55 protein-coding genes and 1 pseudogene (2 of these 56 cut by a window edge) are annotated in these 57,671 nt (G+C 67.7%); 34 read left to right on the top strand and 22 right to left on the bottom strand.

The genetic code is table 11. The features are described from left to right. The 5 genes from treY to MTY59_RS23665 form a co-directional block, all read right to left on the bottom strand. Positions 1–2,024, bottom strand: the 5' portion of a protein-coding gene (treY, locus tag MTY59_RS23685) for a malto-oligosyltrehalose synthase (protein ID WP_221043311.1). It extends 277 nt beyond the left edge of the window; the window shows 2,024 of its 2,301 coding nt (coding positions 1–2,024); the start codon lies at positions 2,022–2,024; its stop codon lies off the left edge, out of view. 3 nt (positions 2,025–2,027) lie between these two features. After that, positions 2,028–4,229 carry a glycogen debranching protein GlgX gene (gene glgX / locus MTY59_RS23680; protein WP_221043310.1) on the bottom strand — a complete coding sequence of 734 codons (2,202 nt, stop codon included), beginning with the start codon at positions 4,227–4,229 and terminating at the stop codon, positions 2,028–2,030. Positions 4,230–4,290: 61 nt separating this feature from the next. After that, complete coding sequence (locus tag MTY59_RS23675) at positions 4,291–6,441, bottom strand: acetyltransferase SucT (protein ID WP_415822915.1); 2,151 nt, start codon at positions 6,439–6,441, stop codon at positions 4,291–4,293. 147 nt (positions 6,442–6,588) lie between these two features. Next, positions 6,589–7,398: an NlpC/P60 family peptidoglycan-binding protein RipD gene (gene ripD, locus MTY59_RS23670; protein WP_221043309.1), complete on the bottom strand. Its 810-nt coding sequence runs from the start codon at positions 7,396–7,398 to the stop codon at positions 6,589–6,591. A gap of 328 nt (positions 7,399–7,726) precedes the next feature. Continuing rightward, on the bottom strand, positions 7,727–8,203 hold the full coding sequence (locus MTY59_RS23665) for a hypothetical protein (RefSeq protein WP_221043308.1): 477 nt from the start codon (positions 8,201–8,203) through the stop codon (positions 7,727–7,729). A gap of 62 nt (positions 8,204–8,265) precedes the next feature. Here MTY59_RS23665 and MTY59_RS23660 point away from each other — a divergent pair, with 62 nt between their 5' ends. From MTY59_RS23660 to MTY59_RS23640, 5 genes are all read left to right on the top strand, one after another. Continuing rightward, the gene (locus MTY59_RS23660; protein ID WP_221043307.1) at positions 8,266–9,576 is read left to right on the top strand and encodes an adenosylmethionine--8-amino-7-oxononanoate transaminase; all 1,311 of its coding nucleotides are present in this window, start codon (positions 8,266–8,268) and stop codon (positions 9,574–9,576) included. 110 nt (positions 9,577–9,686) lie between these two features. After that, complete coding sequence (locus tag MTY59_RS23655; protein ID WP_221043306.1) at positions 9,687–10,832, top strand: 8-amino-7-oxononanoate synthase; 1,146 nt, start codon at positions 9,687–9,689, stop codon at positions 10,830–10,832. Between the two features lie 9 nt (positions 10,833–10,841). Continuing rightward, positions 10,842–11,522, top strand: coding sequence for a dethiobiotin synthase (gene bioD, locus MTY59_RS23650; protein ID WP_221043305.1), 681 nt, complete (start codon positions 10,842–10,844; stop codon positions 11,520–11,522). Then, a complete protein-coding gene (locus MTY59_RS23645) occupies positions 11,522–12,034 on the top strand; it encodes a 2'-5' RNA ligase family protein (protein WP_221043304.1) in 513 nt (170 codons plus the stop codon). Before bioD ends, MTY59_RS23645 begins: the two co-directional genes overlap by 1 nt. A 194-nt stretch (positions 12,035–12,228) precedes the next feature. Further along, positions 12,229–13,731, top strand: coding sequence for a hypothetical protein (locus MTY59_RS23640; RefSeq protein ID WP_221043303.1), 1,503 nt, complete (start codon positions 12,229–12,231; stop codon positions 13,729–13,731). 59 nt (positions 13,732–13,790) lie between these two features. Here MTY59_RS23640 and MTY59_RS23635 read toward each other — a convergent pair whose 3' ends face one another. From MTY59_RS23635 to MTY59_RS23620, 4 genes are all read right to left on the bottom strand, one after another. Beyond that, positions 13,791–15,155 (bottom strand): hypothetical protein, encoded by a 1,365-nt coding sequence (locus MTY59_RS23635; protein ID WP_221043302.1) that lies wholly within the window; start codon positions 15,153–15,155, stop codon positions 13,791–13,793. Further along, positions 15,152–15,514, bottom strand: a complete 363-nt coding sequence (locus tag MTY59_RS23630; RefSeq protein ID WP_221043301.1) for a hypothetical protein — start codon at positions 15,512–15,514, stop codon at positions 15,152–15,154. Before MTY59_RS23630 ends, MTY59_RS23635 begins: the two co-directional genes overlap by 4 nt. Before the next feature lie 3 nt (positions 15,515–15,517). Further along, on the bottom strand, positions 15,518–17,350 hold the full coding sequence (locus MTY59_RS23625) for a hypothetical protein (protein WP_221043300.1): 1,833 nt from the start codon (positions 17,348–17,350) through the stop codon (positions 15,518–15,520). 114 nt (positions 17,351–17,464) lie between these two features. Beyond that, the gene (locus MTY59_RS23620; protein WP_221046619.1) at positions 17,465–17,656 is read right to left on the bottom strand and encodes a hypothetical protein; all 192 of its coding nucleotides are present in this window, start codon (positions 17,654–17,656) and stop codon (positions 17,465–17,467) included. 135 nt (positions 17,657–17,791) lie between these two features. Here MTY59_RS23620 and bioB point away from each other — a divergent pair, with 135 nt between their 5' ends. The 3 genes from bioB to MTY59_RS23605 are packed head-to-tail and all read left to right on the top strand — an operon-like array spanning position 17,792 to position 19,741. Then, a complete protein-coding gene (gene bioB / locus MTY59_RS23615; protein ID WP_221043299.1) occupies positions 17,792–18,829 on the top strand; it encodes a biotin synthase BioB in 1,038 nt (345 codons plus the stop codon). Positions 18,830–18,857: 28 nt separating this feature from the next. Next, positions 18,858–19,085, top strand: coding sequence for a biotin synthase auxiliary protein BsaP (gene bsaP, locus MTY59_RS23610; RefSeq protein WP_064883538.1), 228 nt, complete (start codon positions 18,858–18,860; stop codon positions 19,083–19,085). Beyond that, a complete protein-coding gene (locus tag MTY59_RS23605; RefSeq protein ID WP_221043298.1) occupies positions 19,082–19,741 on the top strand; it encodes a DUF2567 domain-containing protein in 660 nt (219 codons plus the stop codon). Before bsaP ends, MTY59_RS23605 begins: the two co-directional genes overlap by 4 nt. On the opposite strand, the gene MTY59_RS23600 is transcribed toward MTY59_RS23605, so the two are convergent. Then, complete coding sequence (locus MTY59_RS23600; protein ID WP_221043297.1) at positions 19,736–21,076, bottom strand: lipase family protein; 1,341 nt, start codon at positions 21,074–21,076, stop codon at positions 19,736–19,738. The two genes, MTY59_RS23605 and MTY59_RS23600, sit on opposite strands and share 6 nt — an antisense overlap. A gap of 160 nt (positions 21,077–21,236) precedes the next feature. Next, the gene (locus MTY59_RS23595; protein ID WP_221043296.1) at positions 21,237–21,962 is read right to left on the bottom strand and encodes an NUDIX hydrolase; all 726 of its coding nucleotides are present in this window, start codon (positions 21,960–21,962) and stop codon (positions 21,237–21,239) included. Positions 21,963–22,008: 46 nt separating this feature from the next. Here MTY59_RS23595 and nadA point away from each other — a divergent pair, with 46 nt between their 5' ends. Genes nadA through nadC form a run of 3 tightly spaced genes read left to right on the top strand, consistent with a single transcriptional unit; the run spans position 22,009 to position 25,492 of the window. Next, a complete protein-coding gene (gene nadA / locus MTY59_RS23590; RefSeq protein ID WP_221043295.1) occupies positions 22,009–23,058 on the top strand; it encodes a quinolinate synthase NadA in 1,050 nt (349 codons plus the stop codon). Continuing rightward, the gene (locus tag MTY59_RS23585; protein WP_221043294.1) at positions 23,055–24,635 is read left to right on the top strand and encodes an L-aspartate oxidase; all 1,581 of its coding nucleotides are present in this window, start codon (positions 23,055–23,057) and stop codon (positions 24,633–24,635) included. The genes nadA and MTY59_RS23585 overlap by 4 nt, the downstream gene beginning before the upstream one ends. Continuing rightward, on the top strand, positions 24,632–25,492 hold the full coding sequence (gene nadC, locus MTY59_RS23580; RefSeq protein WP_221043293.1) for a carboxylating nicotinate-nucleotide diphosphorylase: 861 nt from the start codon (positions 24,632–24,634) through the stop codon (positions 25,490–25,492). Before MTY59_RS23585 ends, nadC begins: the two co-directional genes overlap by 4 nt. A 129-nt stretch (positions 25,493–25,621) precedes the next feature. On the opposite strand, the gene MTY59_RS23575 is transcribed toward nadC, so the two are convergent. Next, on the bottom strand, positions 25,622–26,035 hold the full coding sequence (locus MTY59_RS23575) for a nitroreductase family deazaflavin-dependent oxidoreductase (protein WP_221043292.1): 414 nt from the start codon (positions 26,033–26,035) through the stop codon (positions 25,622–25,624). Between the two features lie 86 nt (positions 26,036–26,121). On the opposite strand from MTY59_RS23575, the gene hisD reads away from it, so the two are divergent. The 8 genes from hisD (at position 26,122) to hisI (ending at position 32,599) form a co-directional block, all read left to right on the top strand. Continuing rightward, positions 26,122–27,468, top strand: coding sequence for a histidinol dehydrogenase (gene hisD, locus MTY59_RS23570; RefSeq protein WP_221043291.1), 1,347 nt, complete (start codon positions 26,122–26,124; stop codon positions 27,466–27,468). Beyond that, positions 27,465–28,607: a histidinol-phosphate transaminase gene (locus MTY59_RS23565; RefSeq protein WP_221043290.1), complete on the top strand. Its 1,143-nt coding sequence runs from the start codon at positions 27,465–27,467 to the stop codon at positions 28,605–28,607. The genes hisD and MTY59_RS23565 overlap by 4 nt, the downstream gene beginning before the upstream one ends. After that, entirely contained in the window at positions 28,604–29,224 is a 621-nt protein-coding gene (gene hisB / locus MTY59_RS23560) for an imidazoleglycerol-phosphate dehydratase HisB (protein ID WP_221043289.1), read from the top strand. Before MTY59_RS23565 ends, hisB begins: the two co-directional genes overlap by 4 nt. Positions 29,225–29,229: 5 nt before the next feature. Then, positions 29,230–29,844, top strand: coding sequence for an imidazole glycerol phosphate synthase subunit HisH (gene hisH / locus MTY59_RS23555; protein ID WP_415822931.1), 615 nt, complete (start codon positions 29,230–29,232; stop codon positions 29,842–29,844). Positions 29,845–29,926: 82 nt separating this feature from the next. Then, entirely contained in the window at positions 29,927–30,658 is a 732-nt protein-coding gene (priA, locus tag MTY59_RS23550; RefSeq protein ID WP_221043288.1) for a bifunctional 1-(5-phosphoribosyl)-5-((5-phosphoribosylamino)methylideneamino)imidazole-4-carboxamide isomerase/phosphoribosylanthranilate isomerase PriA, read from the top strand. A gap of 6 nt (positions 30,659–30,664) precedes the next feature. Next, complete coding sequence (locus MTY59_RS23545) at positions 30,665–31,465, top strand: inositol monophosphatase family protein (RefSeq protein ID WP_221043287.1); 801 nt, start codon at positions 30,665–30,667, stop codon at positions 31,463–31,465. 1 nt (position 31,466) lies between these two features. Continuing rightward, positions 31,467–32,255: an imidazole glycerol phosphate synthase subunit HisF gene (hisF, locus tag MTY59_RS23540; RefSeq protein WP_221043286.1), complete on the top strand. Its 789-nt coding sequence runs from the start codon at positions 31,467–31,469 to the stop codon at positions 32,253–32,255. Next, a complete protein-coding gene (gene hisI, locus MTY59_RS23535; RefSeq protein ID WP_221043285.1) occupies positions 32,252–32,599 on the top strand; it encodes a phosphoribosyl-AMP cyclohydrolase in 348 nt (115 codons plus the stop codon). The genes hisF and hisI overlap by 4 nt, the downstream gene beginning before the upstream one ends. A gap of 5 nt (positions 32,600–32,604) precedes the next feature. Here hisI and MTY59_RS23530 read toward each other — a convergent pair. Continuing rightward, positions 32,605–32,757: pseudogene (locus MTY59_RS23530) on the bottom strand (serine/threonine-protein kinase); the annotation flags it as partial. Between the two features lie 117 nt (positions 32,758–32,874). Between MTY59_RS23530 and MTY59_RS23525 the strand changes: the two are divergent. Beyond that, the gene (locus MTY59_RS23525) at positions 32,875–33,966 is read left to right on the top strand and encodes a calcium:cation antiporter (RefSeq protein WP_221043284.1); all 1,092 of its coding nucleotides are present in this window, start codon (positions 32,875–32,877) and stop codon (positions 33,964–33,966) included. 3 nt (positions 33,967–33,969) lie between these two features. Here the strand turns inward: MTY59_RS23525 and MTY59_RS23520 are convergent, their stop codons facing one another. After that, positions 33,970–34,428: a peroxiredoxin gene (locus MTY59_RS23520; RefSeq protein WP_221043283.1), complete on the bottom strand. Its 459-nt coding sequence runs from the start codon at positions 34,426–34,428 to the stop codon at positions 33,970–33,972. Between the two features lie 75 nt (positions 34,429–34,503). Here MTY59_RS23520 and MTY59_RS23515 point away from each other — a divergent pair, with 75 nt between their 5' ends. The 10 genes from MTY59_RS23515 to MTY59_RS27540 all read left to right on the top strand — a co-directional run bounded on the left by MTY59_RS23515 (position 34,504) and on the right by MTY59_RS27540 (position 45,806). Continuing rightward, entirely contained in the window at positions 34,504–36,042 is a 1,539-nt protein-coding gene (locus MTY59_RS23515; protein WP_221043282.1) for an anthranilate synthase component I, read from the top strand. Continuing rightward, complete coding sequence (locus MTY59_RS23510; protein WP_221043281.1) at positions 36,035–36,721, top strand: TIGR02234 family membrane protein; 687 nt, start codon at positions 36,035–36,037, stop codon at positions 36,719–36,721. Before MTY59_RS23515 ends, MTY59_RS23510 begins: the two co-directional genes overlap by 8 nt. 112 nt (positions 36,722–36,833) lie before the next feature. Then, positions 36,834–37,652 carry an indole-3-glycerol phosphate synthase TrpC gene (trpC, locus tag MTY59_RS23505; protein ID WP_007776189.1) on the top strand — a complete coding sequence of 273 codons (819 nt, stop codon included), beginning with the start codon at positions 36,834–36,836 and terminating at the stop codon, positions 37,650–37,652. 73 nt (positions 37,653–37,725) lie between these two features. Then, positions 37,726–38,985, top strand: coding sequence for a tryptophan synthase subunit beta (trpB, locus tag MTY59_RS23500; RefSeq protein WP_221043280.1), 1,260 nt, complete (start codon positions 37,726–37,728; stop codon positions 38,983–38,985). Next, positions 38,982–39,797, top strand: a complete 816-nt coding sequence (gene trpA, locus MTY59_RS23495; protein ID WP_221043279.1) for a tryptophan synthase subunit alpha — start codon at positions 38,982–38,984, stop codon at positions 39,795–39,797. The genes trpB and trpA overlap by 4 nt, the downstream gene beginning before the upstream one ends. After that, positions 39,794–41,317, top strand: a complete 1,524-nt coding sequence (locus MTY59_RS23490; RefSeq protein ID WP_221043278.1) for a prolipoprotein diacylglyceryl transferase — start codon at positions 39,794–39,796, stop codon at positions 41,315–41,317. Before trpA ends, MTY59_RS23490 begins: the two co-directional genes overlap by 4 nt. Before the next feature lie 164 nt (positions 41,318–41,481). Then, positions 41,482–41,835, top strand: a complete 354-nt coding sequence (locus MTY59_RS23485) for a DUF2752 domain-containing protein (RefSeq protein ID WP_415822932.1) — start codon at positions 41,482–41,484, stop codon at positions 41,833–41,835. Between the two features lie 66 nt (positions 41,836–41,901). Continuing rightward, complete coding sequence (gene pyk, locus MTY59_RS23480) at positions 41,902–43,320, top strand: pyruvate kinase (protein ID WP_221043277.1); 1,419 nt, start codon at positions 41,902–41,904, stop codon at positions 43,318–43,320. Between the two features lie 92 nt (positions 43,321–43,412). Then, complete coding sequence (locus MTY59_RS23475; RefSeq protein ID WP_221046617.1) at positions 43,413–44,261, top strand: acyl-CoA thioesterase II; 849 nt, start codon at positions 43,413–43,415, stop codon at positions 44,259–44,261. Positions 44,262–44,405: 144 nt separating this feature from the next. Then, entirely contained in the window at positions 44,406–45,806 is a 1,401-nt protein-coding gene (locus MTY59_RS27540) for a bifunctional lysylphosphatidylglycerol flippase/synthetase MprF (RefSeq protein WP_415822922.1), read from the top strand. Here MTY59_RS27540 and cydC read toward each other — a convergent pair. From cydC to MTY59_RS23440, 6 genes are all read right to left on the bottom strand, one after another. Further along, entirely contained in the window at positions 45,753–47,462 is a 1,710-nt protein-coding gene (cydC, locus tag MTY59_RS23465; protein WP_415822923.1) for a thiol reductant ABC exporter subunit CydC, read from the bottom strand. The genes MTY59_RS27540 and cydC overlap by 54 nt on opposite strands. Next, a complete protein-coding gene (cydD, locus tag MTY59_RS23460) occupies positions 47,449–49,062 on the bottom strand; it encodes a thiol reductant ABC exporter subunit CydD (RefSeq protein WP_221043275.1) in 1,614 nt (537 codons plus the stop codon). The genes cydC and cydD overlap by 14 nt, the downstream gene beginning before the upstream one ends. Before the next feature lie 62 nt (positions 49,063–49,124). Further along, positions 49,125–50,165, bottom strand: coding sequence for a cytochrome d ubiquinol oxidase subunit II (gene cydB / locus MTY59_RS23455; RefSeq protein ID WP_221043274.1), 1,041 nt, complete (start codon positions 50,163–50,165; stop codon positions 49,125–49,127). 35 nt (positions 50,166–50,200) lie between these two features. Next, positions 50,201–51,673 carry a cytochrome ubiquinol oxidase subunit I gene (locus MTY59_RS23450; protein ID WP_221043273.1) on the bottom strand — a complete coding sequence of 491 codons (1,473 nt, stop codon included), beginning with the start codon at positions 51,671–51,673 and terminating at the stop codon, positions 50,201–50,203. Between the two features lie 73 nt (positions 51,674–51,746). Then, the gene (locus MTY59_RS23445; RefSeq protein WP_221043272.1) at positions 51,747–52,352 is read right to left on the bottom strand and encodes an HdeD family acid-resistance protein; all 606 of its coding nucleotides are present in this window, start codon (positions 52,350–52,352) and stop codon (positions 51,747–51,749) included. A gap of 45 nt (positions 52,353–52,397) precedes the next feature. Further along, positions 52,398–53,729 (bottom strand): adenylate/guanylate cyclase domain-containing protein, encoded by a 1,332-nt coding sequence (locus MTY59_RS23440; protein ID WP_221043271.1) that lies wholly within the window; start codon positions 53,727–53,729, stop codon positions 52,398–52,400. 935 nt (positions 53,730–54,664) lie between these two features. Between MTY59_RS23440 and MTY59_RS23435 the strand changes: the two genes are divergently transcribed. The 4 genes from MTY59_RS23435 to MTY59_RS23420 all read left to right on the top strand — a co-directional run bounded on the left by MTY59_RS23435 (position 54,665) and on the right by MTY59_RS23420 (position 56,487). After that, positions 54,665–54,955: a hypothetical protein gene (locus MTY59_RS23435; protein ID WP_221043270.1), complete on the top strand. Its 291-nt coding sequence runs from the start codon at positions 54,665–54,667 to the stop codon at positions 54,953–54,955. Between the two features lie 356 nt (positions 54,956–55,311). After that, positions 55,312–55,599 (top strand): hypothetical protein, encoded by a 288-nt coding sequence (locus MTY59_RS23430; RefSeq protein ID WP_221043269.1) that lies wholly within the window; start codon positions 55,312–55,314, stop codon positions 55,597–55,599. A gap of 106 nt (positions 55,600–55,705) precedes the next feature. Beyond that, positions 55,706–55,915, top strand: coding sequence for a hypothetical protein (locus MTY59_RS23425; RefSeq protein ID WP_221043268.1), 210 nt, complete (start codon positions 55,706–55,708; stop codon positions 55,913–55,915). A gap of 11 nt (positions 55,916–55,926) precedes the next feature. Further along, positions 55,927–56,487 (top strand): hypothetical protein, encoded by a 561-nt coding sequence (locus MTY59_RS23420; RefSeq protein ID WP_221043267.1) that lies wholly within the window; start codon positions 55,927–55,929, stop codon positions 56,485–56,487. 467 nt (positions 56,488–56,954) lie between these two features. Here MTY59_RS23420 and MTY59_RS23415 read toward each other — a convergent pair whose 3' ends face one another. Together MTY59_RS23415 and MTY59_RS23410 are read right to left on the bottom strand one after the other, a co-directional pair. Further along, positions 56,955–57,647, bottom strand: a complete 693-nt coding sequence (locus MTY59_RS23415; RefSeq protein ID WP_221043266.1) for a hypothetical protein — start codon at positions 57,645–57,647, stop codon at positions 56,955–56,957. Then, on the bottom strand, positions 57,648–57,671 hold the final stretch of the coding sequence (locus MTY59_RS23410) for a hypothetical protein (RefSeq protein WP_221043265.1). It continues 696 nt past the right edge of the window; only the last 24 of its 720 coding nucleotides appear in the window; the start codon falls outside the window, past its right edge — the gene reads right to left on this strand; its stop codon occupies positions 57,648–57,650.

Here is a 57,671-nt window from a genome sequence, read left to right as displayed (position 1 = left end):
TGGTTGCGGCGCACGCGAAGTGCGGTGGTGACGACCCGGATTTTCGGGTGCTCCAACGCCTGCAGGGCGGCGCGCCGGGCGGCGTAGTCGACGGCCCGGCGGTTGTCCGGGTCGACCAGGCTGTCGTCCCAGAGCTCGGTGCCCTGATACACGTCCGGGATCCCGGGCACGGTCAGCGCCAGCAGCTTCTGGGCCAGCGCGTCACTGGCGGCATGCGGATTGAGTTGGGCGACAAGCTCGGTCAGCTGGCCGGCCACCGGGCCGTCGAGCACGGTGTCCAGCCACCGGTGCACCGCGTCCTCGAAGTCGGCGTCCGGGTCGTTCCACGAGGTGTGCCAGGACGCTTCCCGGATGGCCTTCTCGGTGTAGGCGTGCAGCCGGTCCCGCAGCGCGTCGGTGACCTCGCCGTTGACCGGCCACACGCCGAAGATGTTCTGCCACAGGAACTGTCCGGTCGCCGGATCGGGGGAGGGCGCGGCGATCTCCCAGCGCGCGAGGAACTCGGTCCACAGCGACGGCACCTGGGACAGCACCGAAATCCGGGCCCGCACGTCCTCGCCGCGCTTGGTGTCATGGGTGGTCAGCGTGGTCATGGTCTGCGGCCACAACCGGGCCCGGGTGGCGGCGCTGTGATGGAATTCGGCCGCACCGACACCGAAGCGGTGCGGTTCACCGCCCACCTCGTTCAGCGAAACCAGCCGGGCGTCACGGTAGAACAAGCAGTCCTCGACGGCCTTGGCGGTGACGGCGCCGCACAGCTGCTGCAGCCGGGTGGCCGGCTCGCCGCCGCGGGCCAGCGCCGTGGCCAGCACCTGCAGTGCGGGCCCCAACTCCGGTGCGGCCGCCTGGGTTTCGGCCAGCGCGGTGGGCAGCAGCGCGACCAGGCCGGGATAGTCGCAGCGGTACACCCCGATATGGGTGAGCAGCGCGGCCACCGCGTCGGGCAGCTGCGGGTCGTCGGCGCCGGCGGCGGCCACGATGCTACGGCGCAGCCGGCGCAGCTCACTGGCCAATGTGTCAGTGGCCGCACGGAGCTTGAGATCCACCAGCATGTCCGGCATCGCCTGGTAGTCCACCCCGGCCGACTCCACCAGCGCGGTCAGCGTCGGGGCGCCCATCGGATCCACCAGGACGCCACCGGTTTCGCGCAACACGTCGTAGCCGGTGGTGCCGCCGATGGGCAGGGTCGGCTCAAGCGCCTCGTCGACGGCCAGGATCTTCTCGATCACGATCCAGGCCTCCGGGCCGGTCAGCTCGCGCAACCATGCCAGGTACCCGCACGGGTCGGACAGGCCGTCGGGGTGGTCGATGCGAATGCCGTCGACGAGCCCCTCGGTGAACCACCGCCCGACTTCGGCGTGTGTGGCATCGAAGACGACGCGGTCCTCCTGGCGCAGCCCCGCAAGCGAGGTGATCGAGAAGAACCGGCGGTAGCCGCAGACGCCGTTGCGCCAGCCCACCAGCCGGTAGTGCTGGCGGTCGTGCACCTCGGGGCCGGTGCCCCCCGCGGTGCCGGGCGCGATCGGGAACGCCAGATCGCCCAGGCGCAACAGGTCCCCGTCCACGGTGAGGCCTGCGGCGTCGTCGTCGGAGCCCAGCACCGGCAGCACGATGCGGCCGTCGTCGTCGAGGTCCCAGTCGATGTCGAAATACGTTGCGTAGGGCGAAGAGCGGCCGTTCTGAAGGACGTCCCACCACCAGGGGTTCTGGCTGGGCTGGCCGATGCCCACATGGTTGGGCACGATGTCCACGATCAGGCCCATGCCACGCGCTCGCGCCGCCGCCGACAGTCGCGCCAGCCCTTCTTTGCCGCCGATCTCGGGCGACACCGTCGTAGGGTCGGTGACGTCGTAGCCGTGGCTCGACCCCGCGGTCGCGGTCATAATCGGGGACAAATACAGGTGCGACACCCCGAGGTCGTTCAGGTAGTCGAGCAGGTTTTCCGCGTCGGCGAAGGTGAACGCGAACCCGCTGGATTCACCACGCAGCTGCAGTCGGTAGGTGGAGATGACGGGTAAAGGCATGCGTCACTGCGTCTTACGCAATACCAACAGTGAACGCGAGGGCAGCGACACCTTCTCCTCGGCGGTCACCACCTGGTCGGCTCCCTCTTTGCGGCCGGTCGGTTCGTTGGTGTCCAGTTCCACGGTCCACTCTTTCGCATAGTCGGTGTTCGGCGTCACGAATTCCACTGGATCTTCACCGGCGTTGAAACACAACAGGAATGAGTCGTCGACCACCTGTTCACCGCGTGCGTTGGGTGCGCTGATGGCCTCGCCGTTGAGGAACACCGCCACACACTTGTGAATGCTTTCGCCCCAGTCCTCGTGCGTCATCTCGCGGCTACTCGGATTCAGCCAGGCGATGTCGCGCACCTCGTCGCCGGTCCGGATCGGCTCGCCCTCGAAGAACCGGCGCCGCCGGAACACCGGATGCCGCCTGCGCAGCGTGCTCACCCTGCGGGCGAACGCCAGCAGGTCGGCATTCTTGTCGACCAAAGACCAGTCCATCCAAGACAATTCGGAGTCCTGGCAGTACACATTGTTGTTGCCGTTCTGCGTACGTCCGAACTCGTCACCGTGGGCGATCATCGGCGTGCCCTGGCTGAGCATCAGCGTCGCCCAGAAATTGCGCATCTGGCGGCAGCGCAGCTCGGTGATGTCGGGGTCGTCGGTGGGGCCCTCGACGCCACAGTTCCACGATCGGTTGTGGCTTTCCCCGTCCCGGTTGTCCTCCCCGTTGGCCATGTTGTGTTTTTCGTTGTAGGACACCAGGTCGTTGAGCGTGAATCCGTCGTGCGCGGTGACGAAGTTGATGCTGGCGCTGGGACGACGACCGGTCGCCTCGTACAGGTCCGACGACCCGGTCAGCCGGGAAGCGAACTCGCCCAGGGTTGCGGGCTCGCCCCGCCAGTAATCGCGCACAGTATCGCGATACTTCCCGTTCCACTCGGTCCACAAACCCGGGAAATTTCCGACTTGGTAGCCACCCTCGCCGACGTCCCACGGCTCCGCGATCAGTTTGACCTGGCTGACGATCGGATCCTGCTGCACCAGATCGAAGAACGCGCTCAATCGGTCGACGTCGTGCAGTTCGCGCGCGAGCGTGGCGGCCAGGTCGAAGCGGAAGCCGTCGACATGCATCTCGGTCACCCAGTAGCGCAGCGAGTCCATGATGAGCTGCAGCACGTGCGGGTGGCGCGGGTTCAGGCTGTTGCCGGTGCCGGTGTAGTCCTTGTACAACCGCAGGTCGGTGTCGACGAGCCGGTAGTACGCGGCGTTGTCGATGCCGCGGAAATTGATGGTCGGCCCGAGGTGGTTGCCCTCGGCGGTGTGGTTGTAGACCACGTCGAGGATCACCTCGATGCCGGCCTCGTGGAAGCTGCGCACCATGGATTTGAACTCGGCGACGCTGGACGTGCGGTTGGCCGCGTACTGATTGTGCGGGGCGAAGAATCCGAAAGTGTTGTATCCCCAGTAGTTTCGCAGGCCGAGGTCGAGCAGTCGCGAGTCGTGCATGAACTGGTGCACGGGCATCAGCTCGATGGCGGTGACGTTGAGCGACTTGAGATGGTCGATGACCACCGGATGAGCCAACCCGGCGTACGTGCCGCGAAGCTCCTCGGGGACGCCCGGATGGGTCTGGGTCATGCCCTTGACGTGGGCTTCGTAAATGACGGTCTCGTGATACGGGGTCAGCGGTGCGCGGTCGGATCCCCAGTCGAAGAAGGGGTTGCTCACCACGCTGGTCATGGTGTGGCCGAGCGAGTCGACCATCGGGGGAGTCCCGGCGTCGGCGCCATCGGCGTTGGGGCCGTCCGGGGTGACCGCCTTCATGTCGTAGGAGAACAGCGCCTGGCCGAATTTGAAGTCGCCTTGAAAGGCCTTGCCGTACGGGTCGAGGAGGAGCTTGCTGGGGTCACAGCGGTGGCCGGCGCTCGGATCAAAGGGGCCGTACACCCGGTAGCCGTAGCGCTGGCCGGGGGTGATGTTCGGCAGGTAGGCGTGCCAGACGAATCCGTCGACCTCTTCCAAGGGAATTCGTGACTCGCCGCCGTGATGGTCGATCAGGCACAACTCGACCTTCTCGGCGATTTCGGAGAACAACGAGAAGTTGGTCCCCGCCCCGTCGTAGGAGGCGCCGAGCGGATACGGGTTGCCCGGCCAGACGGTGGCGAGTTTGGGTTCGTGGTAGCCGCCTGCTTCTGAAGCGGGACTGTTGGTTGACACCTATCGACCTTATCCGCGTGCCGTTGCGCTCACTCGGGTAAGCGGCCAGGAGTAAGGCGGGTCACCACCAGCCGGTGGCCTCGGCGACCTGACGGCCCAATTCGGGTGTCATCGTCCGCACGTAGGTGGGGGTCAGGTGGTGGGCGCCGTGGTAGATCAGGATGTTTCCCTCGACCGGACGGCACACGTCGGTGCGGCAGATCGCGTCCGACATGTCGAGCACCTTGAGCTGCGGGAACTGTCCGACGAAGTCGAGCGTCTGGTTGCGGTCTGAGAGCAGGTCGGAACGCTTGATCGCGCATGACTGCGGGGTGCCGCCCCGTTTGGCCAGGCAGTCCGCCGGGTCGAACGGTTGTCCGTTCTTCACCAGCCACGGCGTGTCTCGCATGCCGAGAATGCGAATGTTGTTGTCGGACAACGTCTGCCAGATCCCGATGTAGGTGGCCGGCATTACATCACCGCTCTTGATGTTCCACGGCCGAGTGGTGGTGGTGAAGACGTAGTCGGGCCGGTCGGTGACCAGTTTGGTCATCGTGCGTTGCACCCACTCACGGCACTGCGGGTAGGGGGCGTTGTTGCCCATGATCAGCGGGACCTGCTCGGTCGACAGCGGGCAGCCCATCTTCAGATACGTCACGACCTTGAAGTGGCGCGTCTTTCCCAGGATGTCCAGCGCGGGCAGCCAGTGCTCGGCGTGTGACCCACCCGCCAGCGCGATGGTCCGGTCCGCGGCCACATCGCCATAGGTGCAGGTGACGACCGCGGGATTGACGAAGTCGCTGATGCAACCGTCCCGGGTCGTGGCGGGCAGGTCCTGTTTGACCTCCAAGACGGAGGGCCGCATCGGCAGCGCGGGCACCCGCACGCGTTCGGTCAGCGCACGCGCGCCGGGATAGTCCTGCGGGTTGAGGACGCTGAGCTCCTTGCCGGCTGACCGCAACACCGTGACGTGCTGACGCCAGGTGAATGAGGTCGCGGTCAGCGTCACGCCCAGCAGCACGATGGCCGATCCGAGCGCCATCGTCGGCCGGGCCAGGCGCGTCGGCCACGGCCGGGTGGGCGCTGCCGGCTTCGAGGATGCGCGGTAACGCAACGGGTCCTCGACGAGCCGGTTGGTCAGATAGGCCAGCACGCCGGATACCAGCAGCAGCACCGCGCCTTCGATGAAGCCGGCGTGCTTGTGGCCGCTGTAGGACAGCCAGAAGATCAGCAGCGGCCAGTGCCAGAGGTACAGCGCATACGCCATGGCGCCCAGCTCCACCAGCGGACGCGTCGCCAGGATCCGGTTGGGCAGCGGCAACCGGCCGCCCTGCAGGTTGGCTCCGACAAGTATCAGCAGCATGGCGGCGCCCACCGGTACCAGCGCCCACGGGCCGGGGAACTCCCGCACGCCGTCGATCAGCGCCCCGCAGGACAGCACCGCGCCGAGCGCGACGGTGGCCACCGCCGTCCGCACCCACATGGGCCAGCGGACCCGGGTCACCACCGCGCCGACCAGCGCGCCCAGCAACAACTCCCAGCCCCGCGCGAAGGTGTTGTAGTAGGCGGCCGCCTGGTCCTGCTGGTGCGCGACGATCGCGTAGACGAACGAGGCCACCGTCAACGCGGTCAGCACGACCAGGAACGACGTCCGGACCCGGGCGGCCGGCGAGCGCCGGAACAGGTAGGCCAACCCGGCGATCAACACGAGGAAGCTGATGTAGAACTGGCCCTGCACCGACATCGACCAGATGTGTTGCAGCGGGCTGACGGCTTCGCCCGCCCGCAGGTAGTCCGACGCGGTGTTGGCCAGCTCCCAGTTCTGGTAGTAGCCGAGGCTGGCCAGGCTTTGGTCGGCGAACGTCTCCCAGCGGGTTTCCGGCTGAACCAGGATGGTCAGCACCGCGCAGCCGGCCAGCACCACAACGAGGGCGGGAACCAGCCGCCGGATGAGCCGGACCACCTCGGATGCCGGCGACAGCGTCACGGCCGGGCTCAGCGCGGCACGAATCACCTTGCCGCCGAAGAAGAATCCGGACAGCGCCAGGAACACGTCCACGCCGCCGGAGACGCGACCGAACCAGATGTGGAAGACCGCGACCAACGCGATCGCGATGCCGCGCAGGCCGTCGAGGTCGTAGCGATAGAACCCCTGCGACCCCGCTTTGCACACCCCCGTGACCCCGGGATCGGCGGTGGCGTCCGGTGCGGGAGAGGGTGGCGGGGTCTGCATGATCGAGAGCTAATTTACCGAAAACCCACCACCCACTCCCGACAGCACGCGGCGGGGAGGCTGCTCAGGTGGGTCGCTGAGAGCATCCGCGCCGGCGGCGGGGGAGCAAGTGGCGGGCGTCGGACGGCCGAGGATCGACCGGGGCAATTACCTGCCGATGCCGGCGCCGGTGGGCTGCAACGGCGACTGCTGGGTCGGCAGTTGCTGCACGGGCGCTTGCTGGAACGGCGACTGCTGCAGCGGTGCCTGTTGCGTCGGAACCTGCTGCAACGGCGCCTGCTGAGCGGGCAGCTGCTGCGGCGCCTGCTGGTACGGCGACTGTTGCAGCGGCGCCTGCTGGGTGGGCAGCTGCTGCGGTGTCTGCTGCAGCGGGGTCTGCTGGGTGGGCAGTTGCTGCGGCGCCTGCTGGGTCGGCAGTTGCTGCGGGGCCTGCTGCAACGGTGCCTGCTGCGCCGGCGCGGAGGCCCCGAGAACCCGGACCATGTAGGGGGTCATGCCGTTGGTGCGCACCGGCGAGACCTGCACGACGTCGCCGACCTCGAGCATCTGGTTGTTGCCCAGGTACATCGCGACGCTCTGCGTGCCCTCGGGGCCGTAGAAGATCAGGTCACCCTTGCGAGCCTGCTGCGGGACGATCTTCTGGCCGACGCGGTAGATCGCGCCCGACGAGCGCGGCAGCTTGATGCCGGCGCCGGCGTACGCGTACTGCATCAGCCCGGAGGCGTCGAAACCGACGGTGTTGATACCGCTACCGGTGCCGCGGGTGGGGCCATTGATGCCGCCACCGGCCCAGGAGAACGGCACACCGCGCTGCGACAGACCGCGGGCGATCACCACGTCGGTGGCCTGCTGATAGTCCATCGACCTGGCGCCCGGGTCGGCGGTCGCGATGGTGGGAACCACCATCGGCGCCCCGAGCAGGGCCAAACCGATCGCGAAGGCGTAGATGCGTTTCATTGTTCTTGGCCTCTCAGGCGCTCAATGGGCCTCCACGCGGTGACCTCGCGCGTCCGCCCCCGGTTCATGGACCAAGCCGGGCCCCCACGCTGGGGCCGGACGCCGTCCATGGCACTTGCGAAGTGAATCAGCGGTCAGCCCGCTGTATTCACATCAGTCACACAAGCCACTTTGACAACAGATCTTGTTAGCCGCCAGGCCCAGGCGGGATTTTTTGTCGTACCGTGACCGGACGGTGACTGGCGCGGCGAATCTCGTATGCGCAGTTGTGATTTCGGTCTCAGTGGCTACGAAATCGCACGTCCGCCGGGCGCGGGCGGCGGGGCGATCAGAGCCAGTAGCGTTCGCTGAACATGGTCAGCAGCGACCCGGCCACCGAGCTGACCATGACCAGCGCCAGCGCCAGCACCGGCCAGAAGGACATGTACCAGCCCTTCAGGATCGACACGACCGGTCCGATGATGGCCGCGGCGATGGCCGCACCGATGCCGCCCCACACCACCGGGTGGATGTACAGATCCAGCCCGTAGGGCACCGGTCCGCAGGTTTCGTCCTCGCAGACGTTCGCCAGGAAACCGAAAAGGCGCGTCGGCCAGGTCGTCGCGGTGGCCAGCACCGCCAGCAGGATCAGCAGCACGACGGTGCAGACGACGTCCCACGGCGCCAGCCGCAAGCGGATCACCCGGGGAGCTTCCTCGTCGTAGTCCACCAGCGGGTAGTGCGTGTCCCTGGACCAGCCGGCCCCTGGCGCGGGCCCGGCCTCGGGTCCCGGCGCTGCGCTGTCGGACTGCCGCGGCGTGGCCATGATGTCCCATGCTTCCCGACGTCGGAGTTTTCCGCGAATCGGCTGCTTTACCCTCGATCACTATGCCCGCGGCGAAGGCCGGGCTGACGCCCGAGCAGATCAGCACGATCGACGCCGCGCACCTGTGGCATCCCTACAGCACCATCGGCGCCGAATCGGTCGCTCCCGTCGTGGCGGTCGGCGCCCGGGGCTCCTGGCTCACCCTGATCCGCGACGGCACGCCGGTCGAGGCGCTCGACGCCATGAGCTCCTGGTGGACCGCGATCCACGGGCACGCCCACCCGGCGCTGGATGCGGCGCTGACGGCCCAGCTCGGCGCGATGAACCACGTCATGTTCGGCGGGCTGACCCACGAACCGGCGGCGCGGCTGGCCCAGCTGCTGGTGGACATCACCCCGGCCGGGCTGGACACGGTGTTCTTCAGCGACTCCGGATCGGTGTCGGTGGAGGTGGCGGTGAAGATGGCGCTGCAGTACTGGCGCAGCCGCGACCGGCCCGGCAAGCACCGGCTGATGACCTGGCGCGGCGGCTACCACGGCGATACCTTCACGCCGATGAGTGTCTGCGACCCCGACGGCGGCATGCACTCGCTGTGGACCGACATCCTGGCCCGGCAGGTGTTCGCCCCCCAGGTGCCCCGCGACTACGACCCCGCCTACAGCGCGGCGTTCAAGGAACAGCTGGCCCGGCACGCCGCCGAGCTGGCCGCCGTCATCGTCGAGCCCGTCGTGCAGGGCGCCGGCGGCATGCGCTTTCACGACCCGCAATACCTGCGCGACCTGCGCGACATCTGCCGGCGGAACGACGTGCTGCTGATCTTCGACGAGATCGCCACCGGCTTCGGGCGCACCGGCGAGCTATTCGCCGCCGACCACGCGGGCGTCAGCCCGGACATCATGTGCGTCGGCAAGGCCCTGACCGGGGGGTATCTGACCCTGGCCGCGACCCTGTGCACGACCGACATCGCCCACACCATCAGCGCGGGCGAGGCTGGAGCGCTGATGCACGGCCCCACGTTCATGGCCAACGCGTTGGCCTGCGCGGTGTCGGTGGCCAGTGTCGAACTGCTGCTCGAGCAGGACTGGCGGGCGCGGGTCGGCGAGATCGGCGCCGGTCTGGCGACCGGACTGGAGCCGGCCCGGGCGCTGCCCGGAGTCAGCGACGTGCGGGTGTGCGGCGCCATCGGCGTCATCGAGTGCGAGCGGCCAGTCGACCTGGCCGTCGCCACCCCGGCGGCGCTGGACAGCGGTGTCTGGCTGCGCCCGTTTCGCAACCTCGTCTACGCGATGCCGCCCTACATCTGCACGCCCGGCGAGATCGACCAGATCGCCTCGGCGATGGTGCAGGTCGCTCGCCTCGTTGGCCGGCAGTGACGACTCGTTGCGCCCGGCTTCGCCGCGCTCGCGGTCGCCACGGGGCCGGCAGTGACGACCCGCTGCGCCCGGCTTCGCCGCGCTGGCGGTCGCCACTAGGCTGAACGCCGATGAAGGCACCGATCGAGGTTTCCCCGCTGGCCTGGCTGGAAGCGGTGGAACGGCAGCGCCGCGAGGCCGGACTGCGCCGCTCACTGCGGCCGCGTCCCGCCGTCGCCACTGAGCTGGACCTGGCCTCCAACGACTACCTCGGGCTATCCCAACACCCCGACGTCATCGACGGCGGGGTGGCCGCGCTGCGCATGTGGGGCGCCGGGGCGACCGGGTCCCGGCTGGTCACCGGCGACACCGAGCTGCACCAGGAGTTCGAGTCCGAGCTGGCCGACTACGTCGGCGCCGCCTCCGGACTGCTGTTCTCCTCCGGCTACGCGGCCAACCTGGGCGCGGTGGTCGGCCTGTCGGGCCGGGGTTCGCTGCTGGTCTCCGACGAGTACTCGCACGCGTCGCTGGTGGACGCCTGCCGGCTGTCGCGGGCGCGGGTGGCGGTGACGCCGCACCGCGACGTCGGCGCCGTGGAGGCGGCGCTGCAGGCCCGCGACGAGGAGCGCGCCGTCGTCATCACCGAGTCGGTGTTTTCCACCGACGGCGCGCTGGCGCCGCTGCGGGAATTGCACGAGGTGTGCCGCCGGCATCGGGCCCTGCTCGTCGTCGACGAGGCGCACGGCCTGGGCGTGCGCGGCGGCGGCCGCGGGTTGCTGCACGAGGCCGGGCTGGCCGGTGCGCCCGACGTGGTCATGACCACCACGCTGTCCAAGGCGCTGGGCAGCCAGGGCGGCGCGGTGCTCGGGCCGGCGCCGGTGCGCGCTCATCTGATCGACGCGGCCCGCACGTTCATCTTTGACACCGGCCTGGCCCCGGCGGCGGTGGGCGCCGCGCGGGCCGCGCTGACCGTGCTGCGGTCCGAGCCGTGGCGGGCGGACGCGGTGTTGCGCCATGCCGCCTTGCTGGCCGAGGCCTGCGGCGTTCTCGAGACGCCGCAATCGGCGGTGGTGTCGGTGATCCTGGGCGACCCGGACCTGGCGGTGGCCGCCGCGACGGCCTGCCTGGACGCCGGCGTGCGGGTGGGATGCTTCCGGCCCCCGACCGTGCCCGCCGGGACGTCGCGGCTGCGGTTGACCGCGCGCGCGTCGCTGGACGACGCCGAGCTGGAGGTCGCGCGCCGGGTGCTCACCGATGTGCTCGCCAAGCTGGGTTGAGGCGCGCCGGTGACGGTTCTGGTCGTCACGGGCACCGACACCGGGGTCGGCAAGACGGTCGCCACGGCGGCGCTGGCCTGCCACGCCCGTCAGGCCGGTCTCGACGTCGCGGTCTGCAAACCGGTCCAGACCGGAATCGACGCCGGCGACGACGACCTCGCCGAGGTGGCCCGGCTGTCCGGGGTGACCGAGCTGGCCGGGTTCGGCCGTTATCCGCAGCCGCTGGCACCGGTGGCCGCCGCGGCGGCGGCCGGGATGCCGTTGCCCACCCGCGAGCAGCTGTTGGCGCTCATCGGGGAGCTGGACCGCCCGGGGCGACTGACGCTGGTCGAGGGCGCGGGGGGACTGCTGGTCGAACTCGGCGAAAACGGTGTCACCGCACGCGATCTCGCCGTCGCGCTGGGCGCGGCGGTGCTGGTGGTGGTCGGCCCGTCGCTGGGCACCCTCAATCACACCGCGCTGACCCTGGAATCCATCGCCGCGCAGCATCTTTCGTGTGCCGGTCTGGTCATCGGCAGCTGGCCCCGGCGGCCTGGGGTGGTGGAGACGACGAACCGGCCCGCGCTGGCCCGGCTGGCCGCGGTGCGCGCCGTGCTGCCCGAAAACGCGTCGTCGCTGGACGCCGCCGAGTTCGCGGCCCTGTGCGCCGAGGCGTTCGACCGCGACTGGGTCACCTCGCTGGTGGGCTGATGGTCCATTCCATTGAGCTGGTGTTCGACCGCGACACCGAGTCGGCGATCCGAAACATCTGGGAAGCGTTGGCCGCGGCCGGAATTCCCAGTCAGGCACCGGCCAGCCGGCCGCACGTGACGCTGGCCGTGGCCGAAGGCGTCGCCGCCGACGTCGACGAGCTGCTGAGGCCGCTGAGCGAGCGGCTGCCACTGCGCTGCCTCGTCGGTGCGCCGGTGTTATTCGGCCGTGCCAGTGCGGTTTTCGCGCGGCTGGTGGTGCCGACGGGCCAGCTGTTGGCCCTGCATGCCCAGGTGCACGAGGTGTGCGGTCCGCATTTGACGCCGGGTCCGATGCCGAACAGCCTGCCCGGACAGTGGACGGCGCACGTCACGATGGCCCGGCGCGTCGGTGGCGCTCAACTCGGGCGGGCGCTGCGGATCGCGGGCCGCCCCGCCCAGATCGACGGCAGCTTCGTGGGTTTGCGCCGCTGGGACGGCAACACGAAGGTCGAGCATCCGATCGGTGGCTAGCTCCCGAAGAGCAGGTGAGCACGCAGTGTCTTCATATGGTTCGGCGGCAGGCTGCTTAGAATTTCATTTCGAGATCATCACAGGTAAACAAGCAAGCTCCGGTCGGGACCTGCTTTGCGACACTCGTGGATTCGCCTCGAAAATTATTTTCGTGTTCGATCCCCAGACCGCCTTCGCGGTTTAGAGTCTGGGTGGTGAACGATGTGCCATCGTCGCAGGCCGGCGGTCGCCAGCTTGTTAAGACGCCAGGCAAGCGTCGACTCGCAGAGCGGGTCGCGTCGAAACTCCTTCGCTTCCACCGCGTTCCGGTCATCTCGAGGATCGTGGAAGGCTGTCTGTTCGGCACGCTGTTACTCGATGGCGCCCTGATCTTGTGGCTGGCAATCGGCGACCTTGGTTATGCTGATGCGGTCTATGACTGGCTGGGGGCAGCCCTTCTGTTCTTGATAGCGGGCGCGAATTTTGCCGCTATCGTGCTCGGTCTCTATGGGATATACGGAACATCGTGGGCTGCTGTCGCAGCTTTTATCGCGCAAGCGCTGGTTTTTGCCTTGGCGGGATATATTTTGTTTATCGATGCGTTCAAAAGTCCGAAGACAAATATTGACGTGATGTTGATTGTCGGCGCAATCGGCTTTGTCGCCAGTGTATGGTGTCTTGTCTTGCTCCGCCGGGCGCTGACCCAGTTGAGACCATTCATAAAGACCGCTGCGGTTATAGGCCTGGTCGTTCCGCTGGCCGGTTCGCTGCAGTTCTACCTCCAGAACTACTACGCCCCGCATAGATCGGAACCCCTCGTCGATGTTTCGACAGAACTCAAGCCGCAAAGCGAGTCGAACTCAAGAATTCACCTGTCCGCCACGGTAACCGTGCATAATCGGGGCTCGGCGAGGGCCTCCGTCGGCGGGTCACTGCTACGAATTACGGCGTATCCGTCGGTAGCGCCGCCGCAGAAGCCAGAAGTTACAGGCCATGAGCAGCAGAAAACCGACACCGTATGCGAACTGGGCAGCAACGCCTCCGAGAAATGGTGTCAGATTGCGACTGGATTAGCTTTATCTGGCAGGAATCCGCAAAGTGAGTTTCGTGCTGAGTCGACAACTGGCCTGGAAGCGCAGGTCCTCTACGCCGGGATATTCATGCCTTATGGCAGCTTCTTGGCAGCCGGCGAGACAGATACTTTCCAAAGAGTGGTGGATATCGATCCGGCGACTGTTCGTCTAGTGCGCTCGTCGGTCAGCGCAGTATTTTTCACACAGCGAAATGTCAAAGACGCGCGGTCATGTTGGAAGTCCAGGGCGTCTGACCAGGCTGATTACGCGGCCTTTGCGGATGAAGTGGACACGCCACTGCATTTTCCGGATGTGGATGCGCCGCCGGACATTAGTCCCAGGGATGCGCCCAATATTTTGTGTGTTGACTATGAATTTGCGCCGCAGAACATCATCGATAAATGGATAGGAAACCAGGGAGTATATCGCATTGAGGTGATATTAAATGATCCGCTGATTTCTAATTACGAATATCCCGAACTTTCGAACAGTTATGCCATCATCGACAAGAACGGTAAAGCGATTGCGGATCCCGAAGGTCGCATATCGAAGATTATGCAACAGCGGTATCCGATTAGTGGGTATGGCGAGCTGCCGGCAGAGTACGCTCCGGGAGGTCCCATTAAAACCGATGGCAAAGGCTGAGTAGGCAATCTCAAAAGGCGATGGCGAAGCCGCACATCAGAGGTAAGAACAGTTGACGCCTACCCCCCGAAGAGCAGATACAAACCGGTGAAGGTGTAGCCGACCATCACCAGCATCATCGTCAGCTGGCCGGTGAGCTGATGCCCGGCGGGCAGCAGCCGCAGGGCTTTGTCGTGCGCCGCGATCACCGCGAGGATGTGCCCGGTGACCACGCAGGTCACCTTGATCGCGGCCAGCACCGGCGGGTGCATGGACAAGACGTAGGCCACGTGCAGATGCGCCAGTCCGAACAGATTCCACCCGTGGCCGAACGGGTCGGCCAGCGCGAACACCGCCTGCTGTCCGCGCTCCACCAGATAGGACAGGTAGTGCGCGAAGATGTAGCCGACGACGATCGGGATCAGCGAATGCGCCATCTCGCCCGGCAATTCGCGGCGCTGCTCCGCGGTGACCCCCCCGGTGGCGCGTGCCCCAAGTGAAAATGTCACTGCCACAACGCAAATGAAGACGATCAGCCCGACGGTGCGCAGCATCGACGACGCCAATGTCGGGGGAGCGCCGAATTCACGGGTGAGCTGATCGGAAAAGCCGCGCCACGTCGGCGACGACGAGAAACTGTCGAACGCCGTCGAGCCGAGCAGTACCGCCAGCAGCACCACGACGCCCGGCCGCACCGGCAGCGACGGCAGATGGTCGAGCGGGTTTCCGACCACGATCTTTCCGGTCTCCCGGTTGCGCCGGAACGGCGAGAGCCGGGAGACGGCCATGCTGTACACGCCGAACGGGTCGGCGCGGGCCAGCCAGCGCTGCCCGCACAGCCAGGCGCCGACCAGCATCAGCACGGCGTAGGCGGCTATCCACGTCCTGACCCACGGCAGTGACGCTGAGTTCGGGCTGGCCAGCTCCATCCAGACGAAGGCGAACAGGCCGAACGCGGCGGGCCGGTAGCCCCAGCCTTCGGGATAGGACAGCCGGGGCCGGCCGAGCCGCTCCGGGATGACGCGACGCAGCAGCAGATACACCGTGCGCATCGGCGAAATCACCCGCCACACCGGCCCGATGGCCAGCGACAGCGCCACGAGCCCGACCCATAGCAGCACATAGAACGCACCGAGCAGCGCATTGGACTCCGATTCGGGACCCCACACCCCGGCGGCCACCGCCCACAACGCGAACACCAGCGCCAGCGCGGCCGCCGAGGCCCTGGCCACCCGGGAGTCGACGAACGTCGTGAGCGCCGTCGGCAAGGGCCGGCCCGGCTTGAGCGGATCGAACCGCGGCCGCCGCCACGCGAACGCCACCAGGGCGAACGTGAAGGTCAGCGCCCATGCCGCCCCGACCATTGCGTAGGCGTAGGGCACCGGAAGGTCACCCGACCCACCGAGACCGTGCGCGAGCACCACCGCCGCGGCGGCGGAGCTCACGACTGCACTTGGATCGTTGCGATGGTGCGGTCCAGATGATGCAGCTCCACCGCGACGTTGCCCGGAACGTCGACGGCGAATCCGAACGTCTGGTTGGGAGCGGCAGCGACCTGGAACTTGTGATCCGGCGTCGAATGCACGTGCAGCTCGTCGGTGGCGTCGCTGGTCACGTGCAGGGTGATCTGCTGATGCACCTTGGCCTGCAGCGTGGCGTTGGTCGGGGTGACCTGCCCGTTGGCGATGGTCACGTCGATCGTCAGCGGAGCGGCCGGGGATTTACTGGTCGAACCGGCGCAGCCGGCCAGGCCGCAGACCAGCGCGGCCGCCCACCCTGCGATGAGTGTGCCTCGAAGTGCCATCGATCACGCCGCCCGTGGAAGCGGCTGCTTGTCTTCCACCGGTTCCGGCTCGGCGAGGGAATTGTTGAGCCGGCCGGCGCCCCAGGTCAACCCGGCGATCACCATCAGCGTCAGGAACAGCACCACGATGCCGCCCGCGGTGAACAACCAGGCCGGCGCGCTTTGGTCGCGTTCGCGCTGCAAGATGGTGACTTCCAGGACGAACGGCCGCGTGCTCGACGCCAGCGCGGGGACCTCAGGGGCCGGAATGGCGGCGTCCGCCGGTTCCCAGATCGGCACGGCCGTCATCGTGCGGCCGTCCTGGACCCGCAGCAGAGTCTTCCAATCCCCCCACACCGGAACCGGCTGGGTGGAGCGGTAGTGGCCCGGCCCGACTTTGGCGAGCCGATCGATGACCAGGCCGCGCTCGTTGTTCATGCGCCCCTGCCAGGACAGGATCGTCAGCCAGTCCGGATTGTCGCTGACCATGTCGGCGGGTAGGAGTTGGACGTCTGCCGACACCATGCGCTGCCCCGGTGCGCTGGGCAGGTCGGTCAGCGTGATGGCGGCGTTGTTCTTGCCTGGCACCACGATGTGCAGTCCGTTGGCCACCGCCCCGCCGATCACCAAAACCGTCACCACGATCACCGAGATGCCGATGGCGCGACCCGGCAGGCGCTGTCCGGTGAGCACCATGCCGAACATGGCCCCGCACATGCCCATCAGGACCGCCACCGGCACGGCCATCGCCAGGGCCTCGCCCCACATGCTGATCGGCCAGGGGTAGTGGTACACCGCGGCGATCCACAGCGACTCCAGCCAGAGTCCCACGGTGCCGACGGCCAGCCCGGCGACGGCGCCAAACACGATGGGGCGCTTGAAAAGCGGGGTCAGCGCGACCAGCTCCACGGCCAACGCGGGGCCGAGGTACAGGGGGAACCAGTTGATCGGGGCCCCGAGTATCGGGCCGACCAGCAGGGCGACCCCGCCACGCAGGGCGATGGCGAAGATGGCCGAGATCAGGGCCGCCCCTCGCCCCATGGTGGTGCGGGCGGCGACGGCCGCCAGGGCCGCCGCGCCGGCGATCAGCATGGGTTGGAACACCAGGCGGAATTGGGGAACGCCGAAGTCAAACTCGATCTGATAAACCGACAAGCCGATGAATAATCCGCCGAAGGACAGGTAGCGCAGGAAGGTGATGAAGACGCCGTGGTAGACGTCCTCGCCCTCTTCGGCCTCACCTTCGCGCTCCAGCATCAGCACCGCGAACAGGGAGAAGCAGGCGCCGCCGATCATCATCAAATGTGTTGGGCCCCAAAGGGTTACGTCCTGGCCGAAGATGCGGTGCCAGATGTCGTCGAGCGGGAACCCGATCATCGCGTACAGCCCGCAGCCGGCCATCAGCACGCCACCGACGGGTGCGTGCCAGTTCCGCGTGATCTGCACCGCCGCCGGGCCGGGCTTGTCGAACGGCAGCACGACCGCCGTCATGCCGCCCAAAAAGATGCCGAACAATCCGATGATGATGAAGTAGTGCGCCGGGTTGGCCAGCGGGCCGGGGTCGCGGCCGTTGCCGATGTGCCAGCTGACGTCCCAGATGAACCCGAACAGCGCGCAGATGATGGACGTGGTGAACACCAGAACCGGCAGGGCGACCCAACCGGGCCGGTGGAATTTGTCGCCCACCTTGTCGGCGGCCCGGGTCAGCCACTCGATGCGATGGGTGCGATGAGCGTGGCCCACCCACAGCAACAGCAGGGTGATCACCAGCGCGGCGATCGAGAGCCCGATCACCTGGTTCAGCCCCGCACCGCGTGCCGGTGCCTCAGCAAGAATTGTCAGTTCATTCGACCGCATCGTCGTGCCTCCCAACCGCGCCGGGCTGCCCCGGAGGATCCGATTCCGTCAAACCGCTTATTACTGTCAAGTAGGGTCCGTGATTGTTTGTTTAATGCCCCGATCCAGGGCTCGTCAATCACGCTCTTTGTCGGGCGTGTCGCGATGGGCAGCGTCCTTGCCGGCGCCCGTGGTGCTCCGGCCTTCCCGGCGGTCGCGCAGCGCGATGTACAAGACCACCCCGACGACGATCACCGCAGGCAGGAACGCCGGCGCCGCCAACAGCAGGTAGTGGTGGGCCAGGAATTCGACGTGCGGAGTCACAATGGTCGTATACCCATAGGTAGGTCGTGTACTTCGGCCGTTACCCTACTTTGAACACCTTTCATTCACGGCTGCCATCACCACGTGGCAGATGTGTCCCCACGCGCGGACACGATAAAGAGGCAAGGGGAGTACCTGGTGACTCAAGCGGCAACTCGACCGGCGGCCGAAACCGGCAACGACGAGGACATCCTGGCGGTGGCCCGGCAGCAGGTGCTTCAGGACGGCCAGGGATTGAGCCGGGAGCAGGTGCTGCGGGTGCTGCAGTTGCCCGATGACCGGCTCGACGAGCTGCTGGCGCTCGCCCACGACGTGCGGATGCGCTGGTGCGGCCCCGAGGTCGAGGTCGAGGGCATCATCAGCCTGAAGACCGGCGGCTGCCCGGAGGACTGTCACTTCTGCTCGCAGTCGGGGCTGTTCGCGTCGCCGGTGCGCAGCGCGCGACTCGACATTCCCAGCCTGGTCGAGGCGGCCAAGCAGACCGCCAAGTCCGGGGCCACCGAATTCTGCATCGTGGCCGCCGTGCGCGGGCCAGACGAGCGGCTGCTGGCCCAGGTCGCGGCCGGCATCGAGGCGATCCGCAACGAGGTCGAGATCAACATCGCCTGCTCGCTGGGGATGCTGACGGCCGAGCAGGTCGAGCAGCTCTCCGAGATGGGTGTGCACCGCTACAACCACAACCTGGAGACCGCCCGCTCGTTCTTCACCAACGTCGTGACCACCCACAGCTGGGAAGAGCGCTGGGAGACGCTGTCGATGGTCCGCGATGCCGGCATGGAGGTCTGCTGCGGCGGCATCCTCGGCATGGGCGAGACCCTGGAACAGCGCGCGGAATTCGCCGCCGAGCTGGCCGAACTCGGCCCCGACGAGGTGCCGCTGAACTTCCTGAACCCGCGGCCCGGCACCCCGTTCGGCGACCTGGAGGTCATGCCTGCGAGTGAGGCGCTGAAATCGGTGGCCGCGTTCCGCCTGGCGCTGCCCCGCACCATGCTGCGATTCGCCGGCGGCCGGGAGATCACACTGGGCGACCTGGGTGCCAAGAAGGGCATCTTGGGCGGCATCAACGCCGTGATCGTCGGCAACTACCTGACCACGCTGGGCCGGCCCGCCGAATCCGACCTGGAATTGCTGGACGACCTGCAGATGCCCCTCAAGGGGCTCAACGCCAGCTTGTAGACCGACTTCGCGGCTAGGTTGGAGACTTGTGGTTGGCGATTTGGGCGCTGCGGTCAGCGCCGGCGTCTACAACGTCTACACCGGGGAATTAGGGGGCACCTCAGTGCCGACAGCGGCTCAGTTGGGTCTTGAGCCTCCGCGATTCTGCGCGGCGTGCGGTCGCCGGATGGTGGTGCAGGTTCGCCCCGACGGCTGGCGCGCGCGCTGCTCGCGGCACGGTGAGGTCGATTCCGGCGATCTGGAGACGCAGCGGTGACCGAGCCGGCCAAGTCCGATGCGCCTCTCGTCACCGTTTCCCGGCGAGCCCGGGTGCGCGCACTCCTGGTCGTGGCCCTCGGGTCGGCGATCACCGGCCTGGTGATCGGCGGAGTGTGGGCGTGGATCGCCCCGCCGATTCGGGCCGTGGTGGCCCTCACCCGTTCGGGCGAGCGGGTCCACGACTATCTGGGCAACGAGTCCGAGCACTTCTTCGTCGCGCCGGCCCTGATGCTGGGGCTGCTGACCGTGCTGGCGGTGGTCGCCTCGGTCGGCGTGTGGCAGTGGCGCGAGCACCGCGGGCCGGCAATGGTCATCGCGCTGTCGGCCGGCATGGTGGCGGCGGCCGCGCTGGCCTCGGCGGTGGGGGCCGGGCTGGTTCGGCTGGCCTACGGCGCCCTGAACTTCGATGCGGTCCCGCTGACGAAGAGCCCGTCGGTCGCGTACGTCACGCAGGCGCCGCCGGTGTTCTTCTCGACCGGACCGCTGCAGATCGCGGTGACCCTGTTGTGGCCGGCCGGCATCGCGGCCCTGGTCTACGCCGTGCGGGCGGCCGCGGATGCCCGCGACGACCTGGGTGCGCTGCCGCCGGAGCCTAGGCCTTCCGAAGCGCTGCCGGTGGCAGGCGGAGGCGCCGCGGAAGCGCCCGTGTCATAGCGGACGGCGGCCGAGCTTGCGGCCCGTGACGACCTTGGCCGCGATCTTGAGCAGCCGGGCCATGCCGACGTAGGTCATCGGGTTGAACATCGTCGGCCACGTCGTGCGGACCAGGTGCTCGGTCAGCGGGCGGCCTTCGAAACGATCCGTCAGCCAGCGCAGCGCCATCGGCGCCGACAGCGGGTGCAGCATCATGTGCTCGTTGAAGGCGTCGCGGTGGTAGGTGACGTGCGCGCCGCCGGCCGAATACGCGTCGGCGAGCAGGTCGATGTCATGGACGTCGATCAGGTAGTCGTGGACGGCCTGCACGATCAGCACCGGCGGTGTCGGGACGGCGGCGCCCAGCTTGATGTGGTCGAAGACGTAGGTGACCTCGGGGGTGGCCAGGATCTGCTCGAGCGGCTGGTCGAGGTAGTCGCCCATGTTCTTGCCGGCCATCCGCACCACCGCTTCGACCGTCGTCATCTTCTCCAGCGAGTCGAGCAGGGCGCGTCCCTCCTCGTTGGTGTGCTCGCGGATCACCCGGTCCAGATCGGGATAGATGTGCGCGAGCGCGGCCACCACCAGCGCGGGAAGCCCCGACAGGAAGCTGCCGTTGAGCCGCCGGAAGGTGTTGCCCAGGTCACCGACGGGTGAGCCCAGCACCGCGCCGACGATGTTCAGCTCGGGCGCGTATTCGGCGCACATCTCGGCGGCCCAGGCGCTGGCCAGTCCGCCACCGGAGTACCCCCACAGCCCGACGGGGGCGGTGGACGACAGGTTGAGGCGCTCCGAGTTGCGCGCCGCCCGGATGCCGTCCAGGACGCGGTAGCCGGGCTCATACGGCGCGCCCCACAGGCCGCGCAGGCCTTCGTGGTCGGGCACGGAGACGGCCCACCCCTCGGCTACGGCGGCGGCAATCAGGAAGAGCTCGAACTGGCCGATGGAGCCCAGCGCCTTCGCGCGGCGCCGCAGCGCGTAAGAGGGGAAGCAACGTGACGAGACGGCGTCGATCGCGCACTGGTAGGACAGCAGCGGGCAGGACTGGCCCGGAGCGAGTTCGGCGGGGACGATCACCGTCGTGGCGGTGGCCTCCGGCTCGCCGTTCATGTCCATCGTCCGGTACAGCAGCTGGACGGCCTTGATGGGCTGCGGGATCAGGCCGAGGAACGCCAGCGCGACATCGCGCGAGCGCAGCACGGTCCCGGGCTCGGCGTGCTGAAAGCCCAGCGGCGGCTGGTAGAACGGGTCGTCCGAGGGCAGCAGCGGACGCACCTTGTGCTGCAGTTCCTCGTGCGGCGGCCGGGCGATCCATTCCGCGCCCTGCGTGCCTGCGAGGTTGCCGAGCTCAGCCATTGAGGCTCCCTTCGTGGCCACCCGGCATTCTCGCGCACGAACGGCGGGTAACCAAAACGTAATCGCCGTAGTGTGAGCGACTTCTTGCCACTCCGGCCAGCTCATAGCGCTGCCGGAGTGGAATACCCCCGCGCCGCCCGAATGAAGCTTTTCGGCCAGCCTAGCCTGGCAGCCCCGGCGGCCTGAGCGCGGCGAACTCGTCGGTGACCCGCAGCGCCGCGTCGGTGAACCGGTACAGCGCGGCCGGACGTCCGCCGCTGCGCCCGGATTGTGCGATGGTGCCGGTCGCCCGGATGACGCCACGCCGGGCCAGCACTCGCTGCAGGTTCGTCGCGTCCACCTGATAGCCCAACGCGGCGCCGTAGATGTCGCGCAGCGTGGAAAGCACGAATTCCCTTGGTGCCAAAGCGAAGCCGATATTGGTGTAGGACAGCTTGGCGATCAGCCGGGTGCGGGCGTTGTCCACCATCTGGCCGTGGTCGAAGGCCATCGGCGGCAGGGAGTTCACCGGATGCCAGCGGGTGTCCGGCGGCAGCTCGGGGCTGGCGGGGGAGGGCACCAGGCCCAGGAATGTGGACGCGATCACGCGGGTGTCCGGCACCCGGTGCGGGTCGGAGAACACCGCAAGCTGTTCCAGGTGGGCCAGCTCTTTGAGGTCGACCTTTTCGGCGAGCTGGCGCCGGACCGAGGTGATCATGTCCTCGTCGTTGCGCAGCTGCCCGCCGGGCAGCGACCACTTGCCCTGTTCCGGCTCCCGCGCGCGCTGCCATAACAGCACGTTCAACTGCGGTTTCGCCGTCCGGCGTCCCTTCGTAACCTGTTCGGTCACTTCGCGAACCTGGAACACGACCGCGAGCACTTCGTGAGCGGTGCTACCATGGGCCATGTTTTCGATTATAAGTCGAAAACCTGCTGGGCTGAAAGGAGCCGCCATGACGGTTATCAATCGCATGGACACGCTCACCGAAAGTATGGTCGCCGACATCACGAATTCACCCGCCGGGTACGCCGGTGTGGCCGGTGATGAGCAATGGGCCGCCGAGGTTCGCCGCCTGGCCAAGCTGCGCGGCGCCACCGTATTGGCGCACAACTATCAACTGCCCGAGATCCAGGACGTCGCCGACCACGTGGGCGACTCACTGGCGCTGTCGCGGATCGCCGCCGAGGCGGCCGAGGACACCATCGTGTTCTGCGGTGTGCACTTCATGGCCGAGACGGCCAAGATCCTGAGTCCGGACAAGACCGTGCTCATCCCGGACCATCGCGCCGGTTGCTCGCTGGCCGATTCCATCACCGCCGACGAGCTGCGGGCCTGGAAGGACGAACACCCCGGTGCGGTCGTCGTCTCCTACGTCAACACGACGGCGGCGGTCAAGGCGCTCACCGACATCTGCTGCACCTCGTCCAACGCGGTCGAGGTCGTCGAATCCATCGACCCCGACCGTGAGGTGCTGTTCTGCCCGGATCAGTTCCTCGGCGCCCACGTCCGCCGGATGACGGGTCGCGAGAACCTGCACGTGTGGGCGGGCGAATGCCACGTGCACGCCGGGATCAACGGCGACGAGCTCAACGACCAGGCCCGCGCCAACCCCGATGCGGAGCTCTTCGTGCACCCCGAATGTGGTTGCGCCACTTCGGCCCTGTATCTCGCGGGTGAGGGTGCCTTCCCGCCGGACCGGGTGAAGATCCTGTCCACCGGCGGCATGCTGGAGGCCGCCAACCAGACTCACGCACGCAAGGTGCTGGTCGCCACCGAGGTCGGCATGCTGTACCAATTGCGCCGGGCCGCACCGCAAGTCGACTTCCGCGCGGTCAACGACCGCGCTTCCTGCAAGTTCATGAAGATGATCACCCCGGCCGCGCTGCTGCGCTGCCTCGTCGAGGGGGCCGACGAGGTCGATGTCGATCCCGACGTCGCCGCCGCCGGCCGGCGCAGCGTGCAGCGAATGATCGAGATCGGCCAGCCGGGCGGTGGCGAGTGACCGCCCGTCCCCAGTGGACGCACAGCGCCGACGTCGTCGTAATCGGTACCGGTGTCGCGGGATTAGCCGCCGCGCTGGCCGCCCACCGCGCCGGTCGCAGTGTCGTCGTGCTAAGCAAGGCCGACCAGGCCCGCGGGGCGACCGCGACGCATTACGCGCAGGGCGGCATCGCGGTGGTGCTGCCCGACAATGACGATTCGGTGGAGGCCCACGTCGCCGACACGGTGGTCGCGGGCGCGGGTCTGTGCGACCCCGCGGCGGTCTACTCGATTGTCGCCGACGGCTACGCGGCCGTCGCCGAATTGGTCGGCGACGGAGCACGTTTCGACGAAGCCGCGCCGGGCAAATGGGCGCTGACGCGCGAGGGTGGACACTCGCGGCGTCGCATCGTGCATGCCGGCGGCGACGCCACCGGCGCGGAGGTGCAGCGGGCCCTCGACCACGCCGCGCGCACGCTGGACATCCGCACCGGCCATGTGGCGCTGCGGGTTCTGCACGACGGTGCGGCCGTGACCGGCGTCCTGGTCGGCACCGCCGACGGGTACGGAATCATCAGTGCGCCGTCGGTGATCCTGGCCTCCGGGGGCCTCGGGCACCTGTACGGCGCGACCACCAACCCCGAGGGCTCCACCGGCGACGGCATCGCGCTGGGCTTGTGGGCCGGTGTCCCGGTCAGCGATCTCGAGTTCATCCAGTTCCACCCCACGATGCTCTTCGCCCCCGATGCCGCCAGCGGACGGCGTCCGCTGGTCACCGAGGCCATCCGCGGTGAGGGTGCGAAACTGATTGACCGACAAGGTGATTCGGTGACGGCGGGTGTTCACCCGATGGGGGACCTGGCCCCCCGCGACGTCGTCGCCGCGGCCATCGACGCCCGGCTGAAGGCCACCGGTGATGCCTGCGTCTTCCTCGACGCGCGCCATATCGGCGACTTCGCCGACCGGTTCCCGACGGTGACGGCCGGCTGCCGGGCTGCCGGCATCGATCCCGTCCGGCAGCCCATTCCGGTTGTGCCCGGGGCGCACTACAGCTGCGGCGGCATCGTCACCGACGTCTACGGCCAAACCGAACTGCCCGGGTTGTTCGCCGCCGGCGAGGTGGCGCGCACCGGACTGCACGGTGCCAACCGGCTGGCGTCCAACAGCCTGCTGGAAGGTCTGGTGGTCGGCGGGCGGGCCGGCAAATCGGCGGCCGCGCATGCCGCCACGATCGGGCGGGTGCGCGCGGTCGCGCCCGGGCCGCTCGTCCACACCGCCCCCGAGCGCGCCGAGCTGCAGCGCGCGATGAGCCGCGACGCGTCGGTGGTGCGCGATGCCGCCGGACTGACCCGACTGTCCACCGTGCTGTCGCAGGCGCAGCTCCGTGCCGTGTCCGGGCGCCGCGACTTCGAGGATGTGGCGCTGGCCGTCGCCGCCCGCGCGATCACGGCCGCGGCCCTGGCCCGCACCGAGAGCCGGGGCTGCCACCATCGCGAGGAGTACCCGCAGACCGCGTCCGAGCTGGGCCGCAGCAACGTGCTGCGGCTGGCCGACGACCAGAACGCGGTGCTGGTGGAGGCGTTGGCGGCGGTCGTATGACCACCATGTCCGACTGTGAACTGACCGCCGCGCGCGAAACCATCAAGCGGGGCCTGGTCGAGGACCTGCGCTACGGGCCCGACATCACCACCCTGGCCACGGTGCCCGCCGAAGCGGTCGCGACCGCCTCGATGGTGCCCCGCCAGCCCGGCGTGATCGCCGGCATCGACATCGCGCTGCTGGTGCTCGACGAGGTGCTCGGCGCCCGCGGCTACCAAGTGGTCGACCGCGTCGAGGACGGGGCCCGCCTGGAGCCGGGCCAGCCGGTCCTGACGCTGCGCGCCGAGACCCGCGGCCTGCTGACCGCCGAGCGGACCATGCTGAACCTGATCTGCCACCTGTCCGGGATCGCCACCACGACGGCGCACTGGGTGGACGCCGTGCACGGCACCAAGGCCCGGGTGCGCGATACCCGCAAAACCCTGCCCGGCCTTCGCGTCCTGCAGAAATACGCCATCCGGGTCGGTGGCGGCGTGAACCACCGCCTGGGGCTCGGCGACGCGACCCTGATCAAGGACAACCACGTGGTGGCCGCGGGATCGGTGGTCGACGCGCTGCGGGCCGTGCGCGATGCGGCACCGGATCTGCCGTGCGAGGTGGAAGTGGATTCACTCGAGCAGTTGGACGAGGTGCTGCCCGAGAAGCCCGAGCTCATCCTGCTGGACAACTTCCCGGTCTGGCAGACCCAGATGGCCGTGCAGCGCCGGGACGCGCGGGCACCCGCAGTGCTGCTGGAGTCCTCGGGCGGGCTCAGCCTGGAGAACGCGGCCGCCTACGCCTCGACCGGGGTGGACTACCTGGCCGTCGGCGCGCTGACCCATTCGGTGCGGGTGCTCGACATCGGCCTCGACATGTAGGTGGGACTGCGTCCGCGGTGCGCCGCGTCCAGTGTGCATCCTGGGCGGGCTTCACCGGCGTGTCGCCGCCCTGGGCGCACACTCAACGCCGCCAGTGCACACTCGACGCCGGCCGTAGCGCCGCCGGCCTCAGGCGATGTCGCCGACGAAAACACCGATCCGGCGCAGCTGCATGCGCGCCAGCCCCGGCAGGCCGTCCCCGTTCGAGCCGGCGGGCAGAATTCGCGGGTTGATCAGGTGCACCGACCGGTTGCGGCTGAGCTCCACGTCCGCCTCACCGGCGGCCAGCACGTTTTTCACCCAGTTCGTCTTGCCGTGGCCCAGCGCGATCGCCAGGGTGTTGCCCTTGCGATAGGTGGTCACGATGGTCTCGTAGGGCTTGCCGGAGGTGCGGCCCCGGTGCTTGATCGTCGCGGTTCCGGGCAGGTATCGCACGATCGGCTTCAGCGCCGGGTTGAAGTATTTGATCTGGAAGCGCTCAAACCAGGGCGGGAAGACCATCGGGATGCCCGGGGCGTTGTTGGGGTGATCCTTCGCGGACATGGCGGCTCCCTGGGTCGGCAACGCGGGGTATGGCCTCAATACCGGCACTGTACCGGTCGGATATTGACTTGAGTTCCTCTGGGACAATGGACACCGTGAGCACCACCCAACCGTCGCCGATGGCCCGTATCGACCTGCGGGGCACGGAGTTGACGGCTGCCCGATTGCGGGGGGCGCTGCCCCGCGGCGGCGCCGACGTGGAGGCGGTGCTGCCCAAGGTCCGGCCGATCGTGCAGGCCGTCGCCGAGCGCGGCGCCGAAGCCGCGTGCGAGTTCGGGGCCACGTTCGACGGGGTCCGGCCCCCGGCCGTCCGGGTGCCGGACGCCGCGCTCGAAAACGCCCTGGCCGAACTGGACGCCAGGGTGGCCGACGCGCTGCAAGTGATGATCGAACGCACCCGCGCCGTGCATGCCGACCAGCGTCGCACCGACGTCACGACCACCCTTGGCCCGGGCGCCACCGTCACCGAGCGGTGGGTCCCGGTTGACCGGGTGGGTCTGTACGTGCCCGGCGGCAACGCCGTCTACCCCTCCAGTGTGGTGATGAACGTGGTGCCGGCCCAGGCCGCCGGCGTCGCCTCGCTGGTGGTGGCCAGCCCCCCGCAGGCTCAATTCGACGGCCTGCCGCACCCGACGATCCTGGCCGCGGCGCGGCTGCTGGGCGTCGACGAGGTGTGGGCCGTGGGCGGCGCGCAGGCGGTGGCGCTGCTGGCCTACGGCGGCACCGACCTCGACGGCGCCGAGCTGGCGCCCGTCGACATGATCACCGGGCCCGGCAACATCTACGTCACCGCCGCCAAGCGGCTGTGCCGGTCGCACGTCGGGATCGACGCCGAGGCCGGCCCGACCGAGATCGCGATCCTGGCCGACCACACCGCCGACCCGGCGCACGTCGCCGCCGACCTGATCAGTCAGGCCGAGCATGACGAGATGGCCGGCAGCGTGCTGGTCACCCCCAGCGCGGACCTGGCCGCCGCCACCGACGCGGAGCTCGCCGCCCAGCTACAGACGACCGTGCACCGCGAACGGGTGACGGCCGCACTCGGTGGACGCCAATCGGCCATCATCCTGGTCGACGACCTGGACGCCGGCGTCGAAGTGGTCAACGCCTACGCCGCCGAACACCTGGAGATCCAGACCGTCGACGCGGCCGCCGTGGCCGGCCGAATCCGTTCGGCCGGAGCCATTTTCGTCGGCCCGTACGCGCCGGTAAGCCTCGGTGACTACTGCGCCGGATCCAATCACGTGCTGCCCACCGCGGGCAGCGCCCGGCATTCCAGCGGCCTGTCGGTGCAGACCTTCCTGCGCGGCATCCACGTCGTCGACTACACCGAGGCGGCCCTCAAAGACGTGTCCGGACATGTGATCACGCTTGCCGAGGCCGAAGACCTGCCATCGCACGGCGAAGCGGTACGGCGGAGGTTCGAGCGATGAGCGGACGATCGGAGCCCACGCTCGACGACCTGCCGCTGCGCGACGACCTGCGCGGCAAATCGCCTTACGGCGCACCGCAATTGGACGTCCCGGTACGGCTGAACACCAACGAGAACCCGCACCCGCCGAGCAAGGCGCTGGTGGATGACGTGGTTCGGTCGGTGGGCCAGGCCGCCGCCGACCTGCACCGCTACCCCGACCGCGACGCGGTGGCCCTGCGGGCCGACCTGGCCGCCTACCTGAGCGCCCAGACCGGCGTCGCGCTCGGAGTCGAAAACCTCTGGGCGGCAAATGGTTCCAATGAGATCCTGCAGCAGCTGCTGCAGGCCTTTGGGGGGCCGGGGCGCACCGCCATCGGGTTCGTCCCGTCGTATTCGATGCACCCGATCATCTCCGATGGCACCCGCACCGAATGGCTACAGGCCGCCCGCGCCGACGACTTCGGCCTGGACGTCGACGCCGCCGTCGCCGCCATCGCCGACCGCGGGCCCGACGTGGTGTTCGTCGCAAGCCCGAATAACCCGTCCGGGCAGAGTGTTCCGCTGCCGGACTTGCGGCGGCTGCTCGACGTGGTGCCCGGCATCCTGATCGTCGACGAGGCCTACGGCGAGTTCTCTTCGCAGCCCAGTGCCGTCGAGCTGGTGGGGGAGTACCCGACCAAGCTGATCGTCTCGCGCACCATGAGCAAGGCGTTCGCGTTCGCCGGCGGCCGGCTGGGCTACCTGATCGCCACCCCGGCGGTGATCGACGCGATGCTGCTGGTGCGGCTGCCGTACCACCTGTCGGTGCTCACCCAGGCCGCCGCCCGCGCCGCGCTGCGGCACGCCGATGACACCCTGGGGAGTGTGGCGACACTGATCGCCGAACGCGAGCGTGTCTCAACCGCCTTGGCCGGCATGGGTTTTCGGGTGATTCCAAGCGACGCGAACTTCGTGCTGTTCGGTGAATTCGCCGATGCGCCGGCCACCTGGCAACGTTATCTGGACGCCGGCGTGCTGATCCGCGACGTCGGCATCCCCGGCTACCTGCGCGCCACCACCGGACTGGCCGAGGAGAACGACGCCTTCCTGCGCGCCAGCGCCCAGATCGCCGCCACCGAACTGATACCGGTTACCCCCAGCCCCGTAGGAGCACCGTGACAGCGACCGCCACCCGTCGTGCGCGCATCGAGCGCCGTACGAAGGAATCCGACATCGTCATCGAACTCGACCTGGACGGCACCGGCCAGGTCGACATCGACACCGGTGTGCCGTTCTACGACCACATGCTCACGGCCCTGGGCAGTCATGCCAGTTTCGACCTCACCGTGCGCACCAAGGGCGACGTCGAAATCGAGGGACACCACACCATCGAGGACACCGCCATCGCACTGGGCCAGGCGCTCGGCCAGGCCCTGGGTGACAAACGGGGCATCCGGCGGTTCGGCGACGCGTTCATCCCGATGGACGAAACGCTGGCCCACGCGGCGGTCGACGTGTCCGGCCGGCCCTATTGCGTGCACAGCGGAGAACCGGATCACCTGCAGCACACCACCATTGCGGGCAACTCGGTGCCGTATCACACGGTGATCAACCGGCACGTGTTCGAATCGCTGGCGATGAACGCGCGCATCGCGTTGCATGTGCGCGTCCTGTACGGGCGCGACCCGCACCACATCACCGAGGCGCAGTACAAGGCGGTTGCCCGTGCGCTGCGTCAGGCGGTCGAGCCCGACCCCCGGGTGTCGGACGTGCCGTCCACCAAAGGGGTGCTGTGACGGCACTGAAGAAAGTTGTTGTCCTTGACTACGGCTCGGGCAACCTCCGGTCGGCTCAGCGTGCCCTCGAGCGGGTAGGCGCGTCGGTCGAGGTGACCCGCGACGCCGACGCCGCGGCCGCCGCCGACGGACTGGTGGTGCCCGGCGTCGGCGCGTACGAGGCATGCATGACGGGGTTGCGCAACATCGGCGGCGAGCGCATCATCGCCGAGCGGATCGCCGCCGGGCGCCCGGTGCTGGGCGTCTGCGTCGGCATGCAGATCCTGTTCGCCCGCGGCGTCGAATTCAGTGTGGAGACGCAGGGCTGCGGCCAGTGGCCGGGCTACGTCACGCGACTGCAGGCGCCGGTCATCCCGCACATGGGCTGGAACGTCGTCGAATCCGGGCCCGGCACTGTCCTGTTCAAGGGACTCGATGCCGACACCAGGTTCTACTTCGTGCACTCCTACGCCGCGCAACAGTGGGAGGGTTCGCCCGAGGCGGTGCTGACGTGGGCCACCCACGAGGGGCCGTTTCTGGCCGCGGTCGAGGACGGGCCGCTGTCAGCCACCCAATTTCACCCGGAGAAGAGCGGGGATGCGGGCGCGGCGGTGTTGAGCAATTGGGTCCAGGGATTGTGAAGGGCCTCGCGAAAGCGCTTTCTACCAAGCAACAGCCGACGATGCGCGTAACGCGTTGCAATCTCGGCACACAGGAGGGAATGTGTTGATCTTGTTGCCCGCGGTCGACGTGGTCGACGGCCGTGCCGTGCGTCTGGTGCAGGGCAAGGCGGGCAGTGAAACCGAATACGGCTCGGCGCTGGACGCCGCGCTGACCTGGCAGCGCGATGGTGCCGAATGGATCCATCTGGTCGACCTGGACGCGGCGTTCGGGCGCGGCTCGAACCGCGAACTGCTGGCCGAAGTGGTCGGCAAGCTCGACGTGCAGGTGGAGCTGTCCGGCGGGATCCGCGACGACGATTCGCTGGCCGCCGCCCTGGCCACCGGCTGCGCCCGGGTGAACCTGGGCACGGCGGCCCTCGAGGACCCGCAGTGGTGCGCTCGTGCGATCAGCGAACACGGCGACAAGGTCGCGGTGGGCCTGGACGTCCAGATCGTCGACGGCGCGCACCGGCTGCGCGGGCGGGGCTGGGAAACCGACGGCGGCGATTTGTGGGAGGTGCTGGAACGCCTTGACGGGCAAGGGTGTTCGCGGTTCGTGGTCACCGATGTGACCAAGGATGGGACGCTGGGCGGCCCGAATCTGGACCTGCTGGCATCCGTGGCCGACCGCACCGATGCCCCGGTGATCGCCTCGGGCGGCGTGTCCAGCCTCGATGACCTGCGCGCGATCGCCACCCTCACCGGCCGCGGGATCGAGGGCGCCATCGTGGGCAAGGCCCTCTACGCGGGCCGATTCACTTTGCCTCAGGCGCTGGCCGCGGTGGCGGGGTAGCGCCGCATGGACGTGCACACGTTGGTGGCGCAGGCGTCGGCGATTCTCGACGACGCGGTCGAACCGTTCCTTGCCGGTCACCGCGCCGACTCCGCGGTCCGCAAGAAGGGCAACGACTTTGCCACCGACGTGGACCTCGCGATCGAGCGGGAGGTGGTCGCCGCACTCGTCGAGGCCACCGGGATCGGGGTGCACGGCGAGGAATTCGGCGGTTCGGCCGTCGACTCGCCCTGGGTGTGGGTGCTGGATCCCGTCGACGGCACCTTCAACTACGCGGCCGGATCGCCGATGGCCGGGATCCTGCTCGGCCTGCTGCACCACGGTGACCCGGTGGCCGGACTGACCTGGTTGCCGTTCATCGACCAGCGCTACACCGCGGTGGCGGGCGGCCCGTTGCGCAAGAACGGGGTGCCGCAGCCGCCGCTGGCCGCCATCGATTTGGCCGACGCCCTGGTCGGCGCCGGGTCGTTCAGTGCCGACGCCCGCGGCCGGTTCCCGGGGCGCTACCGAATGGCGGTGCTGGAGAACCTCAGCCGGGTCTCCTCGCGACTGCGCATGCACGGCTCCACCGGGCTTGACCTGGCGTTCGTCGCCGACGGAATACTCGGTGCGGCAATAAGTTTCGGTGGCCACGTGTGGGACCACGCCGCCGGGGTCGCACTGGTGAGGGCCGCCGGCGGCGTCGTCACCGACCTGGCCGGTGAGCCGTGGACTCCGGATTCGGATTCCGCACTGGCGGCCGGTCCCGGCGCGCACGCCGAAATCCTCGAAATCCTGCGTGCCACCGGCCGACCGGAGGACTACTGAGATGGCCCCGAATCCGCACCGCCTCGCGGTGCGAGTGATCCCGTGCCTGGACGTCGACGGCGGGCGGGTGGTCAAAGGGGTCAACTTCGAAAACCTCCGGGACGCGGGCGATCCCGTGGAACTCGCCGCCGCCTATGACGCCGAAGGCGCCGACGAGCTGACCTTTCTCGACGTGACCGCGTCGTCGTCCGGGCGGACCACCATGCTCGACGTGGTGCGCCGCACGGCCGAGCAGGTCTTCATTCCGCTGACCGTCGGCGGCGGGGTGCGCACCGTGGCCGACGTCGACGTGTTGCTGCGTGCGGGCGCCGATAAGGTGTCCATCAACACCGCCGCGATCGCCCGCCCCGAACTGCTGGCCGAGATGGCGCGCCAGTTCGGATCCCAGTGCATCGTGCTGTCCGTCGATGCCCGCACGGTGCCGCCGGGCGCGGTGCCGACGCCGTCGGGCTGGGAGGTCACCACGCATGGCGGGCGCCAGGGCACCGGGCTGGACGCGGTCGAGTGGGCTTCGCGCGGAGCCGATCTCGGGGTGGGGGAGATCCTGCTGAACTCGATGGACGCCGACGGAACCAAGGCCGGGTTCGACTTGGAGATGCTTCAGGCGGTGCGGTCGGCGGTCACGGTGCCCGTCATCGCCAGCGGCGGCGCCGGGGCGGCCGAACACTTCGCGCCCGCGATCGCGGCCGGCGCCGATGCGGTGTTGGCGGCCAGCGTGTTTCACTTCCGGGAGCTGACCATCGGTCAGGTGAAGGCCGCCATGGCCGCAGAAGGGATCACCGTGCGATGACGCTCGACCCGCAGATCGCCGCGCGGCTCAAGCGCAACGCCGACGGCCTGTTCACCGCCGTCGTGCAGGAGCGCGGCAGCGGTGACGTGCTGATGGTCGCCTGGATGGACGACGCGGCGCTGGCCCGGACCCTGGAAACCCGTGAGGCGACGTACTATTCGCGCTCCCGCGGCGAGCAGTGGATCAAGGGGGCGACGTCCGGTCACACCCAATACGTCCACTCGGTGCGCCTGGACTGCGACGGCGACGCCGTGCTGCTGACGGTCGACCAGGTCGGCGGCGCCTGCCACACGGGCGATCACAGCTGCTTCGACGCCGATGTGCTGCTGGCACCGGAGCGCTGACCGCCTAGCACCTTGAGCGCGTCGCGGCGGGGCAGCCGCGGGTGCTGGGCCAGATAGACCTGACCCATGCCCCCGGCGCCCAGCCGCCGGATGATGGTGTAGCCGGCAAACTCCTGGCCTTCGGTCAGGCCTTCGCTACCGCCACCGCTGTCGGGCATGTGAGCATGTTACTGACGCCGTCGCTGCCGCAACCGGTTATCGCCGACCGGGTCGGGCGGTGTCCGCGGTCACTTTCTGCAGGCGCGGGGGGACGACTTCGGCAAGAATGGCGGTCAATGTCGAAATGGTTGTCCTGGAACGCCGTTGTGCCGGTGCTTTCCGTCGTCGTGCTGGCAGGGATCTGGGGCGAGAAACTGGGACCACTACTTGTCGGAGTGGCTGCGCTGTTTCTCATCGGCGCCGTGATCGCCGCGGTGCATCACGCGGAGGTGGTCGCACACCGAGTCGGTGAGCCCTTCGGGTCGTTGGTGCTCGCGGCCGCGGTGACGGTCATCGAGGTCGCCCTGATCGTCGAGCTGATGGCGTCCGGCGGCAACGAGGCCGCGACCCTGGCCAGGGACACCGCGTTCGCCGCGCTGATGATCACCACCAACGGGATAGCCGGTTTGTCGCTGCTGCTCGGATCCCGGCGCTACGGCGTGACGCTGTTCAACGCCGAGGGCGCCGGAGCCGCCCTGGCCTCGGTCACCACGGTGGCCACGTTGAGCCTGGTTTTGCCCGCGTTCACCACCGGGCATCCGGGCAAGGAGTTCACCCCCGGCCAGCTTGCCTTCGCCGCGATCGCCACGCTCTTGGTGTATCTGCTGTTCGTGTTCACCCAGACCATGCGGCACCGCGATTTCTTTCTGCCGATCGCGCAGAAGGGCCAAAAGCGCGTTTTCGAGGACGAGAGTCACGCGGATCCACCCACCAGGCGGCAGGCCTTGAGCAGCCTGCTGCTGCTGCTCTGCGCCCTGGTGGCGGTGGTCGGGCTGGCCGAGGAGGAATCCCCGGCCGTCGAACACGCGGTAGTGGTGGCGGGCTTGCCGCAGTCATTCGTGGGTGTGATCATCGCGGCGCTGGTGCTGCTGCCCGAGACGCTCGCGGCGGCGCGGTCGGCGCGAAAGGGCCGCATCCAGATCAGCCTGAACCTGGCGTACGGCTCGGCGATGGCCAGCATCGGGCTCACCATCCCGACGATCGCGCTGGCGTCGACATGGCTCAAGGGGCCGCTGGTGCTCGGCCTCGGTGCCATCCAGCTGGTGTTGCTCGCCCTGACGGTTGTGATCAGCATGCTGACGGTGGTGCCCGGGCGGGCGACCCGCCTGCAGGGCGAGGTGCACCTGGTGCTGTTGGCCGCCTACGTGTTCCTGGCGATCAACCCCTGACGGTTACGCGCGAGCCCGCAGGGTCGCCAGTGCCTTGTCGGCGTGGCTGTCCATGTTGAACTCGCTGGAGATCACCTCGAGCACCGTGCGGTCGGTGTCGATGACGAACGTCGTGCGCTTGACCGGCATCAGCTTGCCGAGCAGGCCGCGCTTGACGCCGAACTGCGTGGCGACGGTGCCGTCGGGGTCCGACAGCAGCGGGTAGTCGAACTTCTGCAGGTCGGCGAACTTGGCCTGCTTCTGCACGGCGTCGGCGCTGATGCCCACCCGCCGGGCCCCCACCGCGGCGAATTCGGAGGCCAGGTCGCGGAAGTGGCACGCTTCCTTGGTGCAGCCGGGCGTCATCGCTGCCGGGTAGAAGAACAGCACCACCGGCCCGCCGGAAAGCAGTTCGCTGAGCTTGCGCGGCGTCCCGGTCTGATCGGGTAACTCGAAGTCCGCGACGGTGTCACCAGGTTTCATGGCGGACACGCTACGCCGCCGCCATCGTCGTCGGGCTGGCCCGAAGCGCAGCAACCCGTCTGGGAAGATGGTTTGGTGCACGCCCACCTCGCCGCGACGACCTCACGAGAGGATTTCCGCCAGCTGGCAGCCGAGCACCGCGTGGTTCCGGTGACCCGCAAGGTGCTGGCCGACAGCGAGACGCCGCTGTCGGCCTACCGCAAACTCGCCGCCAACCGCCCGGGCACCTTCCTGCTCGAGTCGGCCGAGCACGGCCGTTCCTGGTCGCGGTGGTCGTTCATCGGCGCCGGGGCGCCGTCGGCGCTGACGGTGCGCGACGGTGAGGCCGTCTGGCTGGGCGTGGTGCCACAGGATGCACCGACCGGGGGCGACCCGCTGCAGGCCCTCCGCGCCACGTGCGAGCTGCTGGCCACCGGCCCGCTCGACGGGCTGCCACCGCTGTCGGGCGGGATGGTCGGGTTCTTCGCCTACGACATGGTGCGGCGCCTGGAACGGCTGCCCGAGTTGGCCGTCGACGACCTGAAGCTGCCCGACATGTTGCTGCTGCTGGCCACCGATGTGGCGGCCGTCGATCACCACGAGGGCACCATCACGCTGATCGCCAACGCCGTGAACTGGAACGGGACCGACGAGCGGGTGGACGAGGCCTACGACGACGCGATCGCCCGCCTGGATGTGATGACGGCGGCGCTGGGCCAGCCGTTGTCGTCCACGGTCGGCACATTCGAGCGGCCCGAGCCGCGCTACCGCGCCCAGCGCAGCGTCGAGGAGTACGGAAAGATCGTCGACTACCTGGTCGACCAGATCGCCGCGGGGGAGGCCTTCCAGGTGGTGCCCTCGCAACGGTTCGAAATGGACACCCCCGTCGATCCGATCGACGTGTACCGGATGTTGCGGGTCACCAACCCAAGCCCCTACATGTATCTGATGCAGGTGCCGAATGACATTGGCGGAACTGACTTTTCGATCGTCGGCTCGAGTCCCGAGGCGCTGGTCACCGTGGCCGACGGCACCGCGACCACCCACCCGATCGCCGGCACCCGGTGGCGCGGGGACACCGAGGAAGAGGACCAGCTGCTGGAAAAGGAGCTGTTGGCCGACGACAAGGAACGCGCCGAGCACCTGATGCTCGTCGACCTGGGCCGCAACGATCTGGGCCGGGTCTGCGCGCCGGGCACCGTGCGCGTCGAGGACTACAGCCACATCGAACGCTATAGCCACGTCATGCACCTGGTGTCGACGGTGACCGGCATGCTCGAAGAGGGTCGCACCGCGCTGGACGCGGTGACGGCCTGCTTCCCGGCCGGCACGCTGTCGGGCGCACCGAAGGTCCGGGCCATGGAGCTCATCGAAGAAGTGGAGAAGACGCGCCGCGGCCTGTACGGCGGCGTGGTCGGCTACCTGGACTTCGCCGGCAATGCCGACTTCGCGATCGCCATCCGCACCGCCCTGATGCGCGACGGCACCGCCTACGTGCAATCCGGCGGTGGGGTCGTCGCGGACTCCAACGGCCCCTACGAGTACACCGAGGCGACCAACAAGGCCCGCGCCGTGCTGAGCGCGATCGCGGCCGCCGAGACGCTGACCGAACCCGGCCCAAGCGGCGATGAGTGAGGCCCGCGCGGACACCGGCCGGCCGAACAGCCGGTGGCTGATCCGGATCGCCCAGGCGGTGTTGGTGATCGCCGCCGGGACGTTGTGGGCGGCCTCGCGCCTGCCGTGGGTCGTCATCCGGTCGTTCGACGGGCTGGGGCCGCCCAAACAGGTGACCTTGGCCGGTGGGGCGTGGTCGACGGCGCTGCTGCCGTTGGCGTTGCTCCTGCTGGCCGCGGCCGTCGCCGCCATCGCCGTACGGGGTTGGCTGCTGCGCGCGCTGGCGGGCCTGCTGGCGGTGGTCAGCCTGGCGGTGGGGTACTTGGGGATCAGCCTTTGGGCGTTGCCCGACGTGGCGGTACGCGGCGCCGAGCTGGCGCACGTCTCGGTGATGTCGCTGGTGGGAAGCGAGCGGCGGTACTGGGGCGCGGGCGTCACGGTGGCCGCCGCGGCGTGCACGCTGATCGCCGCCGTCCTGCTCATGCGCTCCGCGTCCGACTCCGGGTCGGCCCGCTCGAGCGCAATAAAGTACGCGGCACCGGCGACGCGCCGGTCGATTGTGCGACGCGAAGAGGCCGACGGGGCGATGCTGGAGGAGCCGGAGACGCCGGGAATGTCGGAGCGGATGATCTGGGACGCGCTTGACGAGGGACGCGACCCGACCGATCGGCCGAACGAGTCTGACACCGAGGGTCGGTGACGGGCCGCAAGCCGCGGGCCGCTACCCTTCATTCACGTCGTCGCAATCGGCTGGGGACAACGCAGTGGCCGTGGGATGACAGCGGGCGACAGGGCGAAGGGAAACGACAGGCATGAGTCCGGCAACCGTGCTTGACTCCATCCTCGAGGGAGTCCGGGCCGACGTTGCCGCGCGCGAAGCGCTCATCAGCCTTTCCGAGATCAAGGCCGCCGCGGCGGCCGCACCGCCACCACGCGACGTGATGGCCGCCCTGCGCGAACCCGGAATCGGTGTCATCGCCGAGGTCAAGCGCGCCAGCCCGTCGGCGGGTTCGCTGGCGACCATTGCCGATCCGGCGAAACTGGCCAGGGCCTACGAAGACGGTGGCGCACGCATCATCAGCGTGTTGACCGAGGAGCGCCGCTTCCACGGCTCGCTCGACGACCTCGACGCGGTTCGCGCGGCCGTCTCGATACCGATTCTGCGCAAAGACTTTGTCGTGCAGCCCTATCAGATCCACGAGGCGCGCGCGCACGGCGCCGACATGTTGCTGCTCATCGTCGCGGCGCTGGAGCAGTCGGCGTTGGTGTCGATGCTGGACCGCACCGAATCGCTGGGCATGACGGCGCTCGTCGAGGTGCACACCGAGGAAGAAGCCGACCGGGCGCTCAAGGCCGGGGCCAACGTAATCGGCGTCAACGCCCGCGATCTGGCGACACTGGAGGTGGACCGGGATTGCTTCGCGCGCATCGCTCCCGGGCTGCCCAGCAACGTGATCAGGATCGCCGAATCCGGTGTGCGCGGTACGGGAGACCTGCTGGCCTACGCCGGTGCGGGCGCCGACGCCGTCCTGGTCGGCGAAGGCCTGGTCAAAAGTGGTGACCCGCGCGCCGCGGTTGCCGACCTGGTCACCGCGGGCACCCATCCGTCCTGTCCGAAACCGGCTCGCTAGTCACTACGTCACTCCAAAAGCCCCAGCGCTGAAACGTTGAACCCATGAGCCATCCCCGCGTAGAGACTTGGTGATGGTGAACCCGTCCCGCCCGGACCTTCCGCTCGCGAGCGCAGCCATCGCCGAACCCACCCGCCACGAACCCGATGCGGGTGGCCATTTCGGTGTGTACGGCGGCCGCTACGTCGCCGAGGCGTTGATGGCCGTGATCGAAGAGGTCACCGCGGCCTACGAGAAGGAACGTGTCAACCAGGATTTCCTGGACACGCTGGATTACCTGCAGGCGAACTACGCCGGCCGGCCTTCGCCCCTGTACGAGGCGCGCCGCCTGTCCGAACAAGCCGGCGCGCGCATCTTCCTCAAGCGAGAAGACCTGAACCACACCGGATCTCACAAGATCAACAACGTGCTCGGTCAGGCGTTGCTGGCCCAGCGGATGGGCAAGAAGCGGGTGATCGCCGAGACCGGGGCCGGTCAGCACGGCGTGGCGACCGCTACCGCGTGTGCCTTGCTCGGCCTGGAATGCGTGATCTACATGGGCGCGGTGGACACCGAGCGTCAGGCGCTCAACGTGGCGCGGATGCGCCTGCTGGGGGCGACGGTCGTCTCGGTGGAAAGCGGTTCCAAGACGCTCAAGGACGCCATCAACGAGGCGTTCCGGGATTGGGTTACCAACGCCGACAACACCTTCTATTGCTTCGGCACCGCGGCCGGCCCCCATCCCTTTCCCGCCATGGTGCGCGACTTTCAGCGCATCATCGGCCTCGAGGCGCGCGCCCAGATCCAGGCCCAGGCGGGCCGGTTGCCCGACGCCGTGGTGGCCTGCATCGGCGGCGGTTCCAACGCGATTGGGATCTTCCACCCGTTCATCGACGATCCGAATGTGCGGCTGGTCGGATTCGAGGCGGCCGGCGACGGTGTCGAAACCGGCAGGCACGCCGCGACCTTCAGTGGCGGCTCACCCGGTGCGTTTCAGGGATCGTACTCGTATCTGCTGCAGGACGAGGACGGACAGACCATCGAATCCCATTCCATCTCAGCGGGTCTCGACTATCCGGGAGTTGGTCCAGAACATGCGTATCTGCGCGAGACGGGCCGCGCGGAGTACCGGCCGATCACCGACTCCGAGGCGATGGATGCATTCCGTGTCCTGTGCCGCACGGAGGGGATCATCCCGGCCATCGAATCCGCGCACGCCGTCGCGGGTGCGCTGAAATTGGGTCCCGAGTTGGGGCACGGCGCGATCCTCGTGGTGAACCTGTCCGGGCGCGGTGACAAGGACGTCGAGACCGCCGCGAAGTGGTTCGGGCTGTTGGGATCCAGCGATCGATGACGGTCAAACACAGCGAAGCGGGCAAGCTCGAGTCGATTTTCGATGGCTGCCGCAAAGACAATCGCGCGGCGCTGATCGGATATCTGCCCACCGGTTACCCGGACGTGCCGACGTCGGTGAAGGGGATGACCGCACTGGTCGAATCGGGTTGCGACATCATCGAAGTCGGGGTTCCCTATTCGGACCCCGGCATGGACGGCCCGACCATCGCCAAGGCCACTGAGATCGCGCTGCACGGGGGAGTGCGCGTCCGGGACACCCTTGCCGCGGTCGAGGCGATCAGCGCGGCCGGTGGTCACGCCGTGGTGATGACCTACTGGAACCCGGTGCTGCGCTACGGGGTTGACGCGTTCGCCCGGGATCTGGCATCCGCCGGCGGCTTCGGCCTGATCACGCCGGATCTCATCCCCGAGGAAGCCGGGCAGTGGTTGGCGGCCTCCGAGGAGCACCGGTTGGACCGGATCTTTCTGGTGGCGCCGTCCTCGACGCCGCAGCGGTTGGCGATGACGGTCGACGCGTCGCGTGGATTCGTCTACGCGACCTCGACGATGGGCGTGACCGGGGCGCGCGACGTCGTGTCCAACGCGGCGCCCGAGTTGGTGAGCAGAGTCAAGGAGGTATCCGACATACCCGTCGGTGTCGGTCTGGGGGTGCGGTCGCGAGAGCAGGCCGCCCAGATCGGCAGCTACGCAGACGGTGTCATCGTCGGGTCCGCGCTGGTGTCGGCACTGGGGGACGGGGGGTTGACTGCATTGCGTGCACTGACTGAGGAACTCGCCGCCGGTGTTCGTCAGAGGGCGGCCGCCTCGTGACGAAGCTGCTGGCCTATTTCCCGAGCCCGCCGCAGGGCGTGTGGCACCTCGGCCCGCTGCCCATCCGGGCCTACGCGCTGTTCATCATCGCCGGCATCGTGGCCGCACTGCTGATCGGTGACCGGCGCTGGGAAGCCCGCGGCGGCGAGCGCGGCGTGATCTACGACATCGCGCTGTGGACGGTGCCGTTCGGCTTGATCGGTGGCCGGCTCTATCACTTGGCCACCGACTGGCGCACCTATTGGGGCCCCGGCGGTGCCGGACTCGGGGCGGCCGTACGGATCTGGGACGGCGGCTTGGGCATCTGGGGCGCGGTGGCGCTCGGCGGAGTCGGCGCCTGGATCGGCTGTCGCCGGCACGGGATTCCGCTTCCCGCCTTCGCCGACGCGCTGGCACCCGGAATCATTCTGGCGCAGGCCATCGGACGGTTCGGCAATTACTTCAACCAGGAGCTCTACGGCCGCGAGACCACGCTGCCGTGGGGCCTGCAGGTCTTCTATCGCCGAGACCCCTCGGGATACATCGACCCGCATTCGCTGGATGGCGTCTCGACGGGCCAGATCGCGTTCGTGGTGCAGCCGACGTTTCTCTACGAATTGATCTGGAATGTCCTGATTTTCGTCGCGCTGATCTATGCGGACCGACGCTTCACGTTGGGCCACGGCCGGCTGTTCGCCCTGTACGTGGCGGGCTACTGCGTGGGGCGGTTCTGTGTCGAATTGCTGCGCGACGACACCGCCACCCACATCGCCGGTATCCGGATCAACTCGTTCACATCGACTTTCGTGTTCATCGGGGCCGTGGTGTATCTGATGGCGGCGCCGAAGGGCCGCGAAGATCCCGAGAGCCTACGCGGCAACCAATACCTCGACGAGGAAGCGGCCGAGGCCGAACCGGTGGACGAGCCCGCCACGGTGACCGCAGCGACGACCACGGCGGGCGTTGTGGGTCTCGCGGCAGCCGATGCGCCGACCTCGTCGCTGGAGACGGCGGACGCCGACGAAACCACCGCGGCCGGTGCGGAAGCCGAAGAACCGGTAGCGGACTCGACGGAGGCCATCGAAGCGGAGCCCAGCGAGGCTGAGGTCGACGAGCCCGAAGCCGAGGAGCCCGAGGCCGAGGCCGAGCCTGAAGCCGAAGAGCCGGTAGCGGAATCGGAAGAGCCGGAAGCCGTGGCCGAGCCTGAAGAGGCCGAGCGCGAAAAGCCCGAAGTCGAAGAGCCTGAGACCGAAGAGTCGGAAGCCGAAAAGCCGGAATCGGAAGCCGAAGAGCCGGACGCGGAATCGGAAGAGCCCGAAGCGGAATCGGAAGAGCCCCAAGCCGACGAACCGGAAGCGATAGACGCCGACAAACCCGAAACCGGGGAATTGGAGGCCGCAACGGAAGACGAGCCGGCCGCCGAAACACCCGAACCCGACAAACCCGAATCCGAAACACCCGAACCCTCAACGAGCCCGACCCAGCCCGAAACCCGTCGGCGATGGGGCTCGCGACTCAGGAACCGGCTGTCGGGCCGCTGACCACCGGCGCCCGATTTCACCTGGCGGGGCGCAACGGATCTGGCATGCTGAACAGCGTGACCAACGCGAGGTCAGCGGGCTGGATGGGGCAACCGCATCCACCCGCGCAACCCGACCCGCACGGCCTGCGGCGTCACCGGTTCTCCATCGCAGCCGGGACCGGCGTGGCGCTGGGTGGCGCGCTCGGCTACGTCGCGCTGGCCGACCCGCACCGCCCGAGTTCGATCTATCCGGCCTGTCCGTTCAAATGGCTCACCGGCTGGAATTGCCCGTTTTGCGGCGGGCTGCGGATGACGCACGACGTGTTGCACGGCGACGTGATGGCCGGGATCCATGACAACGTCTTCCTGCTGGTGGGAATCCCGTTGCTGGCCGCATGGCTGCTGGTGCGCCGCGCCCGCGGCAAGGGAGCGCCGCCCAGGGCGGCGTTGCTGACGGTCGTGGTCGCGACGATCGCGTGGACGGTGCTGCGTAACCTGCCCGCCTTCCCGCTGTTTCCCAGTGTTCTTGGTGGGTAAGAGCACACTGCGCGGTGTCAGCTATGTGCGGGCTGTGGGGGTCACACACGACTATGCTGGGTCGCCGTGAGTAGACGCGGAAAGATCGTCTGCACCCTTGGCCCTGCGACCAATTCGGATGAGGCGATCCAGGCCCTGGTTGAGGCCGGAATGGACGTCGCGAGGCTGAACTTCAGCCACGGCGACTACTCCGATCACAAGGCCGCCTACGAGCGCGTCAGATCCGCTTCCGACGCCACAGGCCGCGCCGTCGGCGTGCTCGCCGACCTGCAGGGGCCCAAGATCAGGCTGGGGCGTTTCGCCACCGGCCCCACGTACTGGGCCGACGGTGAAACGGTGCGGATCACCGTCGCCGACTGCGAGGGCGACCACGACCGGGTGTCGACCACCTACAAGAGACTTGCCGAGGACGCCGTCGTCGGTGACCGGGTCCTGGTCGACGACGGCCTAATCGGGCTGGTTGTCGACGTCATCGAGGGCGACGACGTGATCTGCACCGTCACCGAAGGTGGCCCGGTCAGCAACAACAAAGGCATGTCGCTGCCCGGGATGAACGTGTCCGCACCGGCCTTGTCGGAGAAGGACATCGACGACCTCAGCTTCGCTCTTGAACTCGGCGTCGACCTGGTAGCGCTCTCTTTCGTGCGTTCGCCCTCCGACGTCGAGTTGGTGCACGAGGTGATGGACCGGGTCGGCCGGCGGGTGCCCGTGATCGCGAAGCTGGAGAAGCCGGAAGCCGTCGACAATCTCGAAGCCATCGTGCTGGCGTTCGACGCGATCATGGTGGCCCGTGGCGACCTGGGCGTCGAGCTGCCGCTGGAAGAGGTGCCGCTGGTGCAGAAGCGGGCCATCCAGATGGCCCGGGAGAACGCCAAGCCCGTCATCGTGGCCACCCAGATGCTCGATTCGATGATCGAGAACTCGCGGCCGACCCGGGCCGAGGCCTCCGACGTGGCGAATGCTGTGCTCGACGGCGCCGACGCGGTGATGCTGTCCGGGGAGACCTCGGTCGGGAAGTATCCGCTGGCCGCGGTCCGCACGATGGCGCGGATCATCTGCGCGGTGGAGGAGAACTCTACGGCCGCTCCGCCGCTGACGCACGTGCCCCGCACCAAACGCGGCGTGATCTCCTACGCGGCCCGTGACATCGGCGAGCGGCTCGATGCCAAGGCGCTCGTCGCCTTCACCCAGTCCGGCGACACGGTCAAGCGCCTCGCGCGCCTGCATACCCCGCTGCCGCTGCTCGCCTTCACCGCGTGGCCCGAGGTGCGTAGCCAGTTGGCCATGACCTGGGGCACCGAAACGTTCATCGTCCCGATGATGACCTCCACGGACGGCATGATCCGCCAGGTCGACAAGTCGCTCCTGGGGCTGGGTCGCTACAAGCGTGGCGACCTGGTGGTCATCGTCGCTGGCGCGCCACCTGGCACAGTAGGGTCAACCAACCTCATCCATGTGCACCGGATCGGGGAGGACGACGTCTAACTAGAGGAGAGCGTGTGCCGGCCGGCTGTGAGTCTCAAGAGCCGAATGCGGTTGACGAAGCCGCGACAGAGACCCATCCGGACTTCGAGGAACTGCTGGCGACACTCGACCTCCACCGCGTCGACGACGACCTGTTCATCGGCTCGCATCCCAGCAAGAACCCCATGCGGACCTTTGGCGGTCAGCTCATGTCGCAGTCGTTCGTCGCGAGCAGCCGCAGCCTGGTTCGCGACGACCTGCCGCCGGGCGCGCTGTCGGTGCACTTCATCAACGGGGGAGACACCGCCAAGGACATCGAATTCCGCGTGACGCGGCTGCGCGACGAGCGCCGCTTCGCCAATCGGCGCGTCGATGCGATGCAGGACGGCACGCTGCTGTCTACGGCCCTGGTCTCCTACATGGCCGGCGGCCGCGGCCTGGAACACGGCATCGAGCCGCCGGAGGTGGCCGAGCCGCACACGCAGCCGACCATCGGTGAACTCCTGCGTGGCTACGAAGAAACCGTCCCGCACTTCGTCAACGCCCTGCAGCCCATCGAGTGGCGTTACACCAACGACCCCGCGTGGGTGATGCGCACGAAGGGTGATCGGCTCCCGCACAATCGGGTCTGGGTCAAGGCTTTGGGGGAAGTTCCCGACGACCCCGTATTGCACACGGCAACAATGGTGTATTCGTCGGACACCACGGTGTTGGACTCGGTCATCACTACGCACGGCCTTTCCTGGGGATTCGACCGCATATTCGCCGCCTCGGCGAATCATTCCATTTGGTTTCACCGGCAGGTCAACTTCAACGACTGGGTGTTGTACTCCACATCGTCGCCGGTGGCAGCCGATTCGCGGGGACTCGGCACCGGGCACTTCTTCGACCGATCCGGGCAACCGCTCGCCACGGTGGTGCAAGAAGGCGTGCTGAAATACTTCCCATCTTCCGGCCGATAAAACGTGACCTAATAGCTGCGGAATCTCCGCGCGAATTCGGGCCCTAAATGGCCCTGATCGGGCGTAGCTTTGACGTAGTCGGGTAGTCGGTGCAGAGGCGGTAATCAACCCGCCCAGCTGGTGTCAGCGCATCGGGAGGTGAGTGTGAACGGCCCAGTGGTGGACGTCACGGTAGCAAGACCCCGCGTGCGCGAACGCGTTGTCGTGTCGGTCGATTCGCTCGCGGCCCGCTTGATCGGCGCGTTGGCGCTGTTCGGCGCGGCGTGCTGGCTCATCGAGATCCTCGCTCGGCACCATAGCCATCCAAGCTGGAACTACACCGACCGGTTGGCCTGGTCGCTGACGGTGCTGGTGGCGGTGGCCTGGATGGCTCGCGGCATCTTTCTCGGCCGGCCCGTGACGACCATGCACGCCGCCGCGGCCGCCTTCTTCGTCCTGGCCGGACTGGGACTGCATGTGCTGTCGTTCGATTTGCTCGGTGACCTGGTGATCGCCAGCTCCGGCATTGTGTTGATGTGGCCGACGACCTCGTATCCGCGGCCCGGTGACCTGCCCCGCGTGTGGAGGCTGATCAACGCCACCGGCGGCGACGCGCTCGCCCCGTTCACCATGCAGACCGGCAAGAGCTATCACTTCACCGCCGACGGCACGGCGGCGCTGGCCTACCGGACGCGGATGGGAATCGCCGCGGTCAGCGGTGACCCGATCGGCGACGAGGCCCACTTCCCGGAACTGGTCGCGGATTTCGCCGCCACCTGCCATACCCACGGATGGCGCATCGCCGTGGTGGGGTGCGGCGAGCGGCGGCTGGGCCTGTGGACCGATTCGACGGTGTTGGGACAATCGTTGCGGCCCATACCGATTGGCCGCGATGTGGTGGTCGACGTGTCCGGCTTCGACATGGTGGGCCGCAAATTCCGCAATCTGCGTCAGGCGGTGAAGCGCACCCACAATTGCGGTGTGACAACAGAAATCGTGTCGGAGCAGGAACTCGACGACAAGCTGCTGGCCGAGCTGACCGAGGTGGTGCGCGAGTCATCCAAGGGAGCCCACGCCGATCGCGGATTCCACATGAACCTCGACGGCGTGCTGGAGGGCCGGTTCCCGGGGATCCAGCTCATCATCGCCCGGGACAACGCGGGCACGGTGCAGGCATTCCACCGGTACGCCACGGCCGGTGAGGGCAGCGACATCACGCTTGATGTGCCGTGGCGCCGGCGCAGTGCCCCCAACGGTCTCGACGAGCGGCTGAGCGTCGACATGATCATGGCCGGAAAAGAGACTGGGGCGCAGCGGGTATCGCTCGCCTTTGCCGCGTTCCCGGAGATTTTCGACGACAAAAACCGCGGCTGGACGCAGCGCGTCTTCTACCGGTTGATCCACGTTCTCGATCCGTTGATCGCCCTTGAGTCGTTGTACCGCTATGTGCGCAAGTGGCACGCGCTGGATGCCCGGCGCTACGCGCTGATCTCCATGACGCAGATCGTCCCGCTACTGTTCGTGCTGCTGTCGCTGGAATTCATGCCGCGCCGGCGACACCTCTGAGTCCGCCCGCGTCACGTCGTCATCGACGCGTAGTTGCCGACAGGCCAGCCCCTCCGGCAGGTGGTGAGTCGCCACCACCACCGTCCGCTGTGCGGACATCAACCGCGAATCCGGGGCCAACAGGTCGCGGAGAACCCGTTCTGCGTCTGTGACGTCGAGGTGTTCGGTGGGCTCGTCGAGCAGCACGACTGGCATGGGCGAGATCACCGCTCGCGCCAGCAATAGCCTTCGGCGCTGGCCGGCCGAAAGGGCCTGCGCCCCACCGGTGAGCACAGTGGACAACCCGCCTGGCAGACCGGCGAGCCAGGTGCCCAGGCTGACCGCGCCCAGTGCTGCAACCAATTCCTCGTCAGGGCAGTCTCCGCAGGCGACCAACAGGTTGTCGCGGATGGTGGTGGCGAAGATATGGGCGTCCTCGGCGAAAAACCCGATCGCGCTGCGCAAGTCGGCCTCGCCGAACTCGTTCATGGCGGTACCGTCCAGCGTCACCCGCCCGTCCAGGGGCGGCAGCAGACCGGCGAGTGTCATCAACAACGTCGTCTTGCCGGAACCGCTGGGGCCGGTGACGGCCAGCCGCGCTCCCGGCGGCAGATCCACCGCTATCCGGGTCGAGCGTGCCGCGCCCTCATGACCGGAACGCATGTCGGCCGACAACCGTCCGGTGCCGACGGGTGTGGGTACGCTCGCCGTCGCAATCTCGGGCCCCGGGGGGCTCAGTTCGAGCAGGCGGCGCGCGGCGATCCGCGACCGCGTCAGTTGGACCGCGGCGGCCGGTAACGGCGTCATCGCCTCGAAGGCGGACAGCGGCAGCAGCATCAGCACGGCCAGTGTGGTGGGCGCGACCGCGTGGGCCAACCCGATCCCGCACACCACCGCGCCTAGCACGCTCGCCCCGATCGCGGCGGTGGGCATCGCCTCGGCAATGGCCGCCGGTTCGGCGGCGGCGTCCAGGGCATCGCCCCAAGCGCGTTGCCGGCGTTGCGATTCGGCGATGACGTCGGGTAGCAGGCCGGCGACCCGAAGCTCGGGGGCATGTTCGAGGGCGACCATTGCCGACGTGTCGCGTTCGGAATGATGCTGCCGCGCAACGCCTTCCTGGGCTGCGGCGGCGCGGCCGGCGATCCGGGGCGCGACCAAGCCGGCGATCAGCAGGCAGGCCGCCAGCACCACCGCCGCAGCCGGTGAAATGGCCGCGACGACTGCGGTTGCCGCCAGCGCCAGCACGACCGCGACCGCGATCGGCACCAGGGCGCGCACCAGGACGTTGGCCAGCTCGTCGACGTCAGCACCCACCCGCGTCACCAGTTCACCGCTGTGCAGCCGGACGGCGGCCGCCGCCGGTCCGCGCGCGAGCCGCTGGTATATCTGGACGCGCGCGGTGCCGGCCGCGCGCAGGGCCGTGTCGTGAGTGGCCAGTCGCTCGCAGTAGTGCAGCACCGCCCGCGAGATCGCGAACATCCGAACCGCGACCGCGGCCACCGACAGGTCCAGCACGGGCGGCATCTGCCAGGCCCGCGTGATCAGCCATGCCGAAACACCGGCCAGGGCCAGCGCACTACCCAGCGAGAGCGCCCCGAGCGCGACCGCTGCCAGAACACGAGGCAGCCGCGGGCGCAACAGCGTCAAAGCGTCGATGAGCGGATCAGGCCGGCGCATAACGCACCCCCCGGTCGGCGACGACTTCGACGACCTGGTCGCCAATGGCCACCACCGGCGCACGATGGCCGACGACGATCACGGTCGCACCGGCGCGGGCCCGCTCGACGATCGCCCGCAAGACACCTTCCTCGGTGGCCGTGTCCAGGTGCGCGGTCGGCTCGTCGAGCAACAGCACGGGGGCCGTCGAGCCGAGCGCACGGGCCAGACCCAGCCGTTGCCGCTGCCCCAACGACAGCCCGACACCGCCGCGCCCGAGCACGGTGCCGCCCCCATCTGGCAGCTCCGCCAGCACCGCGTCGAATCCGGAATCGGCACAAGCCTTCTCGATGTCGCGCAATTCTCCGAGCAGCTTCAGGTTGTCGTCGACCGTGCCCGGCACGAGTACCGGCCGCTGGGGGAGCCAGGACAGCTGCGCCCACCAGGCGGCCGGTTGCAGGTCGGCGACGTCGACACCGTCCACGACGACCCGGCCCGACGAGGGCACGCTGATGCCGGCGATCACCTGCAGGGTGGTGCTCTTGCCGGCGCCGTTGTGCCCGGTCAGCACCGTCACCGAGCCGGGTTCGATGACCGCGCTCAGGTCGTGCGGTGCCCGGCCGTCGCGGCCGTCGACGGTCAGGTGGTCGAGGCGGATCCGCGCGCCGCGCGCGGTGACCGTCTCAGCCCCGGCCTTCGACGCCGCCGGCTCGCCGATGAGGGCGAACGCGGCACCGGCGGCGGCCCTGCCGTCTTGCGCGGCATGGAATTCCACTCCGATGCGGCGCAGCGGCCAGTACACGTCCGGCGCCAGCAACAGGACGGTCAAACCGGTGGTCAAAGTCATCTCGCCGAACACCAGTCGAAGGCCTATTCCGACGGCGATCAGCGCCACCCCGAGGGTGGCCAGCAGCTCGAGCACCAGGGCCGAAAGGAACGCGATCCGCAGCGTCGCCATGGCCGAGCGGCGGTGCGCCGCGGCCAGTTCGGCGATGCGGTGGTCGGGACCCGAGCTGCGGCCCAGCGCCCGCAGGGTGGGGATGCCGGCGATCAGGTCCAGCAACCGGGCCTGCAGCGTGGTCATCGCGGCCAGCGCCGCGGCCGACCGGTCGGCGGTCGCCAGCCCGATCAACACCATGAAGATCGGGATCAGGGGCAGCGTGATCGCCACGACTACCGCCGATTTCAGGTCGTAGGCCGCGACCACGGCGACGGTGGCCGGTGTCAGGATCGCGGCGAGCATCAACGTGGGCAGGTAACCGATGAAGTAGGGGCGTAAGCCATCCAGCCCGCGGGTGACCACGACGGCCGCGGTGTCGCGTTGCGTCGCCAGTTCGCTGGGTTGCCTGGCGGTCACCCCGGCGAGCACCTGGCCGGACAGATCGGCGATGACCGCGCTGGCTCCTCGTTGCCCCAGCCGGGCCTGAAGCCAATGCGTCACCGCGCGGACCACCCACAGCGCCAACAGGATTGACAGCGGACCCAGCCAGACGTGCAGTCCCCGGGCGGCGGGCTGGCCGACGACGCCGGCGACAATGCGCGCCAAGACGATCGCCGATCCGATCGCGCAGCCGGAGATAAGCACACCGCAGCCCACCACGGCGAGCAGGTAGCGGCGCACCGCCGCCGACGCTCGCCACAGTCTCGGGTCTAGCGGCGCCCGGCTGGCACGGTCCGTACCGCTCAGGACGGGCGCCTTGCCAGCCCGATCGGCGCGGGTAACCGGTCAGCCGAGATCCGTTGCCGGAAAATCCAATACGACCAGGCTTGGTAGATGACCGTCAGCGGGGCCATGAACGCCGTCACCCATGTCATGACTTTGAGGGTGTAGTGGGTGGAAGAGCCGTTGTAGATGGTCAGGCTCCACTGCTTGTTCAGCGTCGAGGGCACCAAGTTCGGATACAGCGAGCCGAATAGCAGGATCACCACGGCCGCGACCACCAGCGCGACGCAGGTGAACGACCAGCCGTCGGACGCCCGGCGCCACACCAGTAGCACCGCCGCCAGTTGCGCCAGCACCGCCACGGCCAGCACCAGCCAGGTCCAATCCTTGCCGTGAGCCAGTTGCGTCCAAAGTCCAAATGCCGCAACCAGTGCGGTCACCGGAATCGACAGCCAGACGCCGAACCGGTACGCATCCTCGCGGATGGCGCCGGAGGTCTTCAACGCGACGAATGTCGCTCCGTAGAACAAGAACAGCCCGGCGGTGGCCAATCCGCCCAGCAGCGTGTAGGCGTTGAGCACATCGGTGATCGAGAGGTGAATGTGGCCGTCGGCCTCGACCGGGAGTCCGCGCACCAGGATGGCGAATGCGACGCCCCACAAGACGGCCGGTAGCCACGATCCGGCCGCGATGGCGACGTCGGCCCAGCCGCGCCATTTGGTGTCATCGATCTTGCCGCGCCACTCGATCGCCACGGCGCGCACGATCATGCCGAAAAGGATCGCCAGCAGCGGCAGGTACAGCGTGGAGAACACGGTGGCGTACCAGGCGGGGAAGGCGGCGAACATCGCGGCGCCGCCGACGATCAGCCAGACCTCGTTGCCGTCCCACACCGGTCCGATGGTGTTGAGCGCCGTGCGGCGCAGCGGTTCGGCTTCGCCGACGCCGACGCGGGCGAACGGCTCCATCAACATGCCCACGCCGAAGTCGAAGCCCTCGAGGATGAAGAATCCCAGGAACAGCACCCCGATGATGCCGAACCACACTTCCTGCAGTCCCACCGTCGCAACTCCTTTCGGCGTCGGGTAAGCCCTCGTCAGTACGCGAAGGACAGAGGTGCCACCTCGTCATCGCTGGGTGCTTGTGGGGGAGCGGGTTCCGCGTCGTGTTCCAGCGGCCCTTCGACGGTGTAGCGCTTGAGCAGGAAGAACCAGAGGACCGCGAGCACCGCGTAGACGAGGGTGAAGGTCACCAGGGAGGTGATGACCATGCCGGGCACGTGATTGGACACCCCTGCGCGGACGGTCATCCGAATCGATTGGTCCCCGCTGGGATTGGGCGCCACCACCCAGGGCTGTCGGCCCATCTCGGTGAACACCCACCCGGAGATGTTGGCCAGAAACGGCGTCGGGATGGTGAGCAGGGCGAACCAGGACATCCAGCGGCGCTTGGGTGTTCGCCCGCCGCGGGTGACCCACAGCACGGTCAGTGCGAACAACACCGGGATAGCCAGGAATCCGATCATCGCCCGGAAGGACCAGTAGGTGACGAACAGGTTCGGCCGGTAGTCGTCGGGTCCGAAGCGCTGCTGGTACTCCTGCTGCAACTCGTCCACCCCGCCCAGCGTCACGCCGCTGAACTTGCCCTCGGCTAGGAACGGCAGCACGTAGTGCACCTTGATGACCTCGGCGACACTGCCGCAGTTGTTGTGGGTTCCGATCGTCAGCACCGAGAAGTCGGGGTCGGTCTGCGTGTGGCACAACCCCTCCGCCGATGCCATCTTCATCGGCTGCTGGACGAACATTAGCTTGCCCTGCCGGTCACCGGTGAAGAACAGGCCAACGGTGGCGAGCAGCACCACCCCGCAGCCCAGGATGGCCGCCGGGCGAAACATGGTGCGGGCCTCGGTTTGTGATTCGGGCGTGGTGGACCCCTGCTTGTGTGAGCGCACCATCCACCATGTGCTGACGGCGGCGACGAAGGTGCCCGCAACCAGGAGCGCCCCTGTCACAGTGTGTGAAAACGCCGCTTGCGCAGTGTTATTGGACAGCAGGGCGAAGATGTCGTCCAGCTCGGCGCGTCGCGTCGACGGGTTGTAGTGCGCGCCGACCGGGTGCTGCATGAACGAGTTCGCCGCGATGATGAAGAACGCCGACGCGTTGACGCCGAACGCGACGATCCAGATGCAAGCCAGGTGGATCAGCTTGGGCAGCCGGCTCCAGCCGAAGATCCACAACCCGATGAAGGTGGACTCGAAGAAGAAGGCGAACAACCCCTCCATCGCCAGTGGCGCACCGAAGATGTCGCCGACGAACTTCGAGTACTCCGACCAGTTCATGCCGAACTGAAATTCTTGGACGATCCCGGTCGCCACGCCGATGGCGAAGTTGATCAGGAACAGCTTGCCGAAGAACTTGGTCAGCCGGTACCAGGCGGTGTTACCGGTGGCCACCCACACCGTCTGCATGATGGCGATCAGCGGCGCCAAACCGATGGTGAGCGGCACGAAGATGAAGTGGTAGACGGTTGTGATACCGAACTGCCACCGCGAAATATCGACGACATTCATCTGTCATCTCCCGAGACTGCGGAGGGCCGACCAACGGCTACGACAGAGTGTAGTAGATGAGTCGGCGTCTCCGCTACCGCAGCCCCTGCTCAGCTGGCGCGAGGGTCTTGGAGGCCTTGCGGATCCCAAACGACGAAATGATCTCGAACACACCGATGACGATGAACCAGGCGCCGACCACGATCGCCAGGGTGACGATGGATTGGAACGGTGAGGCCAGCACGACGATGCCCGCGAGCAGGCTGATCACCCCGACGAAGATGTTCCACCCCCGGCCGGGCAGGTGCGGGTCGCTTACGGCCGAAACCGTTGTGGCGACACCGCGGAAGATGAACCCGACGCCAATCCAGATGGCCAGCAGCAGGATTGCGTATCCCTGACCGAAATGACGGAACGCCAGCAACGCCAGGATCAACGACGCCGCGCCACTGACGAACAGCAGGATCCGGCTGCCCGCCGAGACGTGAAGCGAGAACGCGAAGACGACCTGCGCGATACCGGTGATCAAGAGATAAACGCCGAACGCGACGGCGGCGACCAGGATGGAAATTCCCGGCCAAGCCAGCACCAGGACACCGAGGACAAGAGACAGAATTCCCGACAGCAGAGCGGATTTCCACAGATGCGGCAGCAAGCTCGGAACAGGGTGGGTTCCAGGAGAGCCAGGGGAGATAGTCATGGCCGAAGTCTGGCACAAACGTGAGCTGTGGTACAGGGACGTTGGTCAGACGTGGACCGTGCGCGGATCCTCGGCGCGCAGGTCGGTGGGTTCTTCACCGGCCCTTCGGCCGATTAGATACCAGGTGCGCATAACGCCCTTGCCCTTGATCTCGATCCGGCCGCGCTCCTGCAGAACGAAGTCGTGTTTGAGACGTTCATGCATCGCCTCGGGCACTTGAATTCGGCCCACCGAATCGGTGGACTCCATCCGCGACGCGACGTTGACGGCGTCGCCCCACACGTCGTAGAAGAACCGGCGCGAGCCCACCACACCGGCCACGACGGGTCCGCAGGCCATGCCCATCCGCAACGGGACCGGACCGCCGTGCGGATCCTTCAGCGCCCCAGCAACATTGGCCATGTCGAGCGCCAGCGCGGCCAGGGCGAAGGCGTGGTCCGGCCGCGCGCGCGGGACCCCGCTGACCACCATGTAGGAGTCGCCGCTGACCTTGATCTTCTCCAGGCCGTGTCTGTCGACCAACTCGTCGAAGGAGCCGTACAGCCTGTCGAGGAACCGCACCAAATCGGCCGGGCTGGTGCTGCTGGCGCGTTCGGTGAAGCTGACGATGTCGGCGAACAAGACGGAGGCCTCGTCATACTTGTCGGCGATGACGTTCCGGTCGGCGCTTTTGAGACGCTCGGCGATACTGCCCGGCAACATGTTGGCGAGCAGCGCCTCCGACCGCCGATACTCGGATTCCATCACCGTCTCGGCACGCCGGGTATCGCGCAGCGCGAACCACACCGTGATGAACACCATGACGCACGCGGACACGATGGTGACGACGAACATCATGGACTGCGCCCACCCCGGCACCAAGCCGGTATCACGGGGAACGAGAAATTCCAGCCCTATGATCAGGCCGGCGGCGATCGCCGCCAAAATTCCGGCCAACACGATGTGATCCAGCCCCAGCACCAGCACCACCAGGCACGCGCCCACCACCAAGAAGAACTGGGCGCCCGAGGCTGTGCCCGAGTCCCAGCAGGTGGCGAAGACCGTGGCATAGGCGGCGCCGATAAAGGTCAGCGGCGCGACCAGATCACCGAAGCGGTGCAGCCACGGCACAGATGCGAAGATCACCGCCGAGATGACATTGACGAGCAGCATCTGCCAGATCCAGGCGCCGGTGACGACCTGCAGTACGACGAAGGTGGTGCAGACTGCCACTGCCAGCCAGGCCGCAATCGTGAGCACTCGGTACTGGCGTGCGGCGCTGTCGGCGTAGTGCTGATTGCGGTCGCGTGACTGGGCGCGCGCCGCAGCCACGCAGTCCGGGCGCTGCGAGGAGCCGTCTGGGCGTCTTGGTGGGGCACCACACTTCTTGGCCGCCACGGGTGTAAGCCTAACCGCCGAGCAGGCTGGTCGGCGAATGTCTCCAAAAAAGTTGGCGATTTCGCCCCGTAAGTTTCCGATTCTGATAACAGTTCTTGTTATCGGGTTGTTATCGGGTTTGCGAATGGATCGTTATGGTTATTTAACACGTGTTAAGCAGGGCTGTTAGACACGTGTTGGCCTCGACTAAGGGGTGCCTGATGGCGCGTCTCAAGAGATTCGTTCTTGCGTTAACCCTAGCTCTCACCGCTTTGCTCATAGACGGCTGCAGCGCCGCCTGCGGCGACCCGGGCTGGTTACTCCGGGTAGCCACCGATTCGATCGGCAACTCCGCGGGGGCAGATGTGTCTGCCTCCGGCCAGGTTTGCGTTACCCGGTCCTTCGGCGACTGAACCGGACGGTGGGCCTCGACGAGGGGTGAGGCCCCCCAACGGTCCGGTTTGCGCGGGACCCCCGGGCATTGGCTCACGCGACCGAAGCCGTTGCTGGAAGGATTTCGGCACGCACGCGCGCGGCGGAGAAATAGTATGAATTCATAGCGATCTTGCTAATGCAATTGCGTGCGCGTAATTGCGTGGAGTTGTTTAAATGCCCCGGATCCATACCATTGGAAGGTATTGGAGGAAATAACAGACCGCCGGGTTTGGAAACGGCGGTGAAGGCGCTACTTCGGTACCGGAAAGGGTAGTAGCTCCCCCGGTGCGCCGAGTGCCCTGCGTCCCTTGGGGCAGCGGATTGTCGGCGCGCGCGCTGGGTCTGTGGTGCCCTCGGTGAGATTCGAACTCTATTTTTGCCTCAGTTCAGGGCACCGAAACAGTCTCTAGCTGCTAAAAGACATCACAGTAGTTCACAAGAGTTATGTGTAACTGTGGGCAAAGTGTGGGCACGGCGTGGGCAATCTGAACCACCAAACCCAAGCCGAAAGGAACGTCCCCATGACCAACACTTGGCGCAACTTCGCCGCCCAACTCACCCCGGACCAGGTAGCTCAGTTCGAGCGAATGCAACTCGCTGGTGTTCCTGACGCAGATCCCGCGCTAGCGGCCGCCACACTCGACCTGGCGATCGAGCTCGCGGCGATGAACCGCGCCAGGACGATGCCCGCGCGGGAGATCGTCGATCAACTCGTCAACCGGATCGGCGAGGCCGAGACACGCCGCCGGCTCGGGCTGCCGGCATCGACCGACCTGTACCGACGCGCCGAGATGTTGGACGGCGGGCGATAAACGGCGGGGCGACGGCCGCCTAGGGATGCCAGTAACAGCCGCTTCCCACTGTTACTGCTGGGGCACCTGTTGCACATCTGCAACAGGGCGACAAACTGTAGACGATTTTGGCCAGGACGCGACCGCGACACGCCGGCCAGAACCGCGGAGACGCACGCTTGGCGCTGTACCGTGATTTTCGCGGATAACGACGAAGAACCCCAGCCGGGGGGTCGTCCCACCCGGTAGGGGTTCCGTCGAACATCGCGTTTTCCCCGCGCGGTCCCGACGGTATCACCGCCGACTGAGCGGTTCCAGATGACCCGCCGGTTTTGTGGTGGGAGCCATCGGGATCGTTACCGTAGATGGGAGAAGCGATGTCTGGGTACATCGTCTCTTACGATTTGTCGGCACCCGGGCGCGACTACGCGAGCCTCTTCAGCTACCTGAAGTCGTTCCCGTATCACGCGCACCTGCTCGAGAGCAGCTGGGCAATCATCACCGACAAGTCCGCGATGGAGGTGTGCAACGAGATCCTCGCGCACATCGACAGCAACGATCACGTGATGGTTAACGAGGTGACTCGCAACACGGCCTGGTTCGGTCTGCCGGCCCCGGTCAGCGAGTGGCTGCAGAAATATCTGCCAGCTGTCGCCACCACCTAACAGTTCGAGGGAAGCGCGGGACACCTTCCGGTGTCCCGCGCTTTTCTGTGTTGGGGTCGGCGTTGCGCCGCCAGCGCTGGACTCGCAAGCCGTTACGGTGCCGTCCATGGAAATAGACGACGACGCCCTCCAACGCGAGCTTGAGCGCATCACCAAAGAACACGACCGCACCATCGAGATCCCGGATGGCCTCACCGAAGACGAAGCCGTTGCGTCCGCGATCGAACAGTACAAAGAGATGACCGGCATGGAACTCGCAGAAGAAGACGTACGCGCTGAGGTGCGCCGAAAGATGGCCGGCCGCGACACAACCTAAGCGACCCGACAGTGAGCAGCACCGCTACCGCCGTGACGGCGTGGATTGCGTTCGCCATATCGGTCGGCACCTTCGTGTGGAAGTTCGTCGAGACCTACATCCGCTGGCCGCGACTAGGAGTCGACCTCCGCCAGAGCGTTACCGTAACCGTCGCGTTCACCCTGGCGACGACGACGACGATGGGCGGCCCGCCGCCACAAAAAACCCCTACCCAGCCATCTGAACCTGGTCCGCCCAACCAGGACCGGTTCGACATCATCGTCGTCAACAGCGGCGCCGAGGCCACAACGGTTTTCAACGTCGGCATACGATCCGCAGACGGGTCGCAACGTATCGACGTCCTGTGGGAGCGGGAACACGGTCGAGAGATCTCAGGCCCGGAACTGCCTGCACGCGTCGAGGCGCACGGCACGCTCACCTGGACTATCGACCACGAACTCACAAGCCGGTACCCGAGAGGGACAAAGCTCGTCGGATGGGCACACCGATGGCGGCAGTACCACAAATATCCCAAATCACGGCGGAACACGATCAGCGAATACGTGACACCGCTCGAATACGTGAAGAACTGATTCGCGAGGCCCCGGCCCCAAACCGGGGCCACCCCAGGCAGCGCCTAAAAACGCTGATTCACAACGATTTTCGTCCCACGCATAGCCCGCGCAGCGCCCCGATCGGCCCCAACCGGCCGCCGGGTCCGGGAAGTTTTCACCCCCGCGTGAACAAAAATTTTGTCTACCGTGCGGAGTCGCGCCCACCCCCCCGTCGAATTTTTTTCGGGGGGCCCGGCGCTGTGGCATCGAGCGCCAGGTGTTCAACCTCTACGAGCTCGTGCTTCACGGTCGGCGGCGGGGAGCTCTACCGGAGCTTGCGCCGCCCCAACAGTGTCCCAACGATCACTGCGACACCGACGATCACCAGCAGCGTGATCATGCTTTCCCCCTTCGTGTGGATGCTGCTCACGATAAACGGGGAATCGCCGGGGAATGGTCGCGCGGGGATTGGTGTCGCTGGGGATTGGTGTTGTCGGGGATTGGTTTCAGATCAGGTGCAGCCGATAGGGGTGGCCGCCGACGGTCGTCACGGCCTCGTGCAGCCGGGCCGTCGTTTCGGCCGTGTCGGCTGCGAGTGTGGCGTCGAGGCGCTGTTGGTCGGCCGGCGAGTCTGTCCAATACAGGCGCGGCGCGGTGGTGAATCGCAGGTTCGCGTCCGCGGCGACCGCATCGTCGTAGTTGGCTGCGATGTCGTTGTAGGTGTTGAACGGGATTTCTTCGGCGATGCCGAAGTAGCCGAAGCACACGTCGGTGTGGCCGGGCGGCTGGAAGCGGCCGTAGTTGTTGAATCCCACGATCATCGCCGCGCCTCGCGCCGCGTGATCGCTGAGTTTCCGTCTCGCCGTCCGGTATTTCAGGTACGGGCACGCGATCACGGCGTAGAACGCGCAGCTCCGGTGCACCGGGCCCACGAGTTGTGCGTACAGGCCGCCGGGGTAGAGGAAGTGGCTATCGGTTGACCCTCCTTCTGCGACAACGGTGTAGACGCGGCCGGGGATCGGGTATCCGCAGACTTCGCAGCATCGCCGCATACCCAATGCTTCGGATCGTCTGATGTCGGCGCCCTTGAGGGGTTTGCCGGATTTCCAGTCGGTGTCTGCGGGCGCGACGAGGTTGGGGAATTCGTCGAGGCGGGGCATGTCGGCCAGCCACGGCGGCAGCGGTGGTGAGTGGCGCATTCAGATTCGCAGCAGCCGGTAGGT

Origin of the sequence: Mycobacterium senriense (assembly GCF_019668465.1) — a bacterium.
GTDB classification, from domain to species: domain Bacteria; phylum Actinomycetota; class Actinomycetes; order Mycobacteriales; family Mycobacteriaceae; genus Mycobacterium; species Mycobacterium senriense.
This window is presented reverse-complemented; position numbering and strand designations above follow the sequence as displayed.

Excerpts from the sequence above, each read along its gene's own strand:
- MTY59_RS23675 (WP_415822915.1), bottom strand. The coding sequence starts at position 6,441 with ATGCAGACCCCGCCACCCTCTCCCGCACCGGACGCCACCGCCGATCCC.
- ripD (WP_221043309.1), bottom strand. The coding sequence starts at position 7,398 with ATGAAACGCATCTACGCCTTCGCGATCGGTTTGGCCCTGCTCGGGGCG.
- MTY59_RS23665 (WP_221043308.1), bottom strand. The coding sequence starts at position 8,203 with ATGGCCACGCCGCGGCAGTCCGACAGCGCAGCGCCGGGACCCGAGGCC.
- MTY59_RS23660 (WP_221043307.1), top strand. The coding sequence starts at position 8,266 with ATGCCCGCGGCGAAGGCCGGGCTGACGCCCGAGCAGATCAGCACGATC.
- MTY59_RS23655 (WP_221043306.1), top strand. The coding sequence starts at position 9,687 with ATGAAGGCACCGATCGAGGTTTCCCCGCTGGCCTGGCTGGAAGCGGTG.
- MTY59_RS23645 (WP_221043304.1), top strand. The coding sequence starts at position 11,522 with ATGGTCCATTCCATTGAGCTGGTGTTCGACCGCGACACCGAGTCGGCG.
- MTY59_RS23630 (WP_221043301.1), bottom strand. The coding sequence starts at position 15,514 with ATGGCACTTCGAGGCACACTCATCGCAGGGTGGGCGGCCGCGCTGGTC.
- MTY59_RS23625 (WP_221043300.1), bottom strand. The coding sequence starts at position 17,350 with ATGCGGTCGAATGAACTGACAATTCTTGCTGAGGCACCGGCACGCGGT.
- MTY59_RS23600 (WP_221043297.1), bottom strand. The coding sequence starts at position 21,076 with ATGGCTGAGCTCGGCAACCTCGCAGGCACGCAGGGCGCGGAATGGATC.
- MTY59_RS23595 (WP_221043296.1), bottom strand. The coding sequence starts at position 21,962 with ATGGCCCATGGTAGCACCGCTCACGAAGTGCTCGCGGTCGTGTTCCAG.
- nadA (WP_221043295.1), top strand. The coding sequence starts at position 22,009 with ATGACGGTTATCAATCGCATGGACACGCTCACCGAAAGTATGGTCGCC.
- nadC (WP_221043293.1), top strand. The coding sequence starts at position 24,632 with ATGACCACCATGTCCGACTGTGAACTGACCGCCGCGCGCGAAACCATC.
- MTY59_RS23575 (WP_221043292.1), bottom strand. The coding sequence starts at position 26,035 with ATGTCCGCGAAGGATCACCCCAACAACGCCCCGGGCATCCCGATGGTC.
- hisD (WP_221043291.1), top strand. The coding sequence starts at position 26,122 with ATGGACACCGTGAGCACCACCCAACCGTCGCCGATGGCCCGTATCGAC.
- MTY59_RS23565 (WP_221043290.1), top strand. The coding sequence starts at position 27,465 with ATGAGCGGACGATCGGAGCCCACGCTCGACGACCTGCCGCTGCGCGAC.
- MTY59_RS23545 (WP_221043287.1), top strand. The coding sequence starts at position 30,665 with ATGGACGTGCACACGTTGGTGGCGCAGGCGTCGGCGATTCTCGACGAC.
- hisF (WP_221043286.1), top strand. The coding sequence starts at position 31,467 with ATGGCCCCGAATCCGCACCGCCTCGCGGTGCGAGTGATCCCGTGCCTG.
- hisI (WP_221043285.1), top strand. The coding sequence starts at position 32,252 with ATGACGCTCGACCCGCAGATCGCCGCGCGGCTCAAGCGCAACGCCGAC.
- MTY59_RS23525 (WP_221043284.1), top strand. The coding sequence starts at position 32,875 with ATGTCGAAATGGTTGTCCTGGAACGCCGTTGTGCCGGTGCTTTCCGTC.
- MTY59_RS23520 (WP_221043283.1), bottom strand. The coding sequence starts at position 34,428 with ATGAAACCTGGTGACACCGTCGCGGACTTCGAGTTACCCGATCAGACC.
- MTY59_RS23510 (WP_221043281.1), top strand. The coding sequence starts at position 36,035 with ATGAGTGAGGCCCGCGCGGACACCGGCCGGCCGAACAGCCGGTGGCTG.
- trpC (WP_007776189.1), top strand. The coding sequence starts at position 36,834 with ATGAGTCCGGCAACCGTGCTTGACTCCATCCTCGAGGGAGTCCGGGCC.
- trpB (WP_221043280.1), top strand. The coding sequence starts at position 37,726 with ATGGTGAACCCGTCCCGCCCGGACCTTCCGCTCGCGAGCGCAGCCATC.
- trpA (WP_221043279.1), top strand. The coding sequence starts at position 38,982 with ATGACGGTCAAACACAGCGAAGCGGGCAAGCTCGAGTCGATTTTCGAT.
- cydC (WP_415822923.1), bottom strand. The coding sequence starts at position 47,462 with ATGCGCCGGCCTGATCCGCTCATCGACGCTTTGACGCTGTTGCGCCCG.
- MTY59_RS23450 (WP_221043273.1), bottom strand. The coding sequence starts at position 51,673 with ATGAATGTCGTCGATATTTCGCGGTGGCAGTTCGGTATCACAACCGTC.
- MTY59_RS23445 (WP_221043272.1), bottom strand. The coding sequence starts at position 52,352 with ATGACTATCTCCCCTGGCTCTCCTGGAACCCACCCTGTTCCGAGCTTG.
- MTY59_RS23435 (WP_221043270.1), top strand. The coding sequence starts at position 54,665 with ATGACCAACACTTGGCGCAACTTCGCCGCCCAACTCACCCCGGACCAG.
- MTY59_RS23430 (WP_221043269.1), top strand. The coding sequence starts at position 55,312 with ATGTCTGGGTACATCGTCTCTTACGATTTGTCGGCACCCGGGCGCGAC.
- MTY59_RS23425 (WP_221043268.1), top strand. The coding sequence starts at position 55,706 with ATGGAAATAGACGACGACGCCCTCCAACGCGAGCTTGAGCGCATCACC.
- MTY59_RS23415 (WP_221043266.1), bottom strand. The coding sequence starts at position 57,647 with ATGCGCCACTCACCACCGCTGCCGCCGTGGCTGGCCGACATGCCCCGC.